The organism is Stenotrophomonas sp. MYb238 (assembly GCF_009496535.1).
GTDB lineage: Bacteria > Pseudomonadota > Gammaproteobacteria > Xanthomonadales > Xanthomonadaceae > Stenotrophomonas.
This window is the reverse complement of sequence record NZ_WIDL01000023.1, coordinates 1-57,671: the sequence shown is the minus strand read 5'-3', so window position 1 is coordinate 57,671 and position 57,671 is coordinate 1. Positions and strand designations below refer to the sequence as shown.

The window sequence follows — 57,671 nt, the reverse complement described above, 5'->3', positions numbered from 1 at the left end:
ACCGAGGTCTCGATGTCGCCGGGCAGGCAGCGCGACAGCACCGCCAGCACCGGGTCGCGCAGCTCGCGGCCGATCAGCGCCATCGCCTCGCGGTCGGATTGGGAACTTGCCGGGAAACCGGTTTCGATCACGTCCATGCCCAGCTCGGCCAGGGCGCGCGCCATCACCAGCTTCTGCGGTGGGGTCATGCTGCAGCCCGGTGACTGCTCGCCATCGCGCAGGGTCGTGTCGAAGATGGTAATTCGGGGGGTGTTGATGGTTGGAGTATTCACCAGAGGGTCTCCTCGACAGCGTTGGCGATGATATTGGTTTGTTCGTTTCGGGAGGGCCGCGGCGCGTTGGGGGCGACGCGGCTTCTAAGTCGTTCGGCGTTGCGCCGTCGCGGCTTGCGTGGCGGGCTGGGGCGCACTTCGGACAGCAGCGTGGACAGCACGGCGGCGTCGATGTTGCCGCCGGAGACCACCGCGCACTTGCGCTTGCCGGCCACGCGGCGGCCGGCGGCCAGCGCCAGCGCGCCGGCGCCCTCGGCGATGACGTGTTCCTCCAGCGCCAGCCGCACCAGGGTCTCGCGCAGCTCGGCCTCGCGCACGATGACCACGTCGTCGAGCAGGCTGGCGCACAGGCGGCGGGTGAGGAAGCCAGGGATCTTGACCTTGACGCCGTCGGCCAGCGTGGCCACCGGCGCGATCTCGCGCACGTCGCCCTTGATCGCGCGCGCCATCGAATCCACGCCCTCGACCTGCGCACCGATGATGCGCACGCCCTGCGATTTCAGCGCCAGCGCGACGCCGGAGGCCAGGCCGCCGCCGCCGATCGGCACGATCACCACGTCCGGCGCGTGCGGGGCCAGTTCGATGCCCAGGGTGCCCTGGCCGGCGATCACGTCCGGATCGTCGAACGCGGACAGGAAGCGGTAGCCGTTCTGTTCGGCCAGTTCGCGGGCGAAGGCGTAGGCCTCGTCGTAGCTGTTGCCGTGCTGGCGCACGGTCGCGCCCCAGTGCTGCACGCCGGCGATCTTGGTGGCCGGCGCGCCGTGCGGCATCACCGTGATGGCCTGCACGCCGAGGCGGAACGCCGCCCAGGCCACGCCCTGGGCGTGGTTGCCGGCCGAGGCGCAGATCACCGGGCGCTCGTCGCCGCGCTCCAGCGCGGCCAGCATCGCGTTCAGCGCGCCGCGCACCTTGTACGAGCCGGTGCGCTGCAGGTTTTCGAGCTTGAGCCAGGTGCCGAAGCGCTCGGCGTAGTGCAGCGGGGTGGGCGGCAGGAAGCGGCGCAGGCGCGCCTGCGCGGCCAATACGTCGGCGACGCTGACGTTTACGCCGCCGGCGCTGTCGGTATCTGCGGTGGCGCGGCCGCGGTCAGGCATTGCCGGAAAGCGGGGAACGGGGAACAGGGAACGGGGAATGGAGTTGCGCGGCGCTGCGTCGAAGAAGACGCCTCCGCTGCACACGCGCGGGAACGGCGCGTAGGGAACAGGCATTCCCCATTCCCCGTTCCCCGTTCCCGCGGCGTACGGCTACATCGGGATTCATGCCGCTACCCCGGCGTGGTCCAGCGCCACGATCCGCACCGATTCGCAGTCGTAGACCTTCTCCAGCTGCCGGCACAGGGTTTCCGGCGGGCGTTCGCCGCTCACTTCCAGCTGTACGTGCCAGCGGCCGGCACCGGTGGCCTCGCGGCTGCCGGCAATGTTGCGCGGGGAGAAGCCCCGGCGTTCGACCATGCCCAGCACGCGCAGCAGCGCGCCTTCGGCGGGCGTCAGCACCAGGTCAAGCCGGTATTGCATTGGAACTCTCCTGAGTGGCCTTGGCGTGGGCGGGGTTGCCTTCCAGCATGGTGCTGTTGGCGTTGTTCGGCGGCACCAGCGGCCACACGTTGGCGCGCGCGTCGATGGCCACGTGCAGCAGCGCCGGGCCGGGGGTGTCGAGCAGCGCCGCCAGCGCGTCCTCGACGTCGGCGCGCTGGGTGATGCGCGTGGCGGGGATGCCGAACACCTGCGCCAGCGCTGCGAAGTCCGGATTGTCGGACAGGTCGATCTCGCTGTAGCGCTCGGCGAAGAACAGTTCCTGCCACTGCCGCACCATGCCCAGCGAGGAGTTGTCCAGCAGCACGATCTTCACCGGCAGCCGGCAGCGGGCGATGGTGACCAGCTCCTGCACGTTCATCATGAAGCTGCCGTCGCCGGAGACCAGCACCACGGTGCGGTCCGGGCAGGCGAACTGCGCGCCCATCGCCGCCGGCAGGCCGAAGCCCATGGTGCCCAGCGCGCCGGAGGTCAGGTGGTTGCGCGGGTGGTCGAAACGGCAGTGCTGGGCCACCCACATCTGGTGCTGGCCGACGTCGCAGGCGATGACGGCATCGGCCGGGGCCACCTCGCTCAGGCGCTTGAGCAGCGCCGGCGCGTAGATGTCCTGGCCGGGCGCGTCGTAGCGCGCGGCGAACTTCTCGCGGTTGGCGGCGCAGCGCGCGCGCCAGCCGTTGCAGTTGCCGCGGATGCCGGACAACGCGCGCAGGCCGGCCTTGAGGTCGCCGGGCAGGGCGATGTCGGCGCCGCGCAGCTTGTCGATCTCGTAGGCGTCGGCATCCAGGTGGATGACGCGCGCGAACGGCGCGAACTCGGTCAGCTTGCCGGTAGCGCGGTCGTCGAAGCGGGCGCCGACCACGACCAGCAGGTCCGACTCCTGCACCGCCATGTTGGCGGCGCGGGTGCCGTGCATGCCCAGCATGCCCAGGTACTGCGGATGGTTGGCCGGCAGCGCGCCCAGTCCGCGCAGGGTCAGCACGGTGGGAATGCCGGAAGCCTCGACGAACTGGCGGAAATCCTCCACCGCCTCGGCCAGGGCGATGCCGCCGCCGCCGTAGATGACGGGCTTCTCGGCGGCGGCGATCATCTCCACCGCCTCGGCCAGGCGCTGCGCGTCAGGCGCCGGCACCGGGTCGACCGCGGCCGGCACGTGGTCGGGCAGGTGCGTGGCATCGGCCAGCTGCACGTCCTTGGGCAGGTCGATCAGCACCGGGCCGGGACGGCCCTCGCGGGCGACGCGGAACGCCTCGGCCACCACCTGCGGCAGCTCGTCGACGCTGCGCACCAGCCAGCTGTGCTTGACGATGGGCATCGTCATGCCGAACACGTCCAGCTCCTGGAACGCATCGGTGCCCAGCAGCGGCGTGCCGACCTGGCCGGTCAGGCACACCATCGGCACCGAGTCGAGCATCGCATCGGCGATGCCGGTGACCAGGTTGGACGCGCCCGGGCCGGAGGTGGCCACGCATACGCCGACCTTGCCGCTGGCGCGGGCGTAGCCGTTGGCGGCCAGCGCCGCGCCCTGCTCATGGCGCACCAGGATGTGCTTGAGGGTGGAATCCACCAATGCGTCGTAGAACGGCATGATGGTGCCGCCCGGGTAGCCGAACAGCGTCTGCACGCCTTCGGCCTCCAGGGCCTGCGTCAGCCAGCGTGCGCCATTGCGTGGCGCGCCGTGGACGGGAGTGTTCATGCAGCGACCTTGACCTTTGCTCTGTGCGGGTGGGGGACCGCGCGGTTACGCGTTCTGGGACTGCAGCCAGACCATCTTGGCGCGCAGCTCCTTGCCGACCTTCTCGATCGGGTGCTCCAGGTCGGCCTGCTTGAACCGGTTGTAGTTCGGCAGGCCCGCTTCGTACTCGGCCACCCAGTTCTTGGTGAAGGTGCCGTTCTGGATGTCGGTCAGCACGTCCTTCATGCGCGCCTTGGTGCCGGCGTCGATCACGCGCGGGCCGCTGACGTAGTCGCCGTACTGCGCGGTCTCGGAGACGAACTCCAGCATGCGGGTGATGCCGCCTTCGTAGAACAGGTCCACGATCAGCTTCAGCTCGTGCAGCACTTCGTAGTAGGCGATTTCCGGCTGGTAGCCGGCTTCCACCAGGGTCTCGAAGCCGGCCTGCACCAGCGCCGAGGCGCCGCCGCACAGCACCGCCTGCTCGCCGAACAGGTCGGTCTCGGTCTCTTCCTTGAAGGTGGTCTTGATGATGTTGGCGCGGGCGCCGCCCAGGCCGGCCGCATAGGCCAGCGCGAACTGCTCGGCCTTGCCGCTCTTGTCCTGGTAGACGGCGTAGATGCACGGCACGCCGCGGCCGATCTCGTATTCGCGGCGCACCAGCGCGCCCGGGCCCTTGGGCGCGACCAGCACCACGTCCAGGTCCTCGCGCGGGGCGATCATGCCGTAGTGCACGTTCAGGCCGTGGGCGAACAGCAGGCACGCGCCCTGCTTCATGTTCGGCGCCAGCACGTCCTCGTAGAGCTTCTTCTGCACCATGTCCGGGGTCAGCACGGCGACCAGGTCGGCGTCCTTGACCGCGTCGGCCGGGGTCTTGACCGCGAAGCCGTCGGCCTGGGCCTTGGCTTCGGTCGGGCCGCCCGGACGCAGGCCGACGGTCACCTCGAAGCCGGATTCACGCAGGTTCAGGGCATGGGCGCGGCCCTGGCTGCCGTAACCGATGACGGCGATCTTGATCTGGGGCAGTTCGTTGGAGCTCATGGGACTTGGTTCCTTGCAGTGATAGAGGGAGCGCAAAAGAAAACGGCCGTCGCGTCAGGACGCGGCGGCCGCCGGGGGAGGGAGAAGCGCCATGCACGCCGCGGCGGTGCGCATGGCATCGCGGGCGGTGTTTTTCTGCGTGGCGGTATCGGTGGTGAACATGGTTTCAGTTGAAATGGATGCTGGAAACGAAAAACCCCGCACCGGGGCCGGTGCGGGGTCTTTGATCGAATCTGGCCTTTTCCTGCTACGCGCCAGCTCGTCCCGCACCTGTGGGTTCGGTAATAAGCACGAGTACGAGCAGCGACGCCGCGGCGATGGCCGGGGTGCGGGTCGGGTTGGCGGTGGTGTGGCGTTGCAGCATGGGGTCGAGATAACCACGGCGCTTTCGGCGCTGTCAAGCGTGGCGGCATGTGGCGGCGAGGCCTGCGGCCGCATCGTCCGGAAAGGCCCGCCGCTGCGGCATGGTTGCCGCTGAAATCAGTTCGGTGTGCGGCGCCGGCGATGGCGCTGGATGTCCTCCTGCGCGGTTCGCGGAAGATCCACGCGTGCGCGCAGCCGCCGTGCCGGCGTCGTCGCGCTGGCTGTTCCGCCCGGCAGCAGGGTACGAGGCGCGCCATGGGCGCCTAGCGGAGTCGTTCCCTGAAAGCAATTGAAAGCGAGTGATAGGAACCGGACGGTTTTCACGGTTTGGTTAGTGAGTCCCGCGAAACAGCGGGACCGCCAATCCGAAACGCTGGGGAATCGCATGAACCGTTTTCTTGCCTGCCGTATGGGGAATGGAAGCCCGTGCACACCATCGACCTTCGCCACGGGAGCGACGCCATGAGCGCGTGGCCGGGCGATTCGCAGCCGCTGATCCGCCTGCTCGGGGAATGCCGGATCGGCAGCGCCGGCCGGCTCGTCTACCGCAAGGGCTGGGCGCTGCTGGCCTATCTGGCGATCGAGCGCCCGCGCGTCCATCGCCGTAGCCGGATCGCGGCGATGCTGTGGCCCGACCTGGCGCACGGCGCCGCGCTGACCAATCTGCGCCAGGTGCTGACCGACCTGAACCGCGCGATCGTCGCGGCGGCGGGCGAGGGCGTGCTGCTGATCGACCGCGAGACCGTGCGCCTGTGCCCGGTGGCGTCCCAGGGGCTGTTCGACATCGACCTGCTGGAACCGACGCTGCCGGCTGGCCTCCATGCGCGGGAGTGGCTGGAGGAGGCGGGCGAACTGCTGGAAGGCGTTTCGCTGGAGCAGTGCGACGAATTCAACGAGTGGCTGCCGGGGGCGAGGGCATGGGCGCTGCAGCGCCTGCTCAAGGCGCTGGAGCGCGCGCGGGACGATGCCGCCGCCCGCGGGAACCTGGAAGTGGCGGTGAACCTCGCCCGCCGCCAGGTGCTGCTCGATCCATGGGACGAGGCGCAGCAGCGCAGCCTGATGCGCCTGTACGCATGCCGCGGCGAACCGGAGACGGCCTTGGATTGCTACCGGATACTGGAGCGCGGCCTGGAACAGGAACTGGCGGTGAAGCCGCAGATGGCGACGCGGACCCTGGCCATGGAGATCGCGCAGCGGCATGCGCACGCTGCGCCGCTGCGCGGCTATGGCCGCACGCGCCCGGTGCATGCGGCGGACAAGGCCTTGCGGGCATAACGACGCCGATTGAAGGGGGAAGCCGCCATGGCGTGCCGGTGGCGGCTTCTTTCGTCCATGACGCCCGTCATGGTTCCGGAGGCGTGTTGGCGTCATACCTGAAGTCCTTGGTGGCGTCGCGCACGGCGGCATCCGGAAATCCGCCGAGCATGTCGGCACGGCGAGCGTTGGTGACGATTTCGTCTTCCAATCGCTGTGCTTCGCCGGGGAAGCCGCCGGGGAACTGGGTGGTGAACTGGTCGCGGTATTTCTCCGCGGTGGCCAGATAGCTGTCGGCCGCGCCCTTGGCGACGCCCGCGGCAATGGTGCTGCCCACGGCGGTGCCGATGCTGCCGGCGGCAATGGCCACGCGCCAGTTCCAGCCGCCGTAGGTCTCGAACATCTCGGCGATGGTGTCCAGGGTTTCGGCGGTGGTGTTTATCAGTTCCACGCTGGCGTCGATGATCGCGACGGTGGCGTTCATGCTTTCGGCCTTGCCCAGTTCGACCATGATGTCCAGCTGGGTCTTGTGGTTGTGCATGACCGGGGTGGTCAGGCGCGCGGCAGCCGCCACGTTGGCATGGGCGAACAGTGCCGGGCTGTAATGTTCGCCGCAGCGCAGGCGGGTCCATAACTGGTCGATGCCCACGGCCAGCACCTTGTCGTGGTAGTCGCCGCTGCCAGGCCGGCGCGGTGATTGGAAGGCTGGCGAGCCATCGTCGTGAGTGGGCATGAGCGGGTCGATGGCGGCCAGCGCGTAGGCGACGTTTCCGGCGTTGCGGATCAGCTCGCGTTCGTGACGGGCATGCACGTGGCTGTCGCTGGTGGGCAACTGGCTTGCATTGCGCAGTGCATCGCAAAAATCCATGCTGTTGTGGTTGAGCTGCGGCAATGCGGCACAGTCCACATGGGTGCAGTGGTCCCACGCCTGTACCCGGCTGATGACGAAACTGTCGGCCGCGTTGGCGGTGACTTGCAGGGGCATGGCCTGATCTGGCGGCGCTGCAAGGTCGGCATCAAGCACGGTGGATTGCGGGATTGCGCGGCCGCTGTCGGTATTCCAGCGCACGATCTGCGCGCTGTCGCCGGTGCGGCGCAGTACGCCGTAGCGCAGGCGGCCGCCGCGTGCATCGGGCAGGCCCACGGTCAGGTAGGGCAGCTTGCCGACCTCGCCGCTGCCGCAGTCTTCGCGGCCATCGTGGTTGGTGTCCGGGCAGGGCAGGCGCGACTGGCTGGTGACGAAGCCCATCACCGCGTCATCGGCGCGTTGCAGCAGGTCGCGTCGCGCCACCTGGCTGCGCTCCTCGGACATGGTGCCAAGCCAGCGCGTGAGCAGGATGCCGATGATGCCCAGGATGACTAGGGCCACGGTCAGTTCGATCAACGAGAAGCCACGCGGGCGGGCAAGGGAACGGCGGTTCATGGGTTCAGTCCGGCGCGGTCAAGGCCAATGGTGGTATCGCGGGCGTCTTCATGCAGGGCCTTGATGCGGTCGCGGAAGGTGCTGACTAGGTCACGCCGGTGCCCGGCGTCCTGCACCCCGGAGAGGGCCTCGTCGTAGGTTTCCTGCGCCTCGACGAGGCTTTTGCTGGCCATACTTATGTCCAATAGGGATTTGGCCAGTTGCTTCACGCCGGCACCGATGCTGGCACCGTCCGGGGGCCAGCCCGATGCGATCAAGGTGAGGGCGATGGCCTGGTTGGTGATGGATTCGGCCAGGGCATAGATGGCAAGGTCGCGGGCCACCTTGGCCTGATCGCGGATGGTTTCGGCGATGTGGATGTCGAAGCTGCGGAATTCGAGGTTGAACTCGGTCATGCGCAGTGCGCTATAGGCGGCATAGGCGCTTTGCGCGCTGCCTTGCGCGCGCGCCAGCCGATCCGGGCAGGACAGCCGCGCGGCCAGTTCACCCGGGCCTGCGGCTATGACGGCAAGGGCGCCTGCGGCATCGGCGGGGCCGGGCAGGGTTTGTGCCGTCGGCTGCCATTGCGCGGCGGCGTCAAGGCGGCCATGTCCGCTCACGCCGCTGTGGCCCAGGTAGTAGGCCAGCGGCAGATCGAGCCCGGCCATGGTGATGTTGCCGCGCTGGTTCAACAGCAGGCGCATGCACAGGTCCAGCCCGTTGCTGCTGGGGGCTGGCTGGTCGGCGGGCGGCAGCACCGGGTCGAACAGGTCATCGGGCAGCGGGGTGGTCAGGTTGGGCTGGGCCTGGTAATACAGGCGCATGCGCGAGGGCAGGCCGAGGTCAGCTACCGGCAACCAGCCACTGGCGGCGCCATCGGCACTGCCATTGCCGTCGGCATCGGCACCGGGCAGGTGGCCGTGGCTGCGCATGTAGCCGAGCAGGGCCTGTTCGGCCTGGGCCAGTTCCTGTTGCTGCCGCTCGGCATCCAGTATCTGGTTGCCGAGCGGCAGCAGGTTGAACAACAACACGGTGAGCAGGGCGGCGATGGCCAGCGCCACTGCCAGTTCCACCAGCGAGAACCCGTGTTGGCGAAGGTGACGTGCGGTCATGGCAGCACCGGGGCCTGTGGGCCGGTGGAGCCGCGGCTGTCGGCGTGTTCCAGCGTGGCTTCGGCGCCGAAGCTCATCTGTGTGGTGGGGCCGCCGCCGGAGCCGCCGTCGTCGTTCATGTTTTCCAGCTCCTCTTTCAACTTCTCGAACTGGGCCTTGGTGTCTTCGTAATTCTTGCGGGCGTTTTCCGCGCCCAGCTTGGCGCGCCGCCAGTCCTCGAAGGCGCGACTGTAGGGGTAGCGCTGGCAGTAGACACCGAATTTGTAGGTGTCCTTGTCCCACCAGTTCAAGGTGTTGGCACCCGGCCACCACCAGTAGCTGCCGTTCCAGCTCCGGTTGGTGAAGAACTGGCACACCTTCTCGGACATGATTTCATTGACTTCCAGACTCCGGTTGTCGAGCCAGTGCCTGGGTTCCCTTTCGGTGACCAGCAGTGGAGCGGTGGCGTTGCGGTCCTTGTAGTTTTCCGGGGCGTACCACGGCAGGCTGCGGGTTGCCTCGCGTTTCTCGATGCAGGTTTTGGAAACCGTGACCATGACGGGTTGCCAGTAACGAGTGGGAATTGGAGGGGTAGCATTGGGATCGGCTTCCACCCAGTAACCACGATCTTCCTGATACGAGCAGTCGTACTGGTAGTCGTATTCATAGCGTTCTTCGAAGCTGGAACGCACCCACTCGTATCTGGTCGGGACGTCGTTGGCATCCTTGGTGACTTCGATGGCCCACTCGAACCAGTTGTAGCCGCCGTCGACGGAATACGGCAGTAATCCTGCGGAGGCAGGGCCGGGATAGGCCAGCCACGGCTTGGGTAGAGAGTTGTAGGCGGCCTTGGCGGCGTCGCGGCTGGTAGCCAGGTCCGCATGTTCGGCCTTCAGCTTGGCCAGCCGGCCTTCCATGTTGGGCTTGCAGGTGGCCAGTTCGTTCTTGTCGCGCTCATAGACGCCGGTATCGGTTTCCTGCAAGCCGTAGTCCTTTGGCGTGCCGCTGCTGATGCTGCAGCTGCTGTCCGAATAGCGTCCCTTGCCGTTGCCGATGAATTCGCACTTGGCGACAGTGACCGGCTTTTCGCAGGTCTCGATGTAGCGCACGGCATTGCGGGCGTTGATGCACTGCTGTCGCTGCATGTCGCCGGATGGCAGATTGGCGTTCGGGTCGGCGGGATTGCCGCGGCCGCGGCCAGCGCAATGCTGGGCATCGTTCATCTGGTTGAGCATCTTGGTAAGAATGGAATCGTTGCCCTTGAACCAGGTGTCGATGTTGTCCTCGAACTGCTTGATTTCCTTGGCAAGCTCCTGTTCGCGCTTGTTCAGGTCGGTCCATTCCTCGGCTTTCTTGCGCAGGGCGATGGCCTCGTTGGTGGCCACGTCCCAATTGAATTCGTAGTGCGATTCCAGCACGCGGTCGTGGGTGCCGGCGTTGACCGTCACGTCGTTGCCATCGCCGTCCTTCTCGGTGCGGGTGCCGACATGGTTGCAGTTGGCGTCATACAGGCCGCCGTTGCCGCTGGCCGGCTTGCACACCCACTCATCCACCTGCTTGCGGTAGCGCTGCGGGTTGCAGGCCTGCCAATTGGTGCTGTTGACGCTGATGCCGCAGGTGCGCTGCGGGTGGATGCGCTGCTGGATCTGCGAGCGGTATTGGCCGTCCTTGCCCAAGCTCGGGATTTCGACCAGCGTGTAGGTGGGCAGGCCGTTGATGTCCAGCACTGGTTGATTGTTGATGTCCTTGGCTTCTTGCGGGGCCACGCCCCACGGGGCCAGTCGGTAGCCTTCTAGTTTGTCCACCTGGTATTGCAGTACGTCCCATTCCTTCTTCGCGTTTTCGGTCTGCTTGTCCAGGCCGATGCGCGGGACCACGGTTTCCGATTCCACCTCGAAGACTGGATTGCCGTGTTCGTCATACAGCAGATTGCCGGCGGGATCCTTTTTCTGTATGGGATTGCCGTTCTTGTCGCGTTTGTAGACGACCTCCTTTGAGGTGCCTTCTTTGCAGTTGGTCGCGTACAGCGTGCATTCCAGCTCCGCGCGGGCCTCGTCCAGGTTTTGTGGCACCGGTTTTGGGCCGTTAGCATGTGCAAGGTCACGGGCCTTGATCGAGGCATCCAGTGCCAGCGCGACGAACGGCAGCGAGGCGGCCTTGGCGGCCAGGGTGACGCCCTTGGTGCCGAGACCCACGATCGAGGTGACCACGGCGGCGGTCTTCAGCGGTACTTCCCAGCACATGGTGCCGAGCGAGGCGATGCAGGTGGCGATGGAGCGGGTGAGGCTGACGGTGGACGTGACCAGGGTGGTGATCTGGTCGGACAGGCTGACGGCGGTGGTCACCAGCTTGAAGATCAGCGAAATCTGCGCCTTGGCTGCGCTCTGCACCGCCGATTCGGTGGCGTCGATGTTGTTCTGTTGCAGCAACGCCAGCGCATCATGCAGGGTGACGGCGGCGGCCAGCACGTCCATGCCGGCCAGCGAGACGTTGTAGGGTTCGTTGCCGCCGGGTGTGGCCGACAGCTGGGCTACGCTGAACGGGGCGGTGCTGGCACCGGCGATCGCGTTGGCGCTGGACAGTTCGGCCAGCAGGCGGCAGCCGAGCATCTGCGCGGCCGCGTCGAAGCTGCGCACGCGCACACGGTCGTCGTATCCGCTGTCCCATTCGCGCCAAGGCGACTCCATCTGCGCCACGGGGCCGGTGTTGTCGTCGTCCAGGCGCGATTGGCCGGGCAACGGGCCGGCGGCGGCAATGCCGTAGGCGACGTTCCAGGGAACGCCGTGGACACCGGCGCGCGTGGTGTCCGCGTGGTTGGTTCCGGCAACCTGTGCCAGCTCCAGCGAGCGGCAGAGGTCCAGGCCATTGATGGCGCTGAAAGGGCGGCGGCCGGTTTCCTTGCGATCCTTGTCGAGGCTTATGATTTCGCGGTTCGTGCCGTCAATCAGTGGCGGCTGGTAGGCATTGCCCGGCGCGGTAAGGTCCAGGTGCGCGGCGGCGTCGCCGCGATAGACCATGTAGGCCACCGGGCCGACAGGCATGCCGTTGCCCGAGGCACCAAGCAAGGTGCGTGTTGGCAGCCAGCCCTTGGCGTTGCCGGGGATGCAGTTCCCCGTGTTATCCAGTGCTTCCTCGCCGTCCAGTGTCTGTGCTGGGCAGGGCAGGCGCGCATGGGTGGAAGCAAAGGCGGCGATGGCCTCGTCGGCCCAGCGCAGCGTCTGTTCCTGGGTGATGGCCTGCTGCGGCGCGCGCTTGGCTTGCAGCAGCACGGCGCCGGCGGCCAGCGCGCCACCGACGAGCAGAAGGACCAGCATGACCTGCAACAGGCCGAAGCCGGCCTGGATGGAAGGCCGGTTGCGAGGGTGGAGTGCGGAATCCACGGGGAAGGACAGGTTCATGATGGTCGTCCTGGAGTGCCGGGAGTGCATGCGGAGGGCATCACTGGTTCATGCGGACGTAGCCGGTCATTACCGCGACCTGGGCGTCGGGCGTGTAGCCGCCGTTGTAGTCCTGCCGGTTGTCGCGGCTCCAGGGATTGGCGGGGGGATTGGTGGTGCTGATGGGATCGACCTCGCTGTGCCGGTTGATCTCGCGCATGCGTCCGAAGCGCGCATCGACGCGGCCGTCGATCCGTGCATCGAGTTGGTTGGCCAGCTCGGGCGTGAGCCCCTTGAGGACCATGACGTTGCGCACGCGCGTGCGATAGCCGCTGCCGACGTCCGGTTCGGCCCAGTTGCCGAGATTGACGAAGCACACTTCCAGTTCCTGCGGGTTGCCCTGGCTGTCGCGGTAGACATAGCGGGTCTCGGCGCCTTCCGCGCGGCCCTGGGGCAGGCTCACGCCGCGTCGGAGCATGTCGTTGCGCAGTTCGTCGCGGCAGAGTTCGCGTCCCAGCTGGTTGTAGATCCGCCCGCTGGGATTGGCCGGATCGTCGCCCGGCACCACGCCGCTCTGCTGCACGTAGCGGTCGTAGGCGACCAGCCAGCCCTGCACGAACTCGCTGCCGATGCGCTCGGCCTCGGCGCTGCGGTAGACGTCGCGGCCGACGCTGACCGCGCCGATGATCAGCGCGATGATCACCAGCACCACCGACATCTCCATCAGGGTGAAGCCGGCTGCCGACGGAAGGGGGCGGATTGGACGGTGCATTGCGGGATCCTCAGAACTGCGGGGAAGCGATGGCCTGCTTGACCAGGTCGTAGACGGGCAGCAGCAGGGCGACGATCAGGAACACGAACATGCCGCCGGCCAGCAGCACCACCACCGGCTTGATGACTTCGGACAGATTGGTGATCAGCCGCTGCAGGCGCAGGCTGTACTCGGCCGACAGGCGCGCGAACTGCGAGTCGAGCGTGCCGGTCTCCTCGCCCACGCCGATCATGCGCACCATCATCGAGGGGAAGCCGCCGACCTGGCGCATCGCCGCCGACACGCGGTCGCCGCGCTCGAGTACCTGGCGGATGGCGATGATGCGGTCGCGGTAGTACTCGTCGCGCATCGCCCGCTCCATCACCTGCAGGCTGCTGACCATGTCCACGCCGGCGCGGATCAGCAGCGCCATGTACTCGGTGAAGAAGGCCAGGCCCGAGGAGTACATGATGGTCCTGGCGATGGGCAGCTTGTGCAGGGTGTAGTGCGCGGCGCGGCGGAAGCCGCGGCTGTAGCGCCAGGCCACCCACAGCACGAAGGCCGACACCAGCATCGCGCCGATGATCAGGCCGATGTGGCCGATCAGCCATTCCGAGCCCTTCATCACCGCGATGGTCAGCGGCGGCAGCTTGGCGTTCATCTGCTTGAACAGGTCGGCCAGGTTGGGGATGACGTAGTAGATCCAGAAGCCGCCGGCGGCGAAGATCGCCGAGAACACGAAGGCCGGGTAGATCAGCGCCTGGCGGGTGTCGGCGGTCATCCGGGTGATGCGCTCGATGTGGTCGGCCGACTCCATCAGCATCTTGTCCATGGTGCCGGTCTCGTCGCCGATCATCACCAGATTGCGCACGGTCTCGGGGAACGCATCGGGGTAGCGCGACACCGCGTCGCTGAGCGATGCGCCCGCGTCCAGTTCGTCCAGCAGCCGGCGCGCCAGCTTGGCCGGGTTGGAGGTGCGCCCGCCGCCTACCTCGTTGGCCACCGCGCGCAGCGCTTCCATGATGGGGATGCCGCTGGAGGTCATCACCGCCAGGTCGCGCAGCATGCCGGCCAGCTCGACCGGGCGGATGCTGGGCTTGACCAGCTGGGTGATCGAGCGCTGCGCCTCGGCCAGCCAGCCGGGGAAGCGGTAGAGCGACAGCACCACCGCGTCGAAGTTCTTTTCCAGCCACATCCGCGCGGACGAATCGTGCTCCACCGCCAGCTGGGTGATGCCGGCGCGCACGCGGCCGCTGGAAAGCAGCAGGCGGTAGTAATAGACGTTCATGGCGTCGGCCCCACGCCGGCCACGCGCATCACTTCCTCGCTGGTGGTCTGCCCGGCGACGACGCGCGCCTTGGCCACGTCCTCGATGCCGCGGAAGCCGGCGTTCATGGCCAGGTTGCGCAGCGTCTCGCGGCCGACGTCGTCGGCGATGCCGTTGGCCAGCGCCTCGTCCACCACCATGATGTCGTACACCGGCAGGCGGCCATGGAAGCCGCTGCCGCGGCAGCGTTCGCAACCGGCGCCGCGCTTTCCGCAGCTGCCTGCCGGCAGGTCCAGCCATTCCAGTTCGCGCTCGCTGAAGGGGACTTCATGGGCGCAGAACGGACAGTTCTGCCGGACCAGGCGCTGGTTGACCACGGCCAGCAGGTTGTCGGCGATGACCTGTGCTTCCAGCCCAAGCGGGCGCAGGCGCGGCACCACGCCGAACACGGTGGTCACGTGCAGGGTCGAGAGCACGAGGTGGCCGGTGGCCGCCGCTTCCAGCGCGGCCTGCGCGGTCTCGGCGTCGCGCATTTCGCCCAGCAGGATCACGTCCGGATCGTGGCGCAGGAAGTGGCGCAGCGCCGAGCCGAACTCATAGCCAGCGCGGCGGTTGACCTCGGTCTGGCCGGCGCCGGGCACGCGGTATTCGATGGGGTCTTCCACGGTCAGCACGTTGCGCTCGATCAGCGACTGCATGCGCAGTGCGGCGTGCAGCGAGGAGCTCTTGCCCGAGCCGGTGGGGCCGGTGATCAGCACCAGCCCGGCGGGACGGGCGAACAGGCGCTCGAGCACCGCCACGTCCTCGGCGAAGAAGCCCAGTTCCTCCAGCCCCGCCAGGTCGCTGTGCTCGGGCAGCAGGCGCATGACCGTGCGTTCGCCGGCGTCGGTGATGATGGTGGATACGCGCACGGTCACCGCCGAATCCAGCACCGTGGCGCGGAAGCTGCCGTCCTGCGGGCGGCGCTGTTCGGAGATGTCCATTTCCGCGGCCAGCTTGATGTAGCCGAGCAGGCGGTTGAGGGTGGTGGGCATGGCGAACATCGGCCGCAGCACGCCGTCGACGCGGAACAGCACGTGCAGGCTGTCGTCCGAAGGCGCCAGGTGGATGTCGGTGGTGCGTTCGCGCACGGCGTAGTGCAGCAGGTAGTCGAGCAGCTTCTCGGGGCTGTAGGCGTGGTCGTTGTCGCCCGACAGGCGCTTGATCTCGCGCTCGAGCAGGCTCTCGACCGGGTTCTGCGCGAAGTAGTAGGTGTGGCGGATCAGCCGCGCGACCTTGCCGTACTCGCCCTGCAGGAAGCGGCAGCGCAGGCCGCAGCGCTGCAGCACCAGCTGTTCCACCGCCTGGGTGTCGGCGTCGCCGAGCAGGACTTCCAGCGCGTCGCCGGCGCGCCGCAACGGCAGGAACTGGCGCAGCTGGCACAGCTCGCGGTTGAACATCGCCAGCACCTGCGGTTCGGCATGCGGCAGCGTGTCCACCTGCACGTACTCGATGCCGTTCATCTCGGCCAGCACGCGCACGATGTCCGATTCGTTGGCCAGGCCATGGCGGATCAGGACGCGCCCCAGGCGCTGTTTCTCGACCTCGTTCTTCTGCAGCGCGTACTGCAGCTGGGTGGTGTCGATCAGGCCGCGTTCGAGCAGGCGCTCGCCCAGCCGCGTGCCGTCCTTCTGCACGGCGGACTGGGGCGCGGGACGGGCGGGAATGGGATCAACCGTTGCCATGGAGGTGCGTTTCCGGGGAGGGGGGCGAGGCGGCGGCGCGCGCCGCCAGCAGGGTGTCGAACAGGAGCAGCGTGGCGGGGTCCGGCGCGCCGCTGGGCGGCAGGCCGTTGTGTTGCTGGAACCGCCCGATCGCCGCGCGCATGCGCGGGCCATAGCGGCCGTCCAGCGCGCCGTCGTACAGGCCGGCGTCGCGCAGCAGCGCCTGCACGGCAAGCACCTCGGCCTGCCCATCGGCGGCGGCAAGGAAATTCTCGACGCGAAGCCGTGCCTGCCAGCCTGCCTGCCAGCCCTCGGGCAGGCGGCGCAGGCACAGGCCTTCGCGCGAGGGTAGCCGTGCCAGCCATGTTTCGCTGACGGCCTGCACCTGTGGCGCGGTGGTGCCAAGGCCCTGCAGGCAGACATCCCAGCGTTGTCCGGGCGTCTGGCCGGCCGCTGCGGCAGGGGCGGCCGGCACCGGGAGGGCGTGGTCGTCGGCGTAGGAGGCGTCGCTGCGCACGGCTAGCGCCGCCACCAGCGCGAAGAGGACGAGACCGCCGGCGATGGAGGCGGCAAGCGCCAGCGGTGCCTTCTTCCACAGGATCCGGCGGCGCCGGCGCAGCGGCCGCGCGCCCGCTTCGGCGGCGGCGGTGTGCACCAGCGCGGCGTCGATCACGCGCTGGTCCGCGGGCTGCGCGTACAGGCCGTACAGGCAACGGTCCATGATCTGGTGGATGCGGCGCGGGTTGCCGCCGCTGGCGCGGTGCAGTGCCTGAGCGGCGTCGGCGCGCAGGCGGATGCCGGGGCTGGGGTTGCCGGCCGCGTCGAGACGGTGGTGGACGTAACGCTGCACTTCGTCGGCGGCCAGCACGTCGAGCTGTACGTGCTTGCAGATGCGGCTGGTCAACTGGCGGATGCCAGGCTGCTCCAGGTTGTCGCGCAGTTCCGGCTGGCCGGCCAGGACGATCTGCAGCAGTTTTTCCTGGCCGGTTTCCAGGTTGGTGAGCAGGCGCAGCAGCTCCAGGCTTTCGAGCGTGAGGTTCTGCGCGTCGTCGATCATCAGCACGCAGGTGACCTGCGCGCGCCATTGCTGGACCAGGAAGCGGTTGAGGGTATCGATGTCGGCCGCCGGCGTGCCGCGCGCCTCCAGGCCGAAGTCGCGCAGCACCGCGGCCAGCAGGTCCGGTCCCTGCAGGAAGGTGTTGAACACCATCGAGGTGACCACGCCTTCGCCGTCCAGGGAGAACAGCAGGCGGCGCAGGAAGGTGCTCTTGCCGGTGCCGATCTCGCCGGTCAGCAGCACGAAGCCGGCGCGGGTGCGCAGGCAATGCGCCGCTTCGACCCGTTCGGCCTCCAGCCGCGCGGTCTGGAACCACGCCGCCGCGTCGGGCGTGGGCGGGAACGGCGCGCGTTCCAGCCCCAGGGTCTGCAGGTGGCGGGCCAGGGCCGGATTCATGGCGACGGGCCATCCAGTTCGGCGAGGGCGCGGGCGATCTGCTGCGAGCGCGGATAGCGGCCGAACAGCCGGGTCAGGCGCTGGCGTGCGTCGTCCAGGTCGCCGCGGCGTGCGTCCAGCAGCGCGATGTTCACGCCGGCGTTGATGTCGTCGGGGACGCGCTCGACGATCCGCCGGTAGAGCCTTTCGGCGTTGGCGGCGTCGTTGTTCGCGTGTGCCACCCACGCCTGCATGCGCAGCAGGGTGAGGCTTTCGCCGGGCAGCTGCGCATCCAGTTGCGCCAGAGCACGGCGTGCCGCGGGCAGATCGCCGGTCGACATGGCCGATTCGATGTCCGCCACGGTACGCGCCACCTGGCCGTCGTCGGCATCGGGCCGGGCGGTGGTGCCGGCGCCGGTACGGCGCTCGACCTTGATGCTGATCGGCGATGGTGCGGAAGGTGAAGCGGCAGGGGCGGCGGCAATCGTGTTCGCGGTGCCGGCTGCGGCGACAGGTGACGCAGGTGGTGCAGGAACAGCCGGTCCGGCGTTGCGCGCGTCCACCGCCGGGACAGGCTGCGGAGCGGATGCGACAACCGGCGCCAGCGGCGGCACGGCGCCGGTCGTCACCGGCGCGCCCGCCTCGACGCCCGCCGATTCCGGCACCGTCAGGCCTGCCAGTGGCGCGGTCCGGGTTTTTTCCACGGCCATGGGCACGGCCACGGGCGCCTGCGGTTCGCTCGTTGCCACCGGCGGTTGTGGAAGGGGGCCGCGATGCTTCAACGCGGAAGTGGCGGCGTAGGTCAGCGGTACCGCCAGTACCAGCAAGCCCGCGAGCAGCAGGGTTGTACGCGTGCGCTCGGTCTGTCCGGCCCACCACGACGCGCGTGTCCGTGCCCGGTCCGTCGTGACCGGGCCAGTCTGTTCCTTCAGCGCGTCGTAGATCAGGCTCATATCACCTTGACCCGCAATACCAGCACCAGCTCGCGGGTGTTCTGCTGCTTGCCGCGGGAGCCGAACAGCTTGCCGAAGGCCGGCACATCGGACAGGCCGGGGATGCCGCTGTCGTTGAGGCTGGCCTTCTGGTCGATCAGGCCGCCGAGCAGCACGGTGTCGCCGTCGCGCAGGTTGAGCGTGGTGGTGATGCCCTTGACGTTGATCACCGGCAGCGTGACCGCGTTGCCGTTGGGGAACTCGCGCAGCGTCAGGCTGCCCGGCTCCACCTCGGTCTGCATCGGGTGCACCAGCAATTCGACGCCGCCGTCTTCGCGCACGATGGGGGCCACGCCGATGACCACGCCGGAGAACAGCGAGTCGGTCTGGATGTCGGTGGACTGGTTATAGGCGTTGCTGCCGCCGGTGTTGGAGAAGTTGCTGGTGGACTTGGTGACGTAGCGGATGTTGGAACCCACGCTCAGGTAGGCCGGGCTGCCGTTGCGCACGCGCACGCTGGGGTTGGACAGCACCTTGACGTTGCCGAAGGTGCGCAGCGCGTTGAGCGCGGCCGAGAAGGTGTCCGTCAGGTAGCTGACGCCCAGGCCGCGGCCGATTGCCGAGCCCAGGGTCTGGTTGGGGAAGACGATGTTGCGGGCCTGGTCGCCATAGCGGCCGTAGCGCTGATAGGGCAGCAGATTGGGGTTGTCGGGGATGCCCAGGTCCGGGTTGCCGGTGGTGCCCGGTGCCGGCGTGATGGTGGCCGGACTGTCGCCGTAGATGCCGGCCACGCGGTTGCGCAGCAGGTTCCAGTCCACGCCGTACTGGAAGTCGTCGTTGAGCGAGACGTCCAGGATCTGCGCTTCCACCAGTACCTGGCGGCGCATTTTCCCGGTGGTGACCGCAATCAGCTCATCGACCGCGCGGATCTGCGAGGGACGGGCGCGCACGAACAGCGTGCCGGTGCCGGGGTCGAGACTGTAGCGGCCGGCTTCCGGCGGGGGCGGATCATCCGGGCCGCGCGCGGCGGCCGCACCCTGCTCGCCGCCCAGGATCACCTTGAGCGCGGCATCGAGCTGCTTGTACGGGTCGTTGTCCTTGCCGACGCTGCCGGTCATGGTCAGGGTGCCGCGCAGCGACTGGCCGCCGCCGCCCGCGCTCTGCATGCCGGCGCCGAACACGTCGCCGCCGGTGGACAGGTCGAAGGAGGTGTTGGAGTTGAGCATGTCCACGTTGAAGATGCGCTCGCGCATCTGCCCGACCACCAGCGCGCCGCCGCGGATCTCGCCGTGCAGGTCGAAGGCGTCGAGGATGTGGTTGTAGACCTCGCGCGCGCTGACGTTGCGCAGGTGCAGGCTGGTGCGCTGGCGCTGCTCCAGCACGTGCGGGTCGACGATCAGGTTCATCTTCAGCTCGTCGGCCAGCGCCCACAGCAACTGGCCGACGTCGGCGTTGAACATGCTGATGCTGACCACCATGTTTTCCAGCGGGTCGTAGGCAGGCGCGACCGGTGCGGCGGGTTCGGCAAGCTGCTGCAGGCGCTGTTCGACCTGTTCGCGCATGCGGTCCTGCTGGCTGGCGAGCTTCTTCGATTCCTCGACGATGGCCGTGCCGCTGCGTTCCAGCGCCTTGTATTCGGTCGGCGGCAGTTCCTGGACGCTGCGCGGCGGCATGTTGCTGCACGCGGTCAGCACCAACGCGCCGATCGCGCTGACGAGCGTTCTGACCGTGGGACGGCGTGGGACGCGGGCGGTGCGGGCGTTGGGATTCATCGGTTCTGTACCTTGGAAGGAAGCGGTGGAATGCAGGAGGAAGCGCATCGGTGGTCAGCGCGCGGTGGCCATCAGCCAACCGAGCAGGACGGTGGCGCTTTCGGCGACGACGAGATCGTCGTAGCGCTCATCGCCGGGGTAGTCGGGAGGAGTGACGCACTTACCGTTGTCCTGGACGAAGGCGCGGTTGTTGGCGCCGTCGAAGCCGGCATCGCCGGTGCCGCCGTCGCGGGCGCCGACCGGAGCTACCAGCACGAAGGCGGGATTGACCACCCGCGAGCCGGCGCCGCCGCTGCCGCACTGCGTGGGCGTGCCGTCGCTGACGTAATGCGGCTGGCTGGCGAGCGGCGCGGTGGCGGTGCCGGCGGCCATGCGCGACAGCGCCGAGCCGAAGCCGCCCGCGTATTCCAGGTCGGGCTGGTCGGCCGATTCGCGCAGGGGAGCGACCAGGTCGGTGGCGGTCGTCCCGCGATGGACGCCATAGCGCAGGCGCTCACCGCGTACCGGTACGTCCAGCCCGAGACTGGCATAGGGCAGCCAGCCGACATTGGCGCTGGCGGCGCAGCTGCTATTGCTGCCCTCGAAACCGGTATCGCCGTTGGCCGACAGGTCGGGACAGGGCAAGCGTTTGTTACGCAGCGCGAAGGCGTACAGCGCCTGCCGCGCGGCTTCGGCATGGGCGCGGGCGGCATTGTGGCGGCGCGCCTGGCCGAGATTGTCGAAGGCGGAGAGCGCGGTCATGGCCAGCAGGCCGAGCACGCCCACGACCACCGCCAGCTCCACCAGCGAGAAGCCGCTGCGCGTGCCGGGGCCGAGCCGTGCGGGGCGGTGGCGTGGCTGCATGTCACCGGGTCCGGTCCGCGGCAATGGGCAGGCCGGCGGGGGCCACGTCGTAACGTAGCTGGCCCTGCAGCTGCTGCAGTTCAGCGACGATCTCGGCGTTGCGCTGGCGCCGCTGCGGGCTGTCGGGCAATTGGGTGGATTCGGCCAGTTCGCGCGCCAGCGACTGCGCGCGCTTGGCGATGATCAGATTGTTGCGCAGTGCATCTAGCCGCAGATCCGGCGGCACCTTGCCGGATTTCTCAAGGGCATCGAGCTGGGCCAGCATGTCGTCGGCAGCGCGGATGTTGTGTTCCGATTTCTGGCGGATGTCGGCAAGCGAGCGGTCGATTTCGGCTTGCGCCACCGCCTGCGGTGCATTGCCAGCCGCGGCACGCGCAATGGCGGTGCCGCCGGCAGGAGCGCCTTCGCCCTGCATCCACGGCATCGGCTCATCGGCGGAGGACGGAGCGACGGCGGCGGCTGCCGCCGGTTCTTGTGCCGGTGCGGTGTGCGTCGCCGGGGCTGGGGCGTCGCCGCCGCCGCTGATTCCGCGCAGGGCGATAACCGCCAGCGCGCCCACGACGATGAGCGCGCCACCCCACAGCAGGGGCTTGTGTGCCGGATTCATCGCGCGGCTCCGCTGGCAGGCTGATAGGGCGAGGGCACCGCGTGCACGGCGCGTGCGCCGTCCGAACTCTCTATGCGCACCCAGTCGGCACCGATGGCCGCCACGCGCGAACCATCGGCGAGCCGCGTGCCGGCACGGACATGGCGGCCATCGATGATGGCGCTGCGCTGGCCATTGGCGACCAGGACCACGGAAACCGTATGCGTCGAAGGGTCGCCGCTGGTCCCGGTAGCGCCACGCGGGGCGGCGGCGCCGCCATCAGTTGCGGTCGGAGGTGCCGAAGGCAGAGCCAGCAGCGGCTGGTTGCCATCGGTATAGGCGGACTGGCGCAACAGGGCCACGCGCTCCTGCATCTGCCGGTTGTGCTCGATGGCGCCGCGCAGCTGCGCCATCTCCGCGGTTTCATCCGCATCGTTGCCCAGGTGCAGGACTGCTGGTTTGACGATGACCATGGTCGCCAGCCAGCCGGTGACCACCAGCCAGACCGCCAAGGCGAAAGCGGCGGTGAATTTCATTTTCATGGACGCGACTCCGCGGCCTGCGACAGCGGGCTCTTGAGCAGATAGGAGAAGAAGCCGCCGGCCGAACGCGTGTTGAGCCCGCCGCCCTGCGGATCGACCGGTTGCGGATCGAAGCCGGCGCGACGCAGTCGTTCGACGAAGGTGGGCACCTGCATGCCGGCCGTGCCGCGCCAGGCATCGGCGACACCGTCCACGCGAAGGGTGTAGCCGTCGGCCGCCGGCGCCGGTTGCGCGGCAGGCATGCCCTGCGCCGCCTGCGCAGTTGGCTCCTCCAGCTTTACTCGCAGGATGCGTACCTGGCCGGCTGCGGCATCACGCACCAGGACCAGGCTGGCACTGGGGTCGGCACCGTTCTGCAGGCGCGCGGCACGTTCGATGAAGGCCTGGGTAGCGGGGAAGTCATCGGGCACCGCTTCACGCGCGTGCAGGCCGTCGATCTGTCGCTCGATCGCCGCGATTTCCTCGCTCAGCTGGTCCGAGCGCACGTTGGCCTCGCGTGCGCCAAGCGCCCAGCGCGCGCCCAGCGCGCCCAGGATCATCGCGAACACCAGCGACGCCGCGCTGGCGATGGGCAAGGCCCCTTCGGCGAACCAGGCAATGCGGCTGCCCAGCGGATTGACCGCGATCGACGTGCTGGCCATGGACTGGATCCAGCCGATGCCGCTGCGGTACTCATTGCCGTGCTCGTCCACCACCTGCCGCAGCGGTACGCTGGTCACCGGCAGGCCGCTGCGCGCGGAGAAGATTTCGCGCAGATCATCGTCCGCCCATGACCCGCCTTCGCCAGGCTGCCGGACCAGCACCGGGCACCACTGGATCGACAGCGGCTCCAGGTTGTCCTCGCCGTTGCCCAGGTCCTCGGCGAACTGCTCGGCCAGGGCGCCCACGGTCATCGCCAGGTCGGATGGGACCTCGCTGTAGGCCAGCGCGGTGCGATAGACCATGTCGTGCTTGAGCACGGCCAGCACGCTGACCTGCCGGCCGGACTGGAGCACCAGTCCCAGGCCGGGCCTGAGCGACTTGAACAGCAGCGAGGTGAACGGGATCAGCAGGCAATGGTCCGGCTGCGCCTCGGCCCAGGCGTAGGTCTGTTGCCACAGGTCCAGTGGAACAGCGGTGAACAGCGTCTGGTAGCCGGCGCCGACGCCGCGGGTCTTGTGGATCAGGATCTTGCTTTCGCTGTCGATCAGGCCGTCCGAACGCAGGCGCTTTTCGATCAGCGCAACCGCATGGGAAGGGCTGCCTTCCAGCGAGATGACATTGCTGATCGCATTCTCGAAATCGCTGACCACCACGGCCGAGCGTTGCAGGCGCGGACGACTGTCGCTGCGCGACACGTTGCGGCCATCGAATACCAGCCACTGGCCCTGCTGCTGGATGACGTGAAGCTGGCTCATGGCGAAGAGGTTCCCTGATGGGGGCCGGGATCGTTGGCGGTCTGGAACAACAGGCTGCCGCGCAGGGTCAGCGACAGCGGCGCGGGCTTGCGGTCGGCGCTGTCGGGCGGATCGAACAGCCCTTCGTCCGGATGCGTGACGGCGATCTCGAAGGCTTCGGCGCCGAACAGACGGTCGGGCGCGCGCTGCACGGTGGCGAGCAGGGGCAGCGCTTCTTCGCGGCTCATCTGGCTCTGGCGCAGGTTGATCAGCCGTTCGCCCCAGATGTCCGGAGCCAGCCCATGGGTACGGGCCGACGCCAGCAACTGGCGCGAGGAATTGGCGTAATCCACCCGCAGCCGGGTTTCCTGCTCGCGCACCTTCGCCTCGGACAGCGACTGGTTGCGTTCGCCCAGCCTCTGGTAGGCATCGGCCAGGGCCGAGCGCGCGTTGACGAACCAGATCGCCGCGACCACCAGCGTGGCCAGGGTGGCGGCGAACAGCAGCAGCGAGGCGCGGCGTGAATCGCGCAGGCGCGCGAGCAGGAAGAAGGGACGCATCGGCTTACTGGTTCATCTTGTAGTTGGCGACGACGGTCATCACCTGGTCGTCGTCGGTGGCGGAGCCGAACTTGCTGCCTTCGGTGGTGGCGCTCATCGAGCCGGTGTTGTTGCCGCCCCACTCGGTGCCGATTTTCGTGGCATCGGTCGCACCGCCGGCATTGGTCGCCTGGCGGGTCAGGCCGGTGATGTACTGGCGGAACGCGCCGTTGCCGGCGTCCGGCTTGCCGTCGATCATCTGGTCCAGTGCGCGGGCCAGGTCCGGGGTCAGGCCGGTGATGATCATCGAGTTGCCCGAACCGTAGGCGCTGCCGGGCTTGTTCCAGCCGAAGCAGATGCGGATTTCCTGCGGATTGCCGTTGGTGTCCAGGTAGGCGTAGCGGTCTTCCTTGCCCTCGCCGCGGCCCGGCGGCAGGGTGATGCCAGCCTTGCGTACCAGGTCGCGCAGATCGAATTCGGCGGTGGTTTCCTTGCTACGGCCCACGTCCTTGGGTATGTCACCGGCGCCGGAGCAGATCAGCGACGGCTCGGTGGCGTTCTTGCTCATGTCGCCGCCGGAGAAACCAGTGAAATGAGCGCCATTGACCATCAGCTGCGGCGCGGACTGGTTGTCGCCGATCGGCGCGCCATAGCGCTGGTGGTAGCTGTTGTAGGTGACCACCCACTGGTCGACGAACTTCTGCTTGATGCGGGTGTACTCGGCGTTGCGCTGTACGTCGCGGCCGATCATCACCGCGCCGATGATCACGCCGATGATGACCAGCACCACGGCCATTTCGACAAGGGTGAAGCCGCCCTGGCGGCGCTTGGAAGACATTTGCATTGGATTGCCCCTTTGATGGAAACCTGCGCTGCCCGGCGGAAACGGAGGTTCCGCCGGGCGTGTGTTGTTTCGGGCACCTTGATAGGACACCGGCGTAAGAGGAACGTAAGAGCGCGTCGCGGCCCGCCTTCGGGAATGCCGTGAGTGGTGGCGCAGGAGGGCTTCCCGTGGCGGGCGCGCCATGCGGGGACGGCGATGGACACGGCTGCGTACGGTGGGCGCGGGATGCACGCACACCGGCGGCCCGGTTATCGTCCGGGTCCGTCCCTGTCCGCGGTCTTCCGATGAAACGCCTTCCGCTGCTGCTCCTGTCCTGCCTCGCCATCCCGGCCCTGCACGCCGCCGACCGCATCACTGGGCCCGGTTTCGCCACGCGTTCGGAAGTGATCGCGCCGCATGCGATGGCGGCGACCTCGCAGCCGCTGGCCACGCAGATCGCGCTGGACACGATGAAGTCCGGCGGTTCGGCGGTGGACGCGGCGATCGCCGCCAACGCCGCGCTCGGGCTGATGGAGCCGACCGGCAACGGCGTCGGCGGCGACCTGTTCGCCATCGTCTGGGACCCGAAGACGCGCAAGCTTTATGGCTACAACGGTTCGGGCCGCTCGCCGAAGTCGCTCACCCTGGCCGAGTTCCAGCGCCGCGGGCTGAAGGAGATCCCCGCCACCGGGCCGCTGCCGGTATCGGTGCCCGGCGCCGTCGATGGCTGGTTCGCCCTGCACGAGCGCTTCGGGCGCAGGCCGATGGCCGACAACCTCGCCCCGGCGATCCGCTATGCGCGGCAGGGCCATCCGGTGGCCGAGGTGATCGCCTACTACTGGGACCGCTCGGTGCCGCGCCTGTCGCAGTACCCGGGCTTCAGGGAACAGTTCACGATCGACGGCCGCGCGCCGCGCAAGGGCGAACTGTGGCGCAACCCGAACCTGGCCGACACCCTGCAGAAGATCGCCGACGGCGGCCGCGACGCGTTCTACAAGGGCGACATCGCCCGCACCATCGACGCCTATTTCAAGGCCAGCGGCGGCTTCCTGGGCTACGAGGACATGGCCAGCCACCACGGCGAATGGGTCGAGCCGGTGAGCAGCAGCTACCGCGGCTACGACGTGTGGGAGCTGCCGCCGAACAGCCAGGGCATCGCCGCGCTGCAGATCCTCAACATCCTGGAAGGCTACGACTTCTCGAAGATCCCGTTCGGCTCGCCCGAGCACGTGCACCTGTTCGTCGAGGCCAAGAAGCTGGCCTTCGCCGACCGCGCGCGTTTCTATGCCGATCCCGCGTTCTCGCCCGCGCCGGTGCAGCGCATGATCTCCAAGGACTATGCGGCGCAGCGGCGCGCGCTGATCGCGATGGACAAGGCGTTGAAGGAAGCGCAGCCGGGCACGCCGAAGCAGCTGGAGGAAGGCGACACCATCTACATGACCGTGGCCGACGCCGACGGCATGATGGTCTCGCTGATCCAGTCCAACTACCGCGGCATGGGCAGCGGCATGGCGCCGCCGGGGCTGGGCTTCATCCTGCAGGACCGCGGCGAGATGTTCGTGCTGCGCAAGGACCATCCCAACGGCTATGCGCCGGGCAAGCGCCCGTTCCAGACCATCATCCCGGCCTTCATCACCAAGGATGGAAAGCCGTTCGCCAGTTTCGGCGTGATGGGCGGCGCGATGCAGCCGCAGGGCCATGCGCAGATCGTGATGAACCTGGTGGACTTCGGCATGAACCTGCAGGAAGCCGGCGACGCGCCGCGCATCCAGCACGAGGGTTCGACCGAACCGACCGGGCGGTCCACGGCGATGAGCGACGGCGGGGAGGTCAATCTCGAAACCGGCTTCCCGTATGAAACGATCCGCGCGCTGATGCGCAAGGGCCACCGCGTGGTGTTCGCCGACGGCCCGTACGGCGGCTACCAGGCGATCATGCGCGACCCCGAAACCGGCGTGTACTACGGCGCGTCGGAAAGCCGCAAGGACGGGCAGGCGGCGGGTTACTGATGCGGCACCCGCCACGCAGCGATGCGTGGCGGGGCGTCATTCTGCGGGGGCGGCCTGCGCAACCCTGCGAGCGGCGCGGTCCGTGGGACCTCAGTCCCGTTCCTGCGCCCGCGCCGTTTCGGCGCGGGTTTCCTCCTGCGCGGCCATCTCGCGTTCGATCCAGTCCTGCACGGCATGCCGCGCACGCTGCGCGCGGCGCCGCTCGAGCTGGTATTCCAGGTCCAGCACGCGGTACAGCGAGATCATCACCAGCACCATCAGCAGCGCGAACGGCAGCGCGGCGATGGTGATCATGCCCTGTAGCGCGTCCAGTCCGCCGGCCAGCAGCAGCACCGCGGCGATCAGCGCCACCGCCACGCCCCATACCGCCTTGCGCGACAGCGGCGGGTCGCCGGCCTCGTCGGTGGACATGCTGGCCAGCACCAGCACCGCCGAGTCGGCCGAAGTGACGAAGAAGATCACCAGCAGCACCAGCGCGATGATCGACAGCAGCAGCGAACCGGGCAGGCTGTCGAACAGGGCGAACAGCACCGTCTCGTAGCCGCTGCCAAGGGCCTGCAGCAGGTCGGCATGGCCGGTGATCTGCGCCCACAACGCACTGCCGCCGAACACCGAGAACCACAGGAAGCCGAGCAGGGTCGGCGCCAGCACCACGCCGACGACGAACTCGCGCACGCTGCGGCCGCGCGACACCCGTGCGATGAACGCGCCCACGAACGGCGCCCAGGCGATCCACCAGGCCCAGTAGAAGATGGTCCAGTCCGCCACCCAGGTGCTGCCGGAGAACGGCGACATGCGCAGGCTCATCGTCACCAGCTGGTTGAGATAGGCGCCGAGCGTGGTGGTGAAGGTATCGAAGATGAAGCCGGTGGGACCCAGCACCAGCACCGCGGCCAGCAGCAGCGCCGCCAGCAGCAGGTTGAAGTTGGACAGCCACTTGATGCCGCGGTCCACGCCGCTGAGGGTCGAGGCCATGTACAGCACGAAGGCGATGACGATGATGGTCAGCTGCACCGGCATCGTGGCGGTGATGCCGAACACGCGCTGCAGGCCGGCGGCGATCTGGATGGTGCCGAAGCCCAGCGTCGTCGCCACGCCGATCGCGGTGGCCACGACCGCGGCGATGTTGACCGCGCTGCCGACGGCACCGCGGTGATGGCGGCCGATCAGCGGCTGCAGCATGTCGCTGATCAGGCCGCGGCCGTTGCGGTTGTACTGGAACCAGGCCATCGCCAGGCCGATCAGCGCATAGATCGCCCACGGGTGCAGGCCCCAGTGGAAGAAGGCGTAGCGCATCGCCGCGCGCGCGGCGTCCACGCTCTCCGGGGCCAGCCCTTCGGGCGGCTTGGCGAAATGCGAGATCGGCTCGGCCGCGCCCCAGAACACCAGGCCGATGCCCATGCCGGTGGCGAACAGCATCGCCAGCCAGCTGGCGCGCGAGAAATCCGGCTCGGCGTCCTCGCCGCCGATGCGCAGGTTGCCGAAGCGGCCGAGCGCCAGGTACAGCAGGAAGGTCAGCGTCAGGAACACGACCAGCAGGTACAGCCAGCCGACGCTGCGCACGACCTCGACCAGCACGCTCTGCACGACGTCGTTGAAGGGGCCGGGCGCGACGCCGGCCAGCAGCACCAGGACGGCGACCAGCGCGATGGAAACACGAAACACCATGGAGGAGCTTCTCCGATCTGGGGATGGGGAGCGAGCCAGGGCTTGCAGCGGAACCGGCCACGAGCGGACGCGGAAGGAGGGCCGGCACGGGGCGTGCATGAATGCGGCAGCGGCGCATCCTACTGAAAGGGATGTCACGGTTCCGTTAGAACCGGCTTCACGCTTCCACCGTGGAATGCCCGTAGGAGCGCACTCCAGTGCGCGATGGGGCTTGCATGCAGGCCTTCCCGCAACAGCTCGTGCGTCCATGCCCCAAGGCCCAGAGGGGACGGCTCCCTCGCGCACTGAAATGCGCTCCTGCACCAGGCGAGTTCCTGCACGCGCGCTGTTGGAGGCCGGTGCCATTGCTCCCGGCTTCATGCTCTAATGCCGCCCGAAGCGGGGGTACCGCGGCCATGGCGCCGCGGTTGAGACAGTCCCTTGGAACCTGATCCGGTTGATACCGGCGTAGGGAAGCTTCGTACCGCCCGGTCGCGCGGACGCCTGCCCAAGGTGCGTCCACGCGCCTGCGGCGGTGCGCCTTCGCTTCGTCCGGCCCGCGCATCCGTGCAGGCCTCCAACAGGACGACGCCGATGAACGCACCGCTTTCCGCCCTGCAGCAGCAGGCGCAGCAACTCTCCGAATCCGTGACCCGGCCGATTCCCGGCTCGCGCAAGATCCATGTGGCCGGCTCGCGCCCCGACCTGCGGGTGCCGATGCGCGAGATCGCGCTGACGCGCACGCCGACCCTGTTCGGCGGCGAGCACAACCCGCCGCTCACCGTGTACGACACCTCCGGCCCGTACACCGATCCGGACGTGCGCATCGATCTTTCCGCCGGCCTGCCGGCGCTGCGCGCACGCTGGATCGAGGAACGCGGCGACAGCGAACGCCTCGACGGCCTGAGTTCGGCGTTCGGCCGCGGCCGCGAGCACGACCCGAAGCTGGACGCCGTGCGTTTTCCCGCGCGCCGCCTGCCGCGCCGCGCGCGCGCCGGCGCCAACGTCACCCAGATGCACTATGCGCGGCGCGGCATCGTCACCCCGGAAATGGAGTTCGTCGCCATCCGCGAGAGCCAGCGCCTGGACGCGCTGCGCGAGGCGCTGCTGGAGAGCCCGCGCGCGGACGCGCCTTCCCTGCTGCGCCAGCATCCGGGCGAAGCGTTCGGCGCCGCCATCCCGGCGATCATCACCCCGGAATTCGTGCGCGATGAGATCGCGCGCGGCCGCGCCATCCTGCCCAACAACATCAACCACCCGGAAAGCGAGCCGATGGTCATCGGCCGCAACTTCCTGACCAAGATCAACGCCAACATCGGCAACAGCGCGGTGTCCTCGGGCATCGCCGAGGAAGTGGAGAAGCTGGCCTGGGCGATCCGCTGGGGCGGCGACACGGTGATGGACCTGTCCACCGGCAGGCACATCCACGAGACGCGCGAGTGGATCGTGCGCAATTCGCCGGTGCCGATCGGCACGGTGCCGATCTACCAGGCGCTGGAGAAGGTCGACGGCCGCGCCGAGGACCTCACCTGGGAAATCTTCCGCGACACGCTCATCGAGCAGGCCGAGCAGGGCGTGGACTACTTCACCATCCATGCCGGCGTGCTGCTGCGCTACGTGCCGCTGACCGCCGGGCGCGTCACCGGCATCGTCTCGCGCGGCGGCTCGATCATGGCCAAGTGGTGCCTGGCGCACCACCGGGAGAACTTCCTCTACACCCACTTCGAGGACATCTGCCAGATCATGAAGGCCTACGACGTGGCCTTCTCACTCGGCGACGGGCTGCGCCCGGGCTGCATCGCCGACGCCAACGACGCGGCGCAGTTCGGCGAACTGGAGACGCTGGGCGAACTGACCCGGATCGCCTGGAAGCACGACGTACAGACCATGGTCGAAGGCCCCGGCCACGTGCCGATGCAGCTGATCCGGGAAAACATGGACAAGCAGCTGCGCGAATGCGGCGAGGCGCCGTTCTACACGCTGGGTCCGTTGACCACCGACATCGCGCCGGGCTACGACCACATCACCAGCGCCATCGGCGCGGCGATGATCGGCTGGTACGGCACGGCGATGCTCTGCTACGTGACGCCGAAGGAACACCTGGGCCTGCCCGACCGCCAGGACGTGCGCGACGGCATCATGGCCTACCGCATCGCCGCGCACGCTGCCGACCTGGCCAAGGGCCATCCCGGCGCGCAGGTGCGCGACAACGCGCTGAGCAAGGCGCGCTTCGAATTCCGCTGGCAGGATCAGTTCCACCTCGGCCTGGACCCGGAGAAGGCGCAGTCGATGCACGACGAGACGATGCCGAAGGAAGTGCACAAGCTGGCTCACTTCTGCTCGATGTGCGGCCCGCACTTCTGCTCGATGAAGATCACCCAGGACGTGCGCGACTACGCCGCCGCGCAGGGCATCGATCAGGCGGCCGCGCTCGCGGCCGGCATGGCGGACAAGTCGGCAGAGTTCCGCGCGCAGGGGGCGCAGGTGTACCGCGTGGAGTGATCGTGCGGCGGCGTGGCGGGATTCATTCTCTCCACGTCGGCAGCCTGCAATGCGCTGACGCGCACATCGCGGCGTGTCCGAGCCGTGGTCACCAAGCCGGAAACGTTCCGTTTATTTTTTCTTCAGCTTTTTGAAATCCACTGGCAGGCATCGCATCGCTGCCTTGTCCATGACTGCACCGGAGCGTCATGCGCTGCGTGCTGCGAGGCTTCCCGCTTCAAGCCGGAGCATGCGCCGTGAGCCGCAAAATGAATGAGAGATAAAAAAATCGCGCCCTAGGGCGCGAATTCTGAATCGATTATGTGCATTGCGTCGGCGAGAGAGAGCCTGGTGTCGACCCGCATGGCTATACAGGCAACTTCCATAGGCTAATATCGCCGCGCTTCGAAACATTTGCTCATTGCGTTGACGCCATTTGCGGAATTTGGCGGTTCACTGGCGGCAGCGCCTCCAGGGGCAGGCTCAGGATGCGGCCACCAGCGATTCACTCCCTGACCGGCATGGAAATCATCGATAGCGGCCTCTCCCCCACTGACCGCCTGCACATAGGCGATTGCCTGGTCGTCCTGTCCTCGCGCGAAGTGCATGCGCCCGGCGCGCGGCGGCCGGCGCGGCTGACGCCCAAGGCGATCGGCGTATTGCTGGTGCTGGCCCGCGGCGCGGGCGATGTCGTCACCCGCGACGAACTCTTCGCGCAGGTGTGGCCCGACACGCTGCCGACCAACGACGTGCTCACCCAGGCGGTCACGCAGCTGCGCAAGGCGCTTTCGGCCGGCGGCGCGTTCCAGCAGGGGCAGGAGTACATAGAGACGATCGCCAAGACCGGCTATCGCCTGTTGGCCCCGGTGACGTGGGCTGCCGCGCAGGCAGCGGCGGACGCCGGCCAGGCCGAGGCCGCCGGATCCGCGCTGGCGGAGGGCGATGCCTCCGCTGCGCCGGTGCCGGCTTCGCCCGCCGATGCCGGTTCCCGCGGAAGCACCGGGTTCTGGCGCCGGGCCAGGCGTCGGCTGCTGCTGGCGGCCGGACTGTTGCTGCTGTGCAGTTCGGTGACGATGGCCTGGCTGTTGTGGCAGCGGCCGGAAAGGGAAACCGCGCTGGATGCGGCGACGGCCGATGGCAAGGGCGTGATCGGCAGCCCGGAGCGGCCGTACCGGCTGATCACGGCGAGGCAGGGGTTCGGGACGTTTCCCGCGTTGTCGCCCGATGGCGCGCTGGTTGCCTACGCCGACGAGAGCGACGGCGGTTCGACGCTGAAGGTGCAGAGCACCGGCAGCGCGACCTCGGCCACGCTGGTGGAAGCGCCGGCCGGCGCGCTGGATCGTTTTCCGGCCTGGTCGCCCGACGGGCGCGAGATCGCCTACGCGCGTTTCCACCCGGGCGGCGGCTGCGAGGTGCTGGTGATCGGCGCCACCGGCGGCAATCCCCGGCGCGTCACCGCCTGCGATGGCGCGGAGATGCTGAGTTTCAACTGGACGCCCGACGGTCGCGGGCTGGTGTTCGGCTCGATGACCGGCCATCACGGAGCGCCGGGGATCCGCACCCTGGACTTGGCGACGGGCCGCTGGACGACGCTGGAATACGACAGGGGCGACGGCGATTTCGACTATGCGCCGCGGTTCTCGCCCGACGGTCGCCAGCTCGGTTTCGTACGCAACCCGCAGCTGGGCGGCCTGTGGGTGATGGCCGCCGCCGGGGGCGGTGCGCGCCGCATCACGTCCGATAGTGCGGAAATGCGCGGCTGGGGCTGGCTGGACAACGAGGCCATCGTATTCGGCCGGCGCGTGGACAGCGAATCGAGGCTGTACCAGGTCGACCTGCGCACCGGCCTGCTGAAGGACCTGGGCGTGGACGATGCGCAGAGCCCGAGCGTGGCGGGGATGGGCAAGGTGCTGGCCTTCGTGCACCGCGCGCCGCAGTTCGGCCTGTTCCGCATTCCGCTCGATCATCCCGAGCGCAAGGAGCGCCTGTTCGCGTCCTCCGGACGCGACGCGCAGCCGATGATCGCGCCCGATGGCCAGCAACTGGTTTTCACCTCGAGCCGGTCCGGCGCGTTCGCGCTGTGGTGGGCGCGTCTGGGGCAGGACGGCTCCCTGCATCCGGTGGAGGACCTGCGCCCGGAGGCGCGGCAGTCCCCCGACTGGTCGGCCGACAGCGAACGGGTGCTGGTCAGCGGGCGCGATGACGCCGGGCGTCCGGGGATCTACGAGGTGGCGCCGGAACAGGGGCAGTGGAAGCGCTTGTCCATCCCGCTGTCCGAGCCGTTGCAGGCGGTCTACGGGCCCTCGCCCGATACCTTCTTCGTGATCGGCAGTCAGGCGGGCGGCCCGGCGACCCTGGCGCTCTACGATAGCGGCGGCGGCGCCTGGCGACGCCTGGCCCAGGTGGCGGGCGTCTCGCAGGTGCGTTACGACCGCCGGGCCCAGCGCGTGCTGTTCACCCGGTTGGCAGGAGGCGGGCTGTGGTCGGCCGACGCCAGTCTGTCGCCCGCCAGCCTTCGCGAAGTCAGCGAGGATGTGCCGACCCGCTGGCGTTTCCGCACGTGGGCCCTGGGCGGCGATGGCGCCGTCGCCTACCTGCACCAGGACGCGGGCTGTTCCGTGCAGCTGAGCCGGCTGGATGCGCCGCAGGCGCCGCGCTGCCTGGAAGCCAGGGCGTCGAGCGCGACCAACGGGTTCAGCATGGCGCCCGACGGCAGTGCGGCCTATATGGCGCTGACCGTGGCCGACGGCACCGACATCGGGGTGATGCCGGTGCCGCAGGCACCCTCGCAGGCCCTGCTCGGCGTCCTCAAGTGGTTGCCGCTGTTGGGAAAACCGGATTCGTGATTTCTTCGTTCCGCTTTCCATAAGAATTCGGAAGGTTATCGCCACAACTTCCTGACGCATGCGGCCAGAGTTGGCAAAACCATCGGCCATTGAAGGCAAATGATGGTGAGTCATGCGACAGGTGGCCTGGGTCGACCGCGGTCAGTCGGTTTCGTTCGAGAAGCAACACGAGGAGGGCCTGCGCCCGAACTGCGTGGGCGTGGCCCGCCTCGGCAGCCTGCAGACCTCCGGCACGGTGTTCACCGTCTGGATGCAGCTGCGCGGCAGCGCCTGGGTGGAATCCAAGGAAGGGCGTTTCCGCCTGCGGCAGCGCGAGTGGATCGCCTTCGAGAAGGAATCGCGGCCGCTGATCCAGGCCAGCCGCGACGGGCTCTGCGTCGGCGTGGCGCTGGACGCCGAGGCGCTGCGCACGCTGGGCAGCCTGGCCGACAGCGCGCTCTATACCGGCCACGGCCTGATGAGCCGCACCGAGGCGCGCATGGCGCTGCACCTGTGGCGCGAGGCCCAGGCCAAGGGGCCGGGCACCCATGTCCTGCGCCCGCTGCTGCTGCACGTGGCATCGCTGCAGCGCGGCTTTTCCGATGGCGTGCAGCGCTGCCCGGGACGCTCGCGCCTGCGCAAGCGCCAGGTATTCGGCCGCATGCAGCGCGCGCGCATGTACCTGGAAGGCAACAGCCACCGCGTGGTGCGCATCGGCGAACTGGCCGAGCTGACCAACTTCTCCAGCTGGTACCTGTCCAAGACCTTCCAGAGCCTGTACGAGGAAAGCCCGCAGTCGCTGTCCGCGCGCCTGCGCCTGGAGCGGGCGGCCATGCTGCTGCGCGATACCGACATGATGATCAGCGAGGTGGCTGCGGCCAGCGGTTTCGACAACTGCTGCAGTTTCGCGCGCGCCTTCCGCGCGCGTTTCGGCACCTCGGCGACGCGCTACCGTGAAACCGTCGTGACGCTGCCGCCACATTCGGCAAAGTCTGCGACTGGTTCGGGCAAACCCATCAGTTCGGTACAAACGTAACGTTCGGGGGTGTTTAACGCACCACTAACGTAACGGAGAGATTGATGAAATTTCGTACTCCCGCAGTGCGGCTGGGCCTGCTCCCGGCCGGCATCGCGATCGCGCTGACGCCCGCCTTCGCTTCCGCGCAGGACGCCGCCGGCGCCACCACGCTGGACCGCCTGGAAGTGACCGGTTCGCGCATCCGCAGCGCGAACGTGGAAACCCAGCAGCCGATCATGACGCTGAGCCGCGAGAACCTGGAGAAGCAGGGCTTCACCTCGGTCGCCGACGTGCTGCAGAACCTGACCTCGGCCGGTTCGCCGGCGATCTCGCGCTCCGAAGCCCTGGCCTCGGGCGAGAACGTGGGTGGTTACTACATCGACATCCGCAACCTCGGCGCGACCCGCACCCTGGTGCTGATGAACGGCAAGCGCCTGGGCGCGACCAGCGGCGGCTACCAGGACCTGAGCCAGATCCCGATGTCGGCGATCGAGCGCATCGAGATCCTGAAGGACGGCGCTTCGGCCATCTACGGTTCGGACGCCATCGCCGGCGTGGTCAACGTGATCACCCGCAAGCGTTTCGACGGCGCCGAAGCCAGCGCCTACGTCGGCCAGTTCAGCGAAGGCGACGGCAAGACCGACCAGTACTCCTTCACCCTCGGCGCCGAAGGCGAGCGCGGCGGCGTGACCCTGTCGGCCGAATACTCCAAGCAGGATCCGGTGTGGGCCAAGAACCGCTGGTTCTCGAAGGACGGCGGCCTGGGCCCGAACACCACCAATGAAGACTGGAGCCCGATCGGCCCGAACAGCGTGTGGTGCGATCCGCGCGTCTTCGGCGACTGCAAGCCCGCCAAGGGCAAGCCGGACCCGATCTGGCAGACCCTGAATCCGGGCGGCGATCCGACCAACCCGAACGATTACCACCAGCTGACCCCGGCCGAGTACGCCAACGCCAACCAGCAGATGATGCTGCAGACCGGCATCGAGCGTAAGTCGGTGTACATCAACGGCAACTACGACTTCACCGACGCGGTGACGTTCAACGCCGACCTGCTGTACAATGACCGCACCACCGACCAGCAGATCGCCGGTTACCCGTACCAGTCGCAGTCGTTCGGCACTCCGCTGTCGGCCGACAGCGCGTTCAACCCGATCGGCCAGGACGTCGAGTTCCGCCGCCGCCTGTGGGAAGTGCCGCGCACCACCGAGAGCAAGCTGAAGACCCTGCGCTTCGCGCCGTCGATCAGCGGCTTCTTCGAATTCGCCGACAAGAGCTTCGACTGGAACGTCGGCGCGCTGTGGAACCGCAACGAAGTCACCAAGACCAACCACGGCGACATGAGCCTGATCGCCGCGCGCCAGGCGCTGGGTCAGTCGTTCGTCGATGCCGACGGCGTCGCGCGCTGCGGCACCGCCGCCAAGCCGATCGATGGCTGCTATGCGTGGAACCCGCTGCTGCCGGCCGGCGTCGCCGGTCCGGGCTCGCTGGACAGCAAGGAACTGCAGCAGTTCCTGTTCCCGACCTTCACCACCACCGGCGTGAGCAAGACCACCTCGTTCACCGCCGACCTGAGCGGTTCGATCGTGGCGCTGCCGGCGGGCGACCTGGGCTTCGCCGTGGGCGTGGAACACCGCAAGGAAGAAGGCCGCTACGTCCCGGACGCGTTCGCGCAGTCCGGTGAGTACACCGGACTGGCCTCGACCACGACCAGCGGCGACTACAGCCTGGACGAGGTGTACCTGGAGTTGAACGTTCCGGTGCTGGCCGACATGGCCTTCGCCAAGGAACTGACCTTGAACGTCGCCAGCCGTTACTCGGACTACAGCAACTTCGGCGACACCGTGAACAGCAAGTTCGGCATCACCTGGCGTCCGACCGACGACCTGCTGGTGCGTGGTACCTACGCCGAGGGCTTCCGCGCCCCGACCATCGACAACATGTACGGCGGCACCGGCTCGAGCTTCGAGAAGTACATCGATCCGTGCGGCGTGGGCGCTCCGGCCAGCGTGAACGGCAATGCCGCCTGCAATGCCGCCGGCGTGCCGCTGGGCTATGTGCAGGTGGGTCAGGGCCTGGTGCCGTGCTCGACCTATCCGTGCGCGACCCCGGACCAGTTCATCAACGGTTCCAACCCGAACCTGAAGCCGGAAACTTCCAAGAGCAAGACCGCCGGTCTGGTGTGGAGCCCGCGCTGGGTGCAGGGCCTGGACATCTCGCTTGACTGGTACAACTACCAGATCAAGGACATGATCATCCAGGACAGCGTCGACCGCATCCTGCGCGACTGCTACACCCTGGGCAACAGCGCCCGCTGCGAAGGCATCGTGCGCGAGGCCGACGGCCACATCAGCAAGATGTTCTACGGCCTGGCCAACCTGGGCCAGATGGAGACCGAAGGCTACGACCTGGGCGTCAAGTACCGCCTGCCGGAACTGGCGATCGGCAAGTTCAGCATCGACTGGCAGACCACCTACACCGCCAAGTACGACGAAGCCGGCCAGAACTCCACCGGTGAGAACATCACCATCGGCAACGTCGGTTCGGCGGGCATCTTCCGCCTGCGTTCGAACGTGGGCGTGAACTGGGAGTACGGCGATTTCGGTGTCAACTACACCGCGCGTTACTACTCGGGCATGAAGGAAAGCTGCATCGACCTGGATTCGTTCTGGTGCAACGCTCCGGACCACATCGCCAACGGCGAGGACGATCCGCTGCGCAAGACCGGCTCGAACACCTTCCACGACCTGCAGGTCAACTGGAAGGCGCCGTGGGATGCCACCATCGCCGTCGGTGCGAACAACGTGTTCAACCACCGCGGCGCGCTGCAGTACTCGGCACCGAACAGCGACTTCGCCTACTACGGCGGCTTCGACATCGGTCGCTTCCTGTACATGAAGTACACCCAGCGCTTCTGATCCATCGAAGTTCCGTGCAGCATGACGAAGGGCGGGCCGCAAGGCCCGCCCTTCTTCTTTGTGCGATCGCCGGCGCACGACTCCGACAACGATTGCACTTCGATGCTTCGGCGCCGCGACGATCCGGCCGGCCGCGCGCCCGCATGCACCCATGGCGCATCGGAAAACTTCAGGAATGCAGCAGCGCGGCGGTCGTGAAGAGGCGGTGCGGCAGGCAAAAAAACGGCCGCGTCCAGCGCGGCCGTCGCATGCATGCGTCGCTCCGGTCAGGCGGTGGCGGCCAGCCCGGCGAAGTCGTTGGCCAGCTCGCGCCAGCCTTCCAGCCGCGGCAGCACGGCGGTGCGTTCCAGGTACTGCTCGTCCACCGGGCTGCCGCTGGCCAGCGCCGTGGCGACATGCACCGCGCCGGTGACCCAGAAGCTGCGCACGTTCGAGCGCTGCGGTTGCAGGTGGAAGGCGACCGCCTCGATGATCGGCATCGGCAGGCCCCACAGGCCGAGCAGGTAGGCGCCGGCCTCGGCGTGGCCGGGGCGGTCGTCGCCCTCGACCGCCGGCTCGCGCTCGTCGCGCACGCCCGGCAGCAGCAGGCCGATGTCGGCCAGCAGCGCCGCGGTCGAGCCCAGCTCGGCGCTGGAGGACGGCAGCATCTTCGCCGCCAGGCGCGAGGCCATCAGCGCGCGCGCCTGCAGGGCGTTGCGTTCGGCCGGCGATACCGACGGCAGCGAGAACACCTCGCTGGCCAGCACCAGGTCGCGCAGGGTGGACAGCCCGAGCCGGGTCACCGCGCCGCGCAGGTCGGAGATCGCGCGGCCGCTGTTGAAGAACGCGGAGTTGGACAGCTGCAGCACCTTGGCGGCGATGGCCGGGTCGGCCGACACCAGCTTGGCGATGTCGCCGGCGTCGGTGTTCTCGTCCTCCTCCAGCGCATGCATCAGGCCCAGGTAGACGTGCGGCGGCGAGGGCAGCTTCTCGACGCGGCCGATGGCCGCGCGCAGGCGCGGGCTGTCCAGCAGGTCGCGCAGTTCCTCCAGGCTGGTCAGCGCCTCCAGCAGCACTTCCGGCGACAGCGGCAGCGGCAGGAAGCGGTGTGCCACGCCGATGATGCGTGCCGCGGGCGCGCGCTGGCTCTGCGCGGCGTCGATCAGCGCGATGCGGATCGTCTCCGGGCGCAGGGTCCGGATCTGGCCGAGCAGGGTGGCCGGCGTGAGATCGGGCAGGGCAGGCGCGACGATGACCGCATCGATGGCGCTGGTCGCGACCGTGGCGATGGCGGCGTTGCCGTCCGGGACGGTCTGGACCTGCCAGTCCTCGCCCAGATCGGTGATGTACTCGAGGAGATCGGCCGACAGGCTGGCTTCGTCACCGACTAGCAGGATACGCAAGACATTTCCCCCAATGGAACCGCCCGGCCGCAACGGGAACAGGCCGGAAACCGGCCTGTCAATGTAGCGGAACGCCCCGGCGAGGTCATGCCCCGCGCGGGTGAAACGTGATCGTCGTCGCTGGCGGCGGCAGCCCCCCGGGCCGCCGCCGGGCGTCGCCTCAGCCCTGCTTGGCGGCGAAGTTCTGCTGGGCCTCGACCAGGATGCGCTTGGCCTCGGCGGCGCCGCCCCAGCCCTCGATCTTGACCCACTTGCCCTTTTCCAGGTCCTTGTAGTGCTCGAAGAAGTGGCCGATGCGCTCCAGCCAGTGGCTGGACACCTGCTCGATGTCCTCGACATGGCCGTAGCCGCTGAAGATCTTGGCCACCGGCACGGCCAGGATCTTCTCGTCGGTGCCGGCCTCGTCGTTCATCTTCAGCACGCCCACCGGACGGCAGCGCACCACCGAGCCGGGCACCAGCGGCAGCGGCAGCACCACCAGCACGTCGGCCGGGTCGCCGTCGCCGCCCAGGGTGTTGGGGACGTAGCCGTAGTTGCAGGGATAGCGCATCGGCGTGGAGAGGATGCGGTCGACGAAGATCGCGCCCGATTCCTTGTCCACCTCGTACTTCACCGGTTCCGAATCCTTCGGAATCTCGATGATGACGTTGATTTCTTCCGGGGGGTTCTTGCCCGCGGAAACGAGTTCCAGACCCATGCGCTGCTCCGAATCGTGCGTTTGACAGAAGGGCGGCCATTCTACGCCTGCCGCTGGTGCGGCGCACCAAAGGGCAGGAACGGGCGGTCGGGGGCAGCGGGACGAGAGGAAGCGGGGCACGGCCGGCTTGGGCGCCGCGGGCGTAGCGGCGAGGAACGGGGGATCGACCGCTTCCGTTCGTTCTTCGGGTTGTCTGTACCGGTCCCTGCAGCAAAGGCACCCGCAGCAGGGCGACGATGGTGATGATCCTGATCCGCGCCTTGCGGCTCGCGCTCATCCCTTGCCCTTCCCCCGCAGCCGGGGGAAGGGCGAAGGTGCCGTAAGCAACCGGCTCCGACTACAGCAATGGCACCAGCAGCAGCGCCACGATATTGATGATCTTGATCAGCGGGTTGATCGCCGGGCCGGCGGTGTCCTTGTAGGGATCGCCGACGGTGTCGCCGGTGACCGCGGCCTTGTGCGCCTCGCTGCCCTTGCCGCCGAAGTGGCCGTCCTCGATGTACTTCTTGGCGTTGTCCCAGGCGCCGCCGCCGGTGGTCATCGAGATCGCCACGAACAGGCCGGTCACGATCGTGCCGATCAGCAGGCCGCCCAGCGCGCGCGGCCCCAGCAGCAGGCCGACGACGATCGGCACCGCCACCGGCAGCAGCGAGGGCACGATCATTTCCCGGATCGCCGAGCGGGTGAGCATGTCCACCGCCTTGTCGTACTGCGGCTTGCCGGTGCCCTGCATGATGCCGGGGATGTCGCGGAACTGGCGGCGCACTTCCTCCACCACCGCGCCGGCGGCACGGCCCACCGCTTCCATCGCCATCGCGCCGAACAGGTAGGGGATCAGGCCGCCGATCAGCAGGCCGATGATCACCGTGTGGTCGGACAGGTCGAAGGCGAAGCGCTCGCCCGGGTGCGCGGCTTGCAGGTTGTGGGTGTAGTCGGCGAACAGGACCAGCGCCGCAAGCGCCGCCGAGCCGATCGCATAGCCCTTGGTCACTGCCTTGGTGGTGTTGCCCACCGCGTCCAGCGGGTCGGTGATGTCGCGGATCTCGCTGGGCAGTTCGGCCATCTCGGCGATGCCGCCGGCGTTGTCGGTGATCGGGCCGTAGGCGTCGAGCGCGACGATCATGCCGGCCATCGACAGCATCGCGGTGGCGGCGATGGCGATGCCGTACAGCCCGCCGAAGTGGAACGCGCCCCAGATCGCCGCGCAGACCGCCACCACCGGCAGCGCGGTGGACTTCATCGACACGCCGAGGCCGGCGATGATGTTGGTGCCGTGGCCGGTGGTAGAGGCCTGCGCCACGTGCTGCACCGGCTTGTACTGGGTGCCGGTGTAGTACTCGGTGATCCACACGATCAACCCGGTCAGCACCAGCCCGATCAGCGCGCAGTAGAAGATGTGGGTCGACGACACCGCCAGCGTGCCGTCGAGCGTGGTCAGCCCGTCCGGGAGCAGGTTGGCGGTGACGAACCAGAACGCGACCGCCGACAGCACCGCCGACACGATCACGCCCTTGTACAGCGCGCCCATGATGTGGGTGCTGCCGTCCTTCACCTTGACGAAGAACGCGCCGATGATCGAGGCGATGATCGACACTCCGCCCAGCACCAGCGGGTACAGCACCGCGTTCGAATCCTCGGCGAACATCAGCCCGCCCAGCAGCATGGTGGCGATCACCGTCACCGCGTAGGTCTCGAACAGGTCCGCGGCCATGCCGGCGCAGTCGCCGACGTTGTCGCCGACGTTGTCGGCGATCACCGCCGGGTTGCGCGGGTCGTCCTCGGGAATGCCGGCCTCGACCTTGCCCACCAGGTCCGCGCCCACGTCCGCGCCCTTGGTGAAGATGCCGCCGCCCAGGCGCGCGAAGATCGAGATCAGCGACGAACCGAACGCCAGCCCGACCAGCGCGTGCAGCGCGGCTTCGCCGGTCACGCCCAGGTGGCGGGTCAGCAGCAGGTAGTAGCCGGCCACGCCCAGCAGGCCCAGCCCCACCACCAGCATGCCGGTGATCGCGCCGCCCTTGAACGCCACGTCCATCGCCGCGCTCATGCCGTTGCGCGCGGCCTCGGCGGTGCGCACGTTGGCGCGGACCGAGACGTTCATGCCGATGTAGCCGGCCGCGCCGGACAGCACCGCGCCGACCGCGAAGCCGACCGCCGTGTACCAGCTCAGGAACACGCCCACCAGTACGAACAGCACCACCCCGGCGATGGCGATGGTCAGGTACTGGCGGTTGAGGTAGGCGCGCGCGCCTTCCTGGATCGCCGCGGCGATTTCCTGCATGCGTGGGTTGCCGGCCGGCTGGCGCAGAACCCAGCGCGCGGCGAACAGACCATAGGCGATGGCGATGACCGCGCACGCCAGGGCGAAGACGAGACCGTAGTGTTCCAGCATGAACCCCTCCAGCACAGGTGGATGTCGCCCAGCAACGGCTGAACGCGGGACACGCCGGGGATGAAGCACTGGAACAGACCCGGAGCCATGCAGCGGCCGTGGTACGTGTCGCGGTGTTCAACTCTTCCTGGAGCCGCAGCGAGTATGGGTCAGGTGCCGTTCACTGTCACGGGGCAGTCGCAGGCATGCCCCGCGCTCCTGTCGGCAGAGGGAAAAGCTGCATCGCATTGCTTCGCTGCCATGGGCCGCGCTCCGGGGCGCGCGCTTCGGTCCATGTCATGGCGTTCAGCCCGGTGCTGGCACCGTGCGGCTTTCCGCAGACGAACGAGGCCGGGCGATGAAGAAGGGATATGGAATGCTGTCGCTGCCGTGGCTGGTCCTGCTGCCGCTGGTCGCGCAGGCGCAGGCGCCGGTGGCGAGCCAGCCGGAAATCCAGCGTCCGCCGGGCACCGCGCAGGCGGTAGGCGCGGTGCACACCGTGCGGCAGATCCCCGAAGCCTGCACCCGCATCGAAGGCCGCTTCACCGGCCAGGCCGATGCACCTTACGACATGCAGTTGGTGCGCACCGATGCGCGCTGCCAGCCCCGCGCGGCGCTGCTGGATGCGGCCCAGGTCACGCCGGGCGAGGGCGGATGGCGGCTCAACGACCGCATCCGGATTCCGGCGGCGGCCTGCCCGGGCCAGCAGGCGGTGGTCGAGGTCTGGCGGCGTCCGGTCGAACAGCCCTTGACCCGCGACGGCCAGGGGCAGGTGCGCGTGTATCTGGGCGAGGCCCGGCAGCAGGCCGAAGCCGGCAGGCTGGCGTCGCTGCCGGCATTCGCGGTGAACATGACGGTGGAGGGCAAGCCCTGCCGTTGATGCAGGCCACCGGCCTGTCCTGTACCCGTAGGAGCGGCTTCAGCCGCGAACGCTTTTTGCCAACCAAATGTGGAGAAGCAAAAACAGGAGCGTTCGCGGCTGAAGCCGCTCCTACCGAGACCGGGCTCAGCCCTCCCAGTCCGGCAGCTTCTTCGCCACCGCCACGTTCTTCAGCGTCACGTACTTCGGCAGGCCGTCGCGGCCCCATGGCAACGGCGCCTCGCCGCGGATCAGCGGCTGCAGGTAGCCGCGCGCCTTGTCTGTGATGCCGAAGCCGTCCTTGCGGATGAAGCCGGCCGGCATCTTCTTCTCGTGGTTGGCCACCTTCGACAGCGGCGCGGCTTCGATCTTCCAGCGGTAGGGCGCATCGGAAGTCCGCACGATCACCGGCATCACCGAGTTCAGGCCCTTGAGCGCGAACTGCACCGCGGCCCTGCCCACCGCCTGCGCCTGTTCCCAGTCGGTCTTGCTGGCGACATGGCGGGCCGAGCGCTGCAGGTAGTCGGGCAGGGTCCAGTGCACCTTGTAGCCCAGCTCCGCCTTGACCCGGCCCGCCAGGTAGGAGGCCACGCCGCCGAGCTGGGTATGACCGAAGGAGTCGGTGGCGCCACCGGCATCGGCGACGAAGCGGCCGTCGGCGGTGTGGATGCCCTCGCTGGCGACCACCACGCAGTAGCCGACCTTGTCCACCACCTGCTTCACCTTCTTCAGGAATGCCGTTTCGTCGTAGGCGCGTTCGGGCAGCAGGATGACCTGCGGCGCGTCGTCGGGGTTTTCCCCGGCCAGCCCGGCCGCGGCGGCCAGCCAGCCGGCGTGGCGGCCCATCGCCTCGTAGATGAAGACGCGGGTGGAGGTCTCGGCCATCGCCGCCACGTCCAGCGCCGCCTCGCGCACCGACACGGCAGTGTACTTGGCGGCCGAGCCGAAGCCAGGACAGGTGTCGGTGACGGCCAGGTCGTTGTCGATGGTCTTGGGCACGCCCACGCAGGTCAGCGGGTAGCCGAATTCCTTCGCCAGCTGCGAGACCTTCAACGCGGTGTCGGCCGAATCGTTGCCGCCGTTGTAGAGGAACCAGCGCACGTCGTGCGCCCTGAGCACCTCCAGCAGGCGCTCGTACCTGGCGCGGTCCGCCTCCAGCGACTTGAGCTTGTAGCGGCACGAGCCGAACGCGCCGCCCGGGGTGTGGGCGAGCGCGGCGATGCTGGCGGCCGATTCCTTCGAGGTGTCGACCAGTTCCTCGCGCAGCGCGCCCAGGATGCCGTTGCGCGCGGCCAACACCTTGATTTTCCTTGCCCTTGCCTCGGTGATCACGGCGGAGGCGGTGGCGTTGATGACGGCGGTGACGCCACCGGACTGGGCGTAGAGCAAGGTGCCTTGGGACATGGGGAGACTCTCCGGGCAGGGGGACATTTCCGGGACATTGGCCGGATGCGGTAAGCTGCGTTATTGCGGTGCAGCGTGAATGAGCTCACAGGGGGCCCCTGAGTCTAACGCCGCTGTCCGTCCCTGAAAGAAGTCATCCTCTACATACAAGGGAGTCAGGAATGCGATTGGTTCTGTTGGGACCGCCCGGTTCGGGCAAGGGCACGCAGGCGACCCGCCTGAAGGAAGAACTGCGGATTCCGCACATCTCCACCGGCGACCTGCTGCGCGCCGAAGTGGCCGCCGGCACCGAGCTGGGCAAGCAGGCCAAGGCGGTGATGGATGCCGGCAACCTGGTGTCCGACGACATCCTGCTGGGCATGCTGGAATCGCGCCTGGCCCAGGCCGACGTCGCCAACGGCTTCATCCTCGACGGCTACCCGCGCAACGTGGCCCAGGCCAACGCGCTGGGCGAACTGCTGACCCGCCTGGAGCAGCCGCTGGACGCCATCGTGCAGCTGGACGTGCCGACCGAACTGCTGGTCGAGCGCATCGCCGGCCGCGCCAAGGAACAGGGCCGCGCCGACGACAACCCCGAATCGGTACGCCAGCGCCTGCAGGTCTACAACGATTCCACCGCGCCGGTGATCGACTTCTACGCCGCCAAGGGCACCCTGGCCCGCGTCGACGGCGTGGGCGCGCTGGACGAAGTGCTGGCCCGCATCCTGGCCGCCATCAAGCGCTGATGCCCTGCTTGCCCCGGCATGGCCGGGGCGGGCCGCAAAACGGAACGCGCAAAAGCGAACGCCCCGGACCAGTGCATGGTCCGGGGCGTTCGTCGTACAGGGGCCAGCAGGTGGGCGTGCTCAGGGCCCCGCAGCATGAGCTCCCTGGGGACGGCCTCTTGGGGAGTAGGACCTGAGGGATACTGCGGCTGGCCCGTGCATTCTCGGTACGAATGTCTCCTTGCGGTATAGGAGTTTTCCCTACAAGCCAGTAGGGATAATGCCGGCACGACATACCCGCGCGCCGGCGCATCGGCGACAATCGGCGCATGAGCAAGATCCACATCCTCGGCATCGCCGGTACTTTCATGGGCGGCGTGGCCGCCCTGGCCCGCGAACTCGGCCACCAGGTCGAAGGCAGCGACCAGGCGGTATACCCGCCCATGTCCACGCAGCTGGAGACGCTGGGCATCGCGCTGACGCAGGGCTACCTGCCAGGCAACATCGGCGGGGACTGCGACCAGATCGTGGTCGGCAACGCGCTCTCGCGCGGCAACCCGGCGGTGGAGGCGGTGCTGGACCAGGGCCGGCGCTACACCAGCGGCGCGCAGTGGCTGGCCGAGAACGTGCTGCCGGGCCGCGACACGCTGGCGGTGGCCGGCACCCACGGCAAGACCACCACGACGACCATCCTGGCCTACCTGCTGCAGGCGGCCGGGCGCGAGCCGGGGTTCCTGATCGGCGGCGTGGCGGAGGATTTCGGGGTGTCGGCGCGGCTGGGTCTTCCCCTTCTCCCTGCGGGAGACGATGCCCGCGGGGCGGATGAGGGGCGGACGAAACCCGCGGGCCTGAATCACCAGGACGCCGTCGCCCCTGACCCCAACCCCCGCTCCGCGCCCCAGCCCATGCCAGCGGCGTGGGCGCTCCAGGGCACGCACGCCAGTGGCGCGCAAGCCGTGCCTTCTCGCCCCGATGGGAGCGGGGCTTCAGGCCGACCGCTTTTTGTGGTCGAAGCCGACGAATACGACACCGCGTTCTTCGACAAGCGCAGCAAGTTCGTCCACTACCGGCCGCTGGTGGCGATTCTCAACAACCTGGAATACGACCACGCCGACATCTTCCCGGACGTGGCGGCGATCCAGCGCCAGTTCCACCACCTGGTGCGCACCGTGCCCGGCCGCGGCCGGCTGATCGTCAACGGCGAGGACGCGCGCCTGGCCGAAGTGCTGGCGATGGGCTGCTGGACCCCGGTGGAGCGCTTCGGTTTCGACGCCGCGCTGGAATGGAGCGCGCGCCTGGTCGAGCAGGACGGCAGCGCGTTCGCGGTGCTGCACCGTGGCGTGGAGGTGGCGCAGGTGCGCTGGCCGCTGCTGGGCCGCCACAATGTGCTCAACGGCCTGGCCGCGCTGGCCGCCGCGCATGCGGTGGGCGTGGACGTGGCCGCGGTGGCGCCGGCGCTGGCCGGCTTCCACAGCGTCAAGCGCCGCCTGGAAGTGATCGGGCAGGCGCGTGGCGTGACCATCTACGACGATTTCGCCCATCACCCCACCGCCATCCACACCACGCTGGAAGGACTGCGCGCGAAGGTCGGCCGGGCGCGGATCGTGGTGGCGATGGAGCCGCGCAGCAATTCGATGCGCCTGGGCGCGCACGCGCAGGCGCTGGCGCCGTCGCTGGACATCGCCGACGCGGTGGTGTTCCTCGCACGCCCGGAACTGCCGTGGGATGCGGCCCGGGTGATCGCGGCCGTGCGCGGCGATGCGCAGGCGGTGGCCGATACCGATGCGCTGCTGGCGCGGCTGGGCGATGCGGTGCGCGACGGCGACCACGTGGTGTTCATGTCCAACGGCGGCTTCGACGGCGCGCCGCGCCGCTTCCTGGCGCAGCTGCAGGGCTGATGCGCGGGGCCGCATCGTGGCGGGCGCATGACCCGTCCTGCGTTACCCTCGTGGTGCACCCCTTCGTTTCCGGAGTACGGCCGGCCTAATGACAGACACGCAGACCCTGCCCCTGTTTCCGCTGCACGGCGTGCTGCTGCCCGGCGCCGCGCTGGGCCTGCGCGTGTTCGAGGCGCGCTATCTGGACTTGGTGCGCGAATGCGGCCGCCAGGACAGCACCTTCGGCATCTGCCTGATCCTGGAAGGCGAGGAGGTCGGTGCGCCGGCCACCCCGGCGGCCTGGGGCGTGGAGGCGGTGGTCGAGGATTTCGACGTCGGCGCCGACGGCGTGCTGCAACTGCGCCTGCGCGGCGCGCGCCGCTTCCACGTCGGCCGCACGCGGGTGCGCGACAACGGCCTGGTGGTGGGCGAGGTGCAGTGGCGCGAGCCCGACCACGACGACGAACTGCGGCCCGAGCACGCGCTGCTGGGGCTGCTGCTGGAGCGCATCCTCGAACAGGCCGGCGGCGAGTTCGCCGGCGCCGGTCCGGCGCAGCTGGACCAGGCGGCGTGGGTGGGCTGGCGGCTGGCCGAGCTGCTGCCGCTGGAAGACGAGCAGCGGCTGGTGCTGCTGCAGGAAGACGACGCGCACCAGCGGCTGGATCGGCTGCTGACCTGGATCCCCGATTTCGAGCCGCCGGAAACCGACCTGTAGGAGCGCACCTTGGTGCGCGACGGGGCGTTCCCGTCCGGGTTTCCAAAACGTCGGGCGCGCCGCTTGCCTGCACGCCCATCGCGCACCGAGGTGCGCTCCTACGGTGTCGTCTCGCTGCGGATCATCAGCAGCGGCATGCCGCTGTCGGGCATGGCCTGGGTACGGGTTTCCATGCCGTCCAGCGACTGCTTGACCGCCTCCAGCGCCGGGTCGACGCCGCGCAGCGGCAGCCACAGTCCGAACAGCCGGAAGTGGCGCTGGTAGCGCAGCGTCTGCGCGCTGCCCACCCACAGCGGCGCCTGCCCTGGCTGCAGCCGCACCGCCGCCGGCCACAGGCGCAGGGCATGCACTTCATCGGCGCGCGCGCCCGTGCGCACCATCAGCAGCGATTCGACATTGGTGTCCAGCGTGGCCGGCAGCACCGGCACCTGCGCCGGCGCGGCCTTGCTGTCGAGCATGGCCAGCGCCTGCTGCCAGCCGGCCTGCGGCTGCAGCGTCCAGCCCTGGCGTTCGAGCTGGCGCTGCAGCGGCGCCAGCGGCCCGGCCACCTGCACGTCCAGCGGCCAGCGCTGGTCGTCGTCGAACTCGTTGCGGCGCGACGGCAGCTCGCGCCAGCCGTCCTGCCACCAGTGGTCCGCCGCCATCGCCCGCGGCGCCTCGGCCACCGGCTCGAACTTGGCCAGCTTGGCCGGCACGTTGCGCGGTGCGTACCAGAACCCGGCCAGCACGAACACGCCGTAGAACAGCCACGTCACCGGCTTGACCCAGAACGAGCGGTTGAAGCGGCGGCGGTAGGCGATGCCCAGCACCAGCAGCCAGAAGATGCCGAACAACATGCCGCCGATGACGTCGCTCAGCCAGTGCGCGCCCAGGTAGATCCGCGCGAAGCCAATGATCGTGACCACGATGCCCGACACCAGGTACGGCCACACCCGCGTGCGGCCCGGCAGTTCGCGGCCGATCAGCACGGCGAAGAAGCCGAAGGTGATGGTGGCCATGGTCACCGACACCGACGGGAAGCCGAAGCCGCTGCTGGCGGCCGGCGGCCGCACCACGTCCACGGTGGCGCCGAGCAGCTTGGTCAGCGCCAGGCCGAAGGCCAGCGCCGCCAGCCAGTGCGCGGCGGCCATCCAGCGCCGGCGCCAGCACAGGTAGCCCATGCCGGCGGCGGTGGCCGGCAGCAGCACCTGCCAGTCGCCCAGCGAGGCCAGCGCCGCCATCGGGTAGTCGGCCAGCGGATTGCGCAGGGCCAGCATCAGCTGGTGCACGGCCAGGTCCAGCGCCAGCGGCTCGCCGTGGCCCACCACCACCATCAGCAGCGCGAACCAGCCCCAGCCCAGCAGCAGCAGCATCAGCGCCAGCATCGCCAGCGGCACCGATTCGCGCCGGCGCGGGTCGAACAGGTCGTTCCAGTAGCGGCCGAGCAGGTGCGGATGGCGCTGCGACCAGCGCAGCAGCCGCGCCAGCCAGCCGTCCATGCGCGTGGCCGACCAGCGGTAGCCGTACAGCACGATGGCCCACACCAGCCCCAGCACCACCCCGAGCAGGGCTACCACCACGAACAGCCGCCCGGCCACCGCCGCCACCGCGTCGTAGGCCTGGCCCAGCGCCCAGCCCGGCAGCAGGAACAGCACCGCCCAGGACAGGCTGGCGACGGCGCTGGGTTGCGCGTAGCGCGCCAGCGGCATCTTCGCCATGCCGGCGATGGCCGGCACGAACGGCCGGATCGCGCCGACATAGCGCGCCACCAGGATGCTCTTGAACGCATTGCGCCTGAACAGCAGTTCGCCGCGCTCCAGCAGCTGCGGGTAGCGGCTGAACGGCCACACCCCGCGCAGGCGGTCGCCCCAGCGGCGGCCGACCCAGTAGCTCAGGCCATCGCCGCAGAACGCGCCGAGCGCGGCGCAGGCCACCGCGTAGGGGCCGGAGAGCTCGCCCATGCCGATCAGCACGCCGACGGCGATCATCAGCGGCAGCGCCGGCACGATCGCGCCGAGGATGATGACCGCGTCGCTGAAGGCGATGGCGAAGATGACCGCGCCGGCCAGCACCGGGTGCGCGGCGATCCAGGCCAGGGTGGATTCGATCCAGGATGAATTCATCGACGGATTATAAAAGGGCGCGGGCGCAGGACCGGAGCCCGGCGTGGGGGTTCCGGACAGCGGCGGTGCAGGTAAGGGAAATGCGCGCATGCGCCGCGCCGGTTGCGGCGGGGGGGGCCCGCTAGAATGGCGGCGATGGCGAACACGAACGACGACGGCGTCCAGATCCTCAAGTCCGACAGCTTCGGCCGCATCCTGCTGGTGCGCGAGGCCGGGCGTCGCTTCGTGCGCCGCGACCTTGGCGCCACGCCGTGGTGGCTGCGGCTGCCGGCCTGGTGGCTGGCGCGGCGCGAGGCCCGCGCGCTGGCGAAACTGGGCGGCATGGAGGCCACGCCGCAACTGCTGGGCTGGGACGGGCGCTGGCTGGACCGCAGCTACATGGAGGGCGCGGCGATGCACCAGCGTCCGCCGCGCGGCGACGTGGCCTGGTTCCGCGAAGCGCGCCGCCTGCTGCAGCGGGTGCACCGCCAGGGCATCGCCCACAACGACCTGGCCAAGGAAGCCAACTGGCTGGTGCGCGCCGACGGCTCGCCGGCGCTGATCGATTTCCAGCTGGCGGTGTGCGGCGACCCGCGCTCGCGCTGGATGCGCCTGCTCGCCCGCGAGGACCTGCGCCACCTGCTCAAGCACAAGCGCATGTACTGCCGGCAGGCGCTGACGCCGGTGGAACTGCGCCTGCTCAAGCGCCATTCGTGGGTGCGCGAACTGTGGTTCGCCACCGGCAAGCCGGTATACCGCTTCATGACCCGGCGCATCCTGCACTGGGAGGACAACGAGGGGCAGGGGCCTAAGATGTGATCCATCCCGCGCAGCGGGATGGATCACCCCAAAGTTGCTGCGCGACTTCGGGGTCCGGGCCGCTGTCTTGCCTATCCCCCGCGCCTTCGGCACGCCTCCTTGACAAAAAAACCGCCTGAAGCGGTTTTTGATATCGCCTGTCGATGGCCCGAAGGGTTGCCGCCATGGATGGCGGCAACAAAGGTGGGCTTTGCTCCAAGGAGATGGCGGGGCATGTAGAGCAGTGCAAAACCCCGCCAAGGCATTACGGGGAATTCCCAGCGGGTGCCGCCCCGTTCTACGAGATGTGTCGGGGATACCTGCGGATTGGCGATGCCCCTTTCCTCACGACCAAGCGAAGTGTCCCGGCAAGGCGACGCTTTGTTCTCGGTGTGGCATCAGGCAGTCAGGGCAGGAACAACGCCGCGCTCTGGCCGCGGTCAGCGCACCTCCACCACCTGCCTGCCGATGTAGCGGCGCTGGGCGTCGAAGTCGTAGTCGACCGTCAGCATGCCTTCGTCGGCGCAGGCGTGGCAGCTGCGCAGCGGGGTGGTGTAGCGCAGGCGCACGCCGCCGTCGGGCAGCGGCGCGGTACCGGCGGGCTGTGCCGGCGCGAATGGCACCGCATCCGGGTGCCTGTCGAAGAACGCCTTGGCCTGCGCCCCGGCACGCGCGCTGTCATCCAGCACGTCCGCATCCACGTCGATGGTCCGGCCGTTGGCATCCACCAGCCAGGTGCCCTGGTTGGTGTTGGCGCGCAGCGGGAATTCCAGCGTCGCCACGCCGATGCCGGACTGGTCGTCCCACGCGCTCACGTAGCCGGGATTGTCCTGCGCGGCGAGCCGTTGCGCCGCGGCGACGGCGGCCGGCGTCGCGCCCGTCTCGCGCAGGGCGCGGACCACGCAGTCGCCGCCGCCGGGCGGGTCGTCGCTGCGGCAGGCATCGGTGGATCCGCTCCATACCGCGGTCGCATCGATCCGCGCCGGCGCGGCGTCGGTGCCCAGGCCGGTGGTCTGCACGGCGACGTCGCGCGGACGCACCGTTTCGGCCGGCGACACGGCGGGTTTCTGGCAGGCGGCCAGGGGAAGGGCGAGCAGCAGGGGGACGGCGAGGGACAGCGGTTTCATCGGAACGCACGGCGGATACGGAAGGGCGCCAGTATCGCCATCGCGCATTAACGGCAGGTGTTCGACCGCGGGCGGCGGCGGGCATGGCGCATAATGCGCCCCGCTTCCATCGGGTATCGCGGAGTCGCGCATGAGCAGCCTGCAAGGCAAGACCCTCTTCATCACCGGCGCCTCGCGCGGCATCGGCCTGGCCATCGCGCAGCGCGCCGCGCGCGACGGCGCCAACGTCGCCATCGCCGCCAAGTCGGCGGTGCCCAACCCCAAGCTGCCGGGCACCATCCATACCGCGGTCGAGGCGGTGAACGCCGCCGGCGGGCGCGGCCTCGCGCTGAAGTGCGACATTCGCGAGGAAGACCAGGTGCGCGCGGCGGTGGCAGCCACGGTCGACACCTTCGGCGGCATCGACATCCTGGTCAACAACGCCTCGGCGATCTGGCTGCGCGGCGCGCTGGACACGCCGATCAAGCGCTTCGACCTGATGCAGCAGGTCAACGCGCGCGGCAGTTTCCTGTGCGCGCAGGCCTGCCTGCCGCACCTGCTGCAGGCGCCCAACCCGCACATCCTCACCCTGGCGCCGCCGCCGAGCCTGGACCCGAAGTGGTGGGGGCCGCACACCGGCTACACCCTGGCCAAGATGGGCATGAGCTTCGTGACCCTGGGCCTGGCCGCCGAGTTCGGCCCGCAGGGCGTGGCGGTCAACGCGCTGTGGCCGCGCACCATCATCGCCACCGATGCGATCAACATGATTCCCGGCGTCGATGTTGCCGGCTGCCGCCGCCCGGAGATCATGGCCGACGCCGCGCACGCGGTGCTGGTGCGCGAGGCGGCCGGTTTCAGCGGCCGGTTCCTGATCGACGACGAGGTGCTGGCACAGGCAGGCGTCGACGACCTGTCCGGCTATGCGGTGGACCCGTCGCAGCCGCTGCTGCCGGACCTGTTCCTGGATTGATCGGCAATTTCCGATCGGCCCCCTTGAATCCTGCGCCCCGTCGTAGGAGCGGCTTCAGCCGCGATGGGGCTTTACCGGGAGAGCCCCTTCGCGGCTGAAGCCGCTCCTACCGGAGCCCTTCGGTCAGGGCTCCAGCGGTTCCGGCAGCTCGTGCCCGCAGCGGTCGCAGTAGCGCGCCGCCGGGTCGTGGCCCTCGTGGCCGCAGACGATGCAGCCGCGGCTGTCGCGGCGCCGCCGCTCGGCCTCGGTCTGGCGCATGCCGTTGGCCAGTTCGGCGGTGTAGATGCCGGTGGGCACGGCGATGATGCTGTAGCCGATCAGGATCAGCACCGAGGTGACGAAGCGTCCCAGCGTGGTCTGCGGCACGATGTCGCCGAAACCGACCGTGGCCATGGTCACCACCGCCCAGTACATGCTGGCCGGGATGTTGCCGAAGCCGTGGCTGGGGCCTTCGATCACGTACATCAGCGAGCCGGCGACGATGGCGATGGTGATCACCATCGACAGGAACAGCAGGATCTTGCGGCGGCTGCGCCACAGCGCCTGCAGCAGGATGCCGCTCTCCTCGATGTAGCGGGTCAGCTTGAGGATGCGGAACACCCGCAGGATGCGCAGCACGCGCACCACCAGCAGGGTCTGCGCGCCGGGGACGAAGAAGGACAGGTAGGTGGGCAGGATCGCCAGCAGGTCGATCACGCCCCAGACACTGAGCGCGTAGCGCAGCGGCCGCCGCACCACCAGCAGACGCAGCGCGTACTCGGCGGTGAACAGCAGGGTGAAGCCCCATTCGACCACATAGAACCACGACGCCCAGGCGGCGTGGATGTGCTGCACGCTGTCCAGCATCACCACCAGCACGCTGGCGACGATGGCGTAGACCAGCAGCAGGTCGAAGTTGCGCGAGGGGCGGGTGTCGCGCCGGTAGATGATGTCGAACCAGCGGCGGCGCCAGCCGGTCTCGGCGGCGGGGTTCAGCTGCGGGGTGGAGAACAGGCGCATGGCCGGCATTGTGCCGCAGCCGCGGGGAATGGAGGACAATGCCGCTTTCGTCCCCAACCACCACCGGAACGCCATGACCGCCGTCGCCGAACCGCTGCTGTCCCTTTCCCAGTACTACCTGCCGGTGTACCGGCCCCGCCAGCTCGTGCTCGAGCGCGGCCAGGGCGCCCGACTCTGGGATACTCAGGGGCGCGAGTTCATCGACCTGGCGGCCGGCATCGCGGTGTGCAGCCTCGGCCACAACAATCCCGAGCTGAAGGCCGCGCTGCTGGCCCAGGCCGACAAGCTCTGGCACACCAGCAACATGTTCTACAGCGAGCCGCCGCTGCACCTGGCGCAGGAGCTGGTGGAGGCCTCGCGCTTCGCCAGCCGCGTGTTCCTGTGCAACTCCGGCGCCGAGGCCAACGAGGTGGCGATCAAGCTGGTGCGCAAGTGGGCCGCCGCGCAGGGCCGGCCGCCGGAGCAGCGCGTCATCCTCACCTTCCGCGGCAGCTTCCACGGCCGCACCCTGGCCACGGTCACCGCCACCGCCCAGCCCAAGTACCAGGAAGGCTACGAGCCGCTGCCCGGCGGTTTCCGCTATGCCGACTTCAACGACGTGGCGCAGCTGGAAGCGGCCATGGCCGGCGGCGACGTGGCCGCGGTGATGTTCGAGCCGGTGCAGGGCGAGGGCGGGGTGATGCCGGCCTCGGCGGAGTTCATGCGCCGCGCCCGCGAGCTGTGCGACCAGCACGGCGCGCTGCTGGTGCTGGACGAGATCCAGGTCGGCATGGGCCGCACCGGCGAACTGTTCGCGCACTGGAACTGGGGCGTGACCCCGGACATCGTCACCCTGGCCAAGGCGCTGGGCGGCGGCTTCCCGGTCGGCGCCATGCTGGCCGGCCCGAAGGTGGCCGAGGTCATGGGCGTCGGCGCCCACGGCACCACCTTCGGCGGCAACCCGCTGGCCGCGGCGGTGGCGCGCGTGGCGCTGCGCACGCTGGCCTCGGACGGGATCAAGGCCAACGTCGCGCGCCAGTCGGCCGCGCTCAAGGCCGGGCTGGAGGCCATCGGCGCCGAATTCGGCGTGTTCGAGCAGGTGCGCGGCATGGGCCTGATGATCGGCGCGGTGCTCAAGCCCGACTACGTGGCCGACATCGGCACGCTGCTGGACCTGGCCGCCGAGAAGCAGGTGCTGATCCTGCAGGCCGGCACCAGCGTGCTGCGCTTCGTGCCGCCGCTGAACATCACCGACGAGGAACTGGCCGAGGGCCTCAAGCGCGTGCGCGAGGCGATCGCGGCGTACGTGGCCGCGCGCTGACGGACACGCCCGGCAATAATCCGGCGCTCCGCCCTGCTCCGGGAAATCCGCAGTGCCGGGCGGGGTTGCCGGATTTTCTTTCAGCGTCCCGTTGCCATCGCATGCATCCCGCGCTGCGGGCCGGATGTTCGCTGCGCAGCCTGCTGAAGGCCGACATCCGAGGCAAACGACTGCCGCTGAACGAGGTTGCGCGCGAAGGAGCCGTCTCGACCGCTGGAACCGAGGCCCTTCCCCGGGGAGCGGAAGCGGGCGCTGGGGCACAAAGACGACACCCTGACCCAGTCCTCCCTCTGTGGGGAGGCTTTGATCGCGCCCGTAGGCCACCCTCCTTGGAGGCATCCAGGCCTTGTCAGCTCAAATTCCGCTTCCGGGTATCTGCCACGGCTGCTAGATTCGTCGGGCCTGCGTGAGCAGGCGTGAGGGATGCCGAGGTTGCGACAGGTCCGGACGGCGGGCGTGATCGGATCCGGCTGCTTTCTGCGGTTGGGGATTTGAAAGGTTCATTCCGTGGGCGGGCCGCCGGTGGGCGGGCCGCCCCTTTGCCTATGTTGCACAGGGGAAACGCATGTCCAGCATCATCCGCGAAATTTCTCCGGCCGCCCGGTTCCGGGCATGGCGGCGACAGGCATCTGCCTTGCTGGCGAGGACGTTACCAGCCATGGCGCTTCTGGCCGCTCTGGCGTGGACCTCTCCGGCCATGGCGGCTACACCGTCCAACGGGGTGACGGGTTTCGGCTCAGGAGGCAATGACGCGTCGCTGGCGACAGGAAATGGCAGCGCAGGCGTGCAAGCCACCAATGTCCGCAACTCCGGATGGGATGTGAGCGTGTACACGAACACGGCCACGCCGATCAATATCGCGGCAGGCGACCTGTACTACGGCACCGGCGATGGCATCTATTACACCGATGCGGTCTCTGACGGCGAGCCTCTGAACTCGTTCCGGGTCGCGTCCAACGACGGCAGCCTGTTCGACCTGTCCAGCTTCCAGTTTTCGGCGACCGACAACAATCCTTCTGGAGGGACCACGGTCAGCTTCGTCGTTACCGGCTACCTCAATGGCGCCATGGTTCCCGGCGCCAGCCAGTCTTTTTCGCTTACCGATCCTGGTGGCGGCAACTGGCCGCTGGGAACGGTGAACATGTCGTTCGTCGGCATCGACGAGTTCCGCATCACCGTGACGGGCGGGACGCCGGCCTACTTCTTCGCCATCGACAACATCAATGTAAGCAACGTACGACCAGCCGACTCCACGCCACCGACGGTGACCGGCGTGACGTCGAGCACCGCCAACGGCACCTACAAGGCCGGCGCCGTCATTGCCGTGCAGGTCAATTTCAGCGAGCCGGTGCTGGTCACCGGCACGCCGCAGCTGACCCTGGAAACCGGCGCCACCGATCGCACGGTCAACTACGCCAGCGGCAGCGGCACCAACACGCTGACGTTCAACTACACGGTGCAGGCCGGCGACAGCAACGCCGACCTGGACTACGTGGCGACCAACTCGCTGGCCCTCAACGCCGGCACCATCCGGGACGCGGCGGGCAACAACGCCGTCCTGACGCTGCTGTCACCCGGTACGGCCGGTTCGCTGGGCGCCAACAAGAACCTTGTCGTCGACGGCGTGGCGCCCACTGTTTCCGGCGTCACGTCCAGTACGGCCAATGGTACCTACAAGGCCGGCGACGCAATCTCGATCCAGGTCAATTTCAGCGAGGCGGTGACGGTCAACACCGGCGGCGGTACGCCGCAGCTGGTGCTGGAGACCGGCGCCACCGACCGGGCGGTCGGCTACAGCAGCGGCAGCGGCACCAGCACGCTGACGTTCAACTACACGGTGCAGTCCGGCGACAGCAGCGCCGACCTGGACTACGTGGCGACCAGTTCGCTGGCCCTCGGTGGCGGCACCATCAGGGACGCGGCGGGCAACGACGCCACCTTGACGCTCGCATCGCCCGGCGCGGCCAACTCGCTGGGCGCGAACAAGAATCTCGTCATCGACGGCGTTGCGCCATCGGTGAGCAGCATCGTGGTCTCCGGCTCGCCCGCCAGCACGGACACCTCGATGGCGTTCACGGTGACCTTCAGCGAGCCGGTGAACAACGTCTCCACCGACGACTTCACCCTGGTCGGCAACGGGGCCACCGGCATCATCGCCAGCGTGTCGGCGTCCAGCGGCAGCTCGGTCAACGTCAACATCGCCTCGATCATGGGCAGCGGCACGCTCAAGATCGATCTCAACAGTTCGACCAACATCGTCGACAACGCCGGCAACAGCATTCCGTCCTACAGCAGCGGCAGCACCCACACGGTCGCCATCCCGACCGCGCCGGGCGCGCCGACCATCGGCACCGCCACGGCCGGCGATGCCCTGGCCACGGTGACCTTCACCGCACCGGCCAGCGATGGCGGCTCGGCGATCACGGCCTACACCGCCACGCCAAGCCCCGCCGTAGCGGGCGGCCCGTTCACCTGTGCCGGGCCGACGGCGTGCACGATCACGGTCACCGGTCTGACCAACGGCACGGCCTACACCTTCACGGTGACGGCGACCAACGGGACCGGCACCAGCGCCGCCTCGGGGGCCAGCAATCCGGTCACGCCCAAGGCCAACCAGACCATCACCTTTGCGCAACCGGCCAACTACAACTTCGGCACCACGCCGACCCTGAGCGCTACCGCCAGCTCCGGGCTCGCGGTCGCCTTCAGCTCGTCCACGACCAGTGTCTGCACCAGCACCAGCGGCGGTACGTTGACCTTCGTCAGCGCCGGCACCTGCACCATCGACGCCGACCAGGCCGGCGATGCGTCCACCAACGCGGCAAGCACGGTGACCCGCAGCTTCACCGTCAACGCCATCGTGCCCGACGCGCCGGTCATCGGCACGGCCACGGCCGGCAACCAGCAGGCCACGGTGACCTTCAGCGCACCGTCGTCGAC

General features: G+C 68.7%; 43 protein-coding genes and 1 riboswitch (1 of these 44 running past the window's edge). Of the genes, 15 read left to right on the top strand and 28 right to left on the bottom strand.

Features of this window, described 5'->3' with window-relative positions:
• The 5 genes from CQ393_RS14740 to ilvC all read right to left on the bottom strand — a co-directional run.
• Positions 1 to 272: the 5' end (the start) of a 2-isopropylmalate synthase gene (locus CQ393_RS14740; RefSeq protein ID WP_343199986.1), read on the bottom strand. Its footprint begins 1,282 nt before the window's first position; 272 of the gene's 1,554 nt are visible here — the first part of the coding sequence; it begins with the start codon at positions 270 to 272; its stop codon lies off the left edge, out of view.
• Positions 269 to 1,366, bottom strand: a complete 1,098-nt coding sequence (locus CQ393_RS14735) for a threonine dehydratase (protein ID WP_153192460.1) — start codon at positions 1,364 to 1,366, stop codon at positions 269 to 271. The genes CQ393_RS14740 and CQ393_RS14735 overlap by 4 nt, the downstream gene beginning before the upstream one ends.
• A gap of 162 nt (positions 1,367 to 1,528) precedes the next feature.
• On the bottom strand, positions 1,529 to 1,786 hold the full coding sequence (locus CQ393_RS14730) for an ACT domain-containing protein (protein ID WP_153192458.1): 258 nt from the start codon (positions 1,784 to 1,786) through the stop codon (positions 1,529 to 1,531).
• A complete protein-coding gene (ilvG, locus tag CQ393_RS14725; RefSeq protein ID WP_153192456.1) occupies positions 1,770 to 3,497 on the bottom strand; it encodes an acetolactate synthase 2 catalytic subunit in 1,728 nt (575 codons plus the stop codon). The genes CQ393_RS14730 and ilvG overlap by 17 nt, the downstream gene beginning before the upstream one ends.
• A 45-nt stretch (positions 3,498 to 3,542) precedes the next feature.
• Positions 3,543 to 4,517, bottom strand: coding sequence for a ketol-acid reductoisomerase (ilvC, locus tag CQ393_RS14720; protein ID WP_153192454.1), 975 nt, complete (start codon positions 4,515 to 4,517; stop codon positions 3,543 to 3,545).
• A gap of 91 nt (positions 4,518 to 4,608) precedes the next feature.
• On the opposite strand from ilvC, the gene CQ393_RS14715 reads away from it, so the two are divergent.
• Complete coding sequence (locus CQ393_RS14715; protein WP_153192452.1) at positions 4,609 to 4,995, top strand: hypothetical protein; 387 nt, start codon at positions 4,609 to 4,611, stop codon at positions 4,993 to 4,995.
• 347 nt (positions 4,996 to 5,342) lie between these two features.
• The gene (locus tag CQ393_RS14710; protein WP_153192448.1) at positions 5,343 to 6,155 is read left to right on the top strand and encodes a BTAD domain-containing putative transcriptional regulator; all 813 of its coding nucleotides are present in this window, start codon (positions 5,343 to 5,345) and stop codon (positions 6,153 to 6,155) included.
• A gap of 67 nt (positions 6,156 to 6,222) precedes the next feature.
• Here the strand turns inward: CQ393_RS14710 and CQ393_RS14705 are convergent, their stop codons facing one another.
• Genes CQ393_RS14705 through CQ393_RS14635 form a run of 15 tightly spaced genes read right to left on the bottom strand, consistent with a single transcriptional unit; the run spans position 6,223 to position 24,585 of the window.
• Complete coding sequence (locus CQ393_RS14705; protein WP_153192446.1) at positions 6,223 to 7,557, bottom strand: type II secretion system protein; 1,335 nt, start codon at positions 7,555 to 7,557, stop codon at positions 6,223 to 6,225.
• On the bottom strand, positions 7,554 to 8,648 hold the full coding sequence (locus tag CQ393_RS14700; protein ID WP_153192444.1) for a prepilin-type N-terminal cleavage/methylation domain-containing protein: 1,095 nt from the start codon (positions 8,646 to 8,648) through the stop codon (positions 7,554 to 7,556). Before CQ393_RS14700 ends, CQ393_RS14705 begins: the two co-directional genes overlap by 4 nt.
• Positions 8,645 to 12,025, bottom strand: coding sequence for a hypothetical protein (locus CQ393_RS14695; RefSeq protein ID WP_153192443.1), 3,381 nt, complete (start codon positions 12,023 to 12,025; stop codon positions 8,645 to 8,647). Before CQ393_RS14695 ends, CQ393_RS14700 begins: the two co-directional genes overlap by 4 nt.
• A 40-nt stretch (positions 12,026 to 12,065) precedes the next feature.
• A complete protein-coding gene (locus CQ393_RS14690) occupies positions 12,066 to 12,776 on the bottom strand; it encodes a prepilin-type N-terminal cleavage/methylation domain-containing protein (RefSeq protein WP_153192441.1) in 711 nt (236 codons plus the stop codon).
• A 10-nt stretch (positions 12,777 to 12,786) separates the two neighbouring features.
• On the bottom strand, positions 12,787 to 14,043 hold the full coding sequence (locus tag CQ393_RS14685; RefSeq protein ID WP_153192440.1) for a type II secretion system F family protein: 1,257 nt from the start codon (positions 14,041 to 14,043) through the stop codon (positions 12,787 to 12,789).
• The gene (locus CQ393_RS14680) at positions 14,040 to 15,746 is read right to left on the bottom strand and encodes a GspE/PulE family protein (protein WP_228114591.1); all 1,707 of its coding nucleotides are present in this window, start codon (positions 15,744 to 15,746) and stop codon (positions 14,040 to 14,042) included. The genes CQ393_RS14685 and CQ393_RS14680 overlap by 4 nt, the downstream gene beginning before the upstream one ends.
• Positions 15,733 to 17,178: an ExeA family protein gene (locus tag CQ393_RS18100; protein ID WP_194269681.1), complete on the bottom strand. Its 1,446-nt coding sequence runs from the start codon at positions 17,176 to 17,178 to the stop codon at positions 15,733 to 15,735. Before CQ393_RS18100 ends, CQ393_RS14680 begins: the two co-directional genes overlap by 14 nt.
• Positions 17,175 to 18,110 carry a tetratricopeptide repeat protein gene (locus CQ393_RS14670; RefSeq protein WP_153192438.1) on the bottom strand — a complete coding sequence of 312 codons (936 nt, stop codon included), beginning with the start codon at positions 18,108 to 18,110 and terminating at the stop codon, positions 17,175 to 17,177. Before CQ393_RS14670 ends, CQ393_RS18100 begins: the two co-directional genes overlap by 4 nt.
• Entirely contained in the window at positions 18,107 to 19,861 is a 1,755-nt protein-coding gene (gene mshL / locus CQ393_RS14665) for a pilus (MSHA type) biogenesis protein MshL (protein WP_153192436.1), read from the bottom strand. The genes CQ393_RS14670 and mshL overlap by 4 nt, the downstream gene beginning before the upstream one ends.
• 54 nt (positions 19,862 to 19,915) lie before the next feature.
• Positions 19,916 to 20,704: a prepilin-type N-terminal cleavage/methylation domain-containing protein gene (locus tag CQ393_RS14660; RefSeq protein WP_153192434.1), complete on the bottom strand. Its 789-nt coding sequence runs from the start codon at positions 20,702 to 20,704 to the stop codon at positions 19,916 to 19,918.
• A 1-nt stretch (position 20,705) separates the two neighbouring features.
• Positions 20,706 to 21,311, bottom strand: a complete 606-nt coding sequence (locus tag CQ393_RS14655; RefSeq protein ID WP_153192432.1) for a hypothetical protein — start codon at positions 21,309 to 21,311, stop codon at positions 20,706 to 20,708.
• Positions 21,308 to 21,826: a hypothetical protein gene (locus CQ393_RS14650; RefSeq protein ID WP_153192430.1), complete on the bottom strand. Its 519-nt coding sequence runs from the start codon at positions 21,824 to 21,826 to the stop codon at positions 21,308 to 21,310. Before CQ393_RS14650 ends, CQ393_RS14655 begins: the two co-directional genes overlap by 4 nt.
• A gap of 2 nt (positions 21,827 to 21,828) precedes the next feature.
• A complete protein-coding gene (locus CQ393_RS14645) occupies positions 21,829 to 23,229 on the bottom strand; it encodes a hypothetical protein (protein ID WP_153192428.1) in 1,401 nt (466 codons plus the stop codon).
• Complete coding sequence (locus CQ393_RS14640) at positions 23,226 to 23,768, bottom strand: hypothetical protein (RefSeq protein WP_153192426.1); 543 nt, start codon at positions 23,766 to 23,768, stop codon at positions 23,226 to 23,228. The genes CQ393_RS14645 and CQ393_RS14640 overlap by 4 nt, the downstream gene beginning before the upstream one ends.
• A 4-nt stretch (positions 23,769 to 23,772) precedes the next feature.
• Positions 23,773 to 24,585 carry a prepilin-type N-terminal cleavage/methylation domain-containing protein gene (locus CQ393_RS14635; RefSeq protein ID WP_228114590.1) on the bottom strand — a complete coding sequence of 271 codons (813 nt, stop codon included), beginning with the start codon at positions 24,583 to 24,585 and terminating at the stop codon, positions 23,773 to 23,775.
• A 290-nt stretch (positions 24,586 to 24,875) separates the two neighbouring features.
• Here CQ393_RS14635 and ggt point away from each other — a divergent pair, with 290 nt between their 5' ends.
• A complete protein-coding gene (gene ggt, locus CQ393_RS14630) occupies positions 24,876 to 26,579 on the top strand; it encodes a gamma-glutamyltransferase (RefSeq protein WP_153192422.1) in 1,704 nt (567 codons plus the stop codon).
• 90 nt (positions 26,580 to 26,669) lie between these two features.
• On the opposite strand, the gene CQ393_RS14625 is transcribed toward ggt, so the two are convergent.
• Positions 26,670 to 28,247: a BCCT family transporter gene (locus tag CQ393_RS14625; RefSeq protein WP_153192420.1), complete on the bottom strand. Its 1,578-nt coding sequence runs from the start codon at positions 28,245 to 28,247 to the stop codon at positions 26,670 to 26,672.
• A 370-nt stretch (positions 28,248 to 28,617) separates the two neighbouring features.
• Positions 28,618 to 28,719: riboswitch (TPP riboswitch) on the top strand.
• Between the two features lie 101 nt (positions 28,720 to 28,820).
• Between CQ393_RS14625 and thiC the strand changes: the two genes are divergently transcribed.
• The 4 genes from thiC (at position 28,821) to CQ393_RS14605 (ending at position 37,468) form a co-directional block, all read left to right on the top strand.
• Complete coding sequence (thiC, locus tag CQ393_RS14620; RefSeq protein ID WP_153192418.1) at positions 28,821 to 30,728, top strand: phosphomethylpyrimidine synthase ThiC; 1,908 nt, start codon at positions 28,821 to 28,823, stop codon at positions 30,726 to 30,728.
• A gap of 500 nt (positions 30,729 to 31,228) precedes the next feature.
• Complete coding sequence (locus CQ393_RS14615; RefSeq protein WP_153192416.1) at positions 31,229 to 33,553, top strand: winged helix-turn-helix domain-containing protein; 2,325 nt, start codon at positions 31,229 to 31,231, stop codon at positions 33,551 to 33,553.
• Positions 33,554 to 33,665: 112 nt separating this feature from the next.
• Positions 33,666 to 34,568 carry an AraC family transcriptional regulator gene (locus tag CQ393_RS14610; protein ID WP_153192414.1) on the top strand — a complete coding sequence of 301 codons (903 nt, stop codon included), beginning with the start codon at positions 33,666 to 33,668 and terminating at the stop codon, positions 34,566 to 34,568.
• Between the two features lie 44 nt (positions 34,569 to 34,612).
• The gene (locus tag CQ393_RS14605; protein WP_153192412.1) at positions 34,613 to 37,468 is read left to right on the top strand and encodes a TonB-dependent receptor; all 2,856 of its coding nucleotides are present in this window, start codon (positions 34,613 to 34,615) and stop codon (positions 37,466 to 37,468) included.
• Between the two features lie 266 nt (positions 37,469 to 37,734).
• Here CQ393_RS14605 and CQ393_RS14600 read toward each other — a convergent pair whose 3' ends face one another.
• From CQ393_RS14600 to CQ393_RS14590, 3 genes are all read right to left on the bottom strand, one after another.
• Entirely contained in the window at positions 37,735 to 38,850 is a 1,116-nt protein-coding gene (locus tag CQ393_RS14600; RefSeq protein WP_153192410.1) for an HDOD domain-containing protein, read from the bottom strand.
• Positions 38,851 to 39,010: 160 nt separating this feature from the next.
• Complete coding sequence (ppa, locus tag CQ393_RS14595) at positions 39,011 to 39,547, bottom strand: inorganic diphosphatase (protein ID WP_153192408.1); 537 nt, start codon at positions 39,545 to 39,547, stop codon at positions 39,011 to 39,013.
• Positions 39,548 to 39,884: 337 nt separating this feature from the next.
• Positions 39,885 to 41,939: a sodium-translocating pyrophosphatase gene (locus tag CQ393_RS14590; RefSeq protein WP_153192406.1), complete on the bottom strand. Its 2,055-nt coding sequence runs from the start codon at positions 41,937 to 41,939 to the stop codon at positions 39,885 to 39,887.
• 337 nt (positions 41,940 to 42,276) lie between these two features.
• On the opposite strand from CQ393_RS14590, the gene CQ393_RS14585 reads away from it, so the two are divergent.
• Positions 42,277 to 42,798: a hypothetical protein gene (locus tag CQ393_RS14585; protein ID WP_228114588.1), complete on the top strand. Its 522-nt coding sequence runs from the start codon at positions 42,277 to 42,279 to the stop codon at positions 42,796 to 42,798.
• 126 nt (positions 42,799 to 42,924) lie between these two features.
• Here CQ393_RS14585 and CQ393_RS14580 read toward each other — a convergent pair whose 3' ends face one another.
• Entirely contained in the window at positions 42,925 to 44,181 is a 1,257-nt protein-coding gene (locus tag CQ393_RS14580; protein WP_153192404.1) for a 6-phosphofructokinase, read from the bottom strand.
• A 161-nt stretch (positions 44,182 to 44,342) separates the two neighbouring features.
• Here CQ393_RS14580 and CQ393_RS14575 point away from each other — a divergent pair, with 161 nt between their 5' ends.
• From CQ393_RS14575 to CQ393_RS14565, 3 genes are all read left to right on the top strand, one after another.
• Entirely contained in the window at positions 44,343 to 44,906 is a 564-nt protein-coding gene (locus CQ393_RS14575) for an adenylate kinase (protein ID WP_153192402.1), read from the top strand.
• A 308-nt stretch (positions 44,907 to 45,214) separates the two neighbouring features.
• Positions 45,215 to 46,783: a Mur ligase family protein gene (locus CQ393_RS14570; RefSeq protein ID WP_153192400.1), complete on the top strand. Its 1,569-nt coding sequence runs from the start codon at positions 45,215 to 45,217 to the stop codon at positions 46,781 to 46,783.
• An 88-nt stretch (positions 46,784 to 46,871) separates the two neighbouring features.
• Positions 46,872 to 47,477 (top strand): LON peptidase substrate-binding domain-containing protein, encoded by a 606-nt coding sequence (locus tag CQ393_RS14565; RefSeq protein ID WP_153192398.1) that lies wholly within the window; start codon positions 46,872 to 46,874, stop codon positions 47,475 to 47,477.
• A 98-nt stretch (positions 47,478 to 47,575) separates the two neighbouring features.
• Here CQ393_RS14565 and CQ393_RS14560 read toward each other — a convergent pair whose 3' ends face one another.
• Positions 47,576 to 49,579 carry a bifunctional DedA family/phosphatase PAP2 family protein gene (locus CQ393_RS14560; RefSeq protein ID WP_153192396.1) on the bottom strand — a complete coding sequence of 668 codons (2,004 nt, stop codon included), beginning with the start codon at positions 49,577 to 49,579 and terminating at the stop codon, positions 47,576 to 47,578.
• Between the two features lie 135 nt (positions 49,580 to 49,714).
• Here CQ393_RS14560 and CQ393_RS14555 point away from each other — a divergent pair, with 135 nt between their 5' ends.
• The gene (locus tag CQ393_RS14555; RefSeq protein ID WP_153192394.1) at positions 49,715 to 50,377 is read left to right on the top strand and encodes a phosphotransferase; all 663 of its coding nucleotides are present in this window, start codon (positions 49,715 to 49,717) and stop codon (positions 50,375 to 50,377) included.
• 419 nt (positions 50,378 to 50,796) lie between these two features.
• On the opposite strand, the gene CQ393_RS14550 is transcribed toward CQ393_RS14555, so the two are convergent.
• A complete protein-coding gene (locus CQ393_RS14550) occupies positions 50,797 to 51,483 on the bottom strand; it encodes a hypothetical protein (protein WP_153192392.1) in 687 nt (228 codons plus the stop codon).
• A 130-nt stretch (positions 51,484 to 51,613) separates the two neighbouring features.
• Between CQ393_RS14550 and CQ393_RS14545 the strand changes: the two genes are divergently transcribed.
• Complete coding sequence (locus CQ393_RS14545) at positions 51,614 to 52,432, top strand: NAD(P)-dependent oxidoreductase (RefSeq protein WP_153192390.1); 819 nt, start codon at positions 51,614 to 51,616, stop codon at positions 52,430 to 52,432.
• 123 nt (positions 52,433 to 52,555) lie between these two features.
• Here CQ393_RS14545 and CQ393_RS14540 read toward each other — a convergent pair whose 3' ends face one another.
• Complete coding sequence (locus tag CQ393_RS14540) at positions 52,556 to 53,431, bottom strand: ion transporter (RefSeq protein WP_153192494.1); 876 nt, start codon at positions 53,429 to 53,431, stop codon at positions 52,556 to 52,558.
• Between the two features lie 73 nt (positions 53,432 to 53,504).
• On the opposite strand from CQ393_RS14540, the gene CQ393_RS14535 reads away from it, so the two are divergent.
• Together CQ393_RS14535 and CQ393_RS18410 are read left to right on the top strand one after the other, a co-directional pair.
• The gene (locus CQ393_RS14535; RefSeq protein ID WP_153192388.1) at positions 53,505 to 54,731 is read left to right on the top strand and encodes an acetylornithine transaminase; all 1,227 of its coding nucleotides are present in this window, start codon (positions 53,505 to 53,507) and stop codon (positions 54,729 to 54,731) included.
• A gap of 826 nt (positions 54,732 to 55,557) precedes the next feature.
• Positions 55,558 to 57,671, top strand: a 2,114-nt coding sequence (locus CQ393_RS18410; RefSeq protein ID WP_343199985.1) for a fibronectin type III domain-containing protein, incomplete at its 3' end; no start/stop codon positions are given.

Excerpts from the sequence above, each read along its gene's own strand:
- CQ393_RS14735 (WP_153192460.1), bottom strand. The coding sequence starts at position 1,366 with ATGCCTGACCGCGGCCGCGCCACCGCAGATACCGACAGCGCCGGCGGC.
- CQ393_RS14730 (WP_153192458.1), bottom strand. The coding sequence starts at position 1,786 with ATGCAATACCGGCTTGACCTGGTGCTGACGCCCGCCGAAGGCGCGCTG.
- ilvG (WP_153192456.1), bottom strand. The coding sequence starts at position 3,497 with ATGAACACTCCCGTCCACGGCGCGCCACGCAATGGCGCACGCTGGCTG.
- ilvC (WP_153192454.1), bottom strand. The coding sequence starts at position 4,517 with ATGAGCTCCAACGAACTGCCCCAGATCAAGATCGCCGTCATCGGTTAC.
- CQ393_RS14715 (WP_153192452.1), top strand. The coding sequence starts at position 4,609 with ATGCACGCCGCGGCGGTGCGCATGGCATCGCGGGCGGTGTTTTTCTGC.
- CQ393_RS14710 (WP_153192448.1), top strand. The coding sequence starts at position 5,343 with ATGAGCGCGTGGCCGGGCGATTCGCAGCCGCTGATCCGCCTGCTCGGG.
- CQ393_RS14705 (WP_153192446.1), bottom strand. The coding sequence starts at position 7,557 with ATGAACCGCCGTTCCCTTGCCCGCCCGCGTGGCTTCTCGTTGATCGAA.
- CQ393_RS14700 (WP_153192444.1), bottom strand. The coding sequence starts at position 8,648 with ATGACCGCACGTCACCTTCGCCAACACGGGTTCTCGCTGGTGGAACTG.
- CQ393_RS14695 (WP_153192443.1), bottom strand. The coding sequence starts at position 12,025 with ATGAACCTGTCCTTCCCCGTGGATTCCGCACTCCACCCTCGCAACCGG.
- CQ393_RS14690 (WP_153192441.1), bottom strand. The coding sequence starts at position 12,776 with ATGCACCGTCCAATCCGCCCCCTTCCGTCGGCAGCCGGCTTCACCCTG.
- CQ393_RS14685 (WP_153192440.1), bottom strand. The coding sequence starts at position 14,043 with ATGAACGTCTATTACTACCGCCTGCTGCTTTCCAGCGGCCGCGTGCGC.
- CQ393_RS14680 (WP_228114591.1), bottom strand. The coding sequence starts at position 15,746 with ATGGCAACGGTTGATCCCATTCCCGCCCGTCCCGCGCCCCAGTCCGCC.
- CQ393_RS18100 (WP_194269681.1), bottom strand. The coding sequence starts at position 17,178 with ATGAATCCGGCCCTGGCCCGCCACCTGCAGACCCTGGGGCTGGAACGC.
- CQ393_RS14670 (WP_153192438.1), bottom strand. The coding sequence starts at position 18,110 with ATGAGCCTGATCTACGACGCGCTGAAGGAACAGACTGGCCCGGTCACG.
- mshL (WP_153192436.1), bottom strand. The coding sequence starts at position 19,861 with ATGAATCCCAACGCCCGCACCGCCCGCGTCCCACGCCGTCCCACGGTC.
- CQ393_RS14660 (WP_153192434.1), bottom strand. The coding sequence starts at position 20,704 with ATGCAGCCACGCCACCGCCCCGCACGGCTCGGCCCCGGCACGCGCAGC.
- CQ393_RS14655 (WP_153192432.1), bottom strand. The coding sequence starts at position 21,311 with ATGAATCCGGCACACAAGCCCCTGCTGTGGGGTGGCGCGCTCATCGTC.
- CQ393_RS14650 (WP_153192430.1), bottom strand. The coding sequence starts at position 21,826 with ATGAAATTCACCGCCGCTTTCGCCTTGGCGGTCTGGCTGGTGGTCACC.
- CQ393_RS14645 (WP_153192428.1), bottom strand. The coding sequence starts at position 23,229 with ATGAGCCAGCTTCACGTCATCCAGCAGCAGGGCCAGTGGCTGGTATTC.
- CQ393_RS14640 (WP_153192426.1), bottom strand. The coding sequence starts at position 23,768 with ATGCGTCCCTTCTTCCTGCTCGCGCGCCTGCGCGATTCACGCCGCGCC.
- CQ393_RS14635 (WP_228114590.1), bottom strand. The coding sequence starts at position 24,585 with ATGTCTTCCAAGCGCCGCCAGGGCGGCTTCACCCTTGTCGAAATGGCC.
- ggt (WP_153192422.1), top strand. The coding sequence starts at position 24,876 with ATGAAACGCCTTCCGCTGCTGCTCCTGTCCTGCCTCGCCATCCCGGCC.
- CQ393_RS14625 (WP_153192420.1), bottom strand. The coding sequence starts at position 28,247 with ATGGTGTTTCGTGTTTCCATCGCGCTGGTCGCCGTCCTGGTGCTGCTG.
- thiC (WP_153192418.1), top strand. The coding sequence starts at position 28,821 with ATGAACGCACCGCTTTCCGCCCTGCAGCAGCAGGCGCAGCAACTCTCC.
- CQ393_RS14615 (WP_153192416.1), top strand. The coding sequence starts at position 31,229 with ATGGAAATCATCGATAGCGGCCTCTCCCCCACTGACCGCCTGCACATA.
- CQ393_RS14610 (WP_153192414.1), top strand. The coding sequence starts at position 33,666 with ATGCGACAGGTGGCCTGGGTCGACCGCGGTCAGTCGGTTTCGTTCGAG.
- CQ393_RS14605 (WP_153192412.1), top strand. The coding sequence starts at position 34,613 with ATGAAATTTCGTACTCCCGCAGTGCGGCTGGGCCTGCTCCCGGCCGGC.
- ppa (WP_153192408.1), bottom strand. The coding sequence starts at position 39,547 with ATGGGTCTGGAACTCGTTTCCGCGGGCAAGAACCCCCCGGAAGAAATC.
- CQ393_RS14590 (WP_153192406.1), bottom strand. The coding sequence starts at position 41,939 with ATGCTGGAACACTACGGTCTCGTCTTCGCCCTGGCGTGCGCGGTCATC.
- CQ393_RS14585 (WP_228114588.1), top strand. The coding sequence starts at position 42,277 with ATGAAGAAGGGATATGGAATGCTGTCGCTGCCGTGGCTGGTCCTGCTG.
- CQ393_RS14580 (WP_153192404.1), bottom strand. The coding sequence starts at position 44,181 with ATGTCCCAAGGCACCTTGCTCTACGCCCAGTCCGGTGGCGTCACCGCC.
- CQ393_RS14575 (WP_153192402.1), top strand. The coding sequence starts at position 44,343 with ATGCGATTGGTTCTGTTGGGACCGCCCGGTTCGGGCAAGGGCACGCAG.
- CQ393_RS14570 (WP_153192400.1), top strand. The coding sequence starts at position 45,215 with ATGAGCAAGATCCACATCCTCGGCATCGCCGGTACTTTCATGGGCGGC.
- CQ393_RS14565 (WP_153192398.1), top strand. The coding sequence starts at position 46,872 with ATGACAGACACGCAGACCCTGCCCCTGTTTCCGCTGCACGGCGTGCTG.
- CQ393_RS14560 (WP_153192396.1), bottom strand. The coding sequence starts at position 49,579 with ATGAATTCATCCTGGATCGAATCCACCCTGGCCTGGATCGCCGCGCAC.
- CQ393_RS14555 (WP_153192394.1), top strand. The coding sequence starts at position 49,715 with ATGGCGAACACGAACGACGACGGCGTCCAGATCCTCAAGTCCGACAGC.
- CQ393_RS14550 (WP_153192392.1), bottom strand. The coding sequence starts at position 51,483 with ATGAAACCGCTGTCCCTCGCCGTCCCCCTGCTGCTCGCCCTTCCCCTG.
- CQ393_RS14545 (WP_153192390.1), top strand. The coding sequence starts at position 51,614 with ATGAGCAGCCTGCAAGGCAAGACCCTCTTCATCACCGGCGCCTCGCGC.
- CQ393_RS14540 (WP_153192494.1), bottom strand. The coding sequence starts at position 53,431 with ATGCGCCTGTTCTCCACCCCGCAGCTGAACCCCGCCGCCGAGACCGGC.
- CQ393_RS14535 (WP_153192388.1), top strand. The coding sequence starts at position 53,505 with ATGACCGCCGTCGCCGAACCGCTGCTGTCCCTTTCCCAGTACTACCTG.